This window comes from Pontibacter oryzae (assembly GCF_003576375.1).
Lineage (GTDB): Bacteria > Bacteroidota > Bacteroidia > Cytophagales > Hymenobacteraceae > Pontibacter > Pontibacter oryzae.
On record NZ_QWGE01000002.1, the window covers coordinates 807,400 to 865,070 of the forward strand.

Sequence of the window (57,671 nt, forward strand, 5' to 3'; positions counted from 1 at the left end):
AAAAGGTTCGGCACCTCTTGGCACCGAACCTTTTATAGAATATACTATATTTTAAATCAGTTGCGCTTATTCAACTCATCGCGAATTTTGGCTGCTTTTTCATAGTCCTCTTTTTCAAGGGCTTCGTTCAGCATTTTGTTTAAATCATCCACAGATGTTTGGTTTAAAGGCTCGCTTTTTGAACCAGAGCTAGCTGCAGAAGAACTGCTTTTTACGGCCATTTCTTCATTCTCCTCCTCTTCTTCTTCCAAGTCGCTGAGAATAATTCCGGCTTCGGATAGTACGCTCTCTACAGTATAGATCGGAACTCCAAAGCGCAGGCCTATGGCTATAGCATCAGATGGGCGGGCATCCAACTCGAACTCTTTGGAGCCATTAGTGCACACAATCTTAGAATAAAATACCCCCTCTTTCAAATCCGAGATCAGGATCTCAGTAACGCGCACATCCATTTCCTCAGCAAAAGACTTGAACAAGTCATGCGTTAGCGGGCGGTTAGGGTTAATCTTTTCAATCTGAATAGCAATAGACTGCGCCTCAAACATACCAATAATGATAGGCAGCCTTCTGTTTCCTTCTTTCTCTCCTAACACCAAAGCAAACGAACCCGTTTGGGATTGGCTGGAGGAAAGACCGAGTATCTCTAACTGAATTTTCTTCACAGTATCTTCTTCTAAAGTCTATTTGTCTAAAGCTTTGGCAGCTTCAATTAATTTTGGAACTACTTCAAAGGCATCGCCTACAATACCATAATCAGCGGCTTTGAAGAACGGCGCCTCCGGATCCTTATTAATAACGACAATCACTTTAGAAGAGTTAACCCCGGCAAGGTGCTGGATGGCCCCTGAAATACCCACAGCAATGTATAGGTTCGGGCTAACCGTTATACCTGTTTGGCCAACGTGCTCATGGTGCGGTCTCCAATCCATATCCGATACAGGCTTAGAGCAGGCAGTGGCAGCGCCTAGGGCGTTTGCCAAGTCCTCGATCAGGTGCCAGTTCTCAGGACCTTTCAGTCCACGGCCACCAGATACCACAACTTCAGCCTCCGGAAGCAGTACACCATCGGTTTCCTGCATCACGGTTTCTTTAGGAGCGGCAGCAAAGTCAGCATCGGCAAGATCGGCAGAAAGCTTCTCAACAGTAGCTGTTGCACCGGCATTATGCGTCACGTCGAATGAGTTTTTCTTTACAGCGATGATTTTAACATCAGCAGTCAGGGCAACATCAGCAAAGGCTTTGCCCGAGAATACACCGCGCGTTACTACAAACGATCCTCCATCTGTGTTTGGCAGCGTAGTAACGTTCGTAGCCAGAGAGCCATTCAGGCGAACCGCCAGTTTAGCGCCGATAGAGGCACCGATGTTAGAGTTAGAGAAAACCAACACCTTTGAGCTTTCCTGCTGGGCAGCTTTCGCGATTACCTTTACATAGGCGTCAGCTACAAAAGAATTTAGGCGGCTGTCTTCATCATACAGTACTTTTTCAATTCCCTGTTCGCCCAGTTTTGTAAGCGCTTCTTCGTGCACCTCGCCGATAGCCACGGCTGTTGCGGTTGCGCCAAGCTGCTGCGCTACCTGGCTTCCGTAAGATGCAGCCTCCAGTGAGGACTTTTTGATCTCTCCGTTAAGACCTTCTACAAATACTAATACAGACATATCTTATAGTACTTTAGCTTCGTTTCTCAATAATGTAATTAATTCGCCGGCATTTTCCGGGTCAATCATCTTCACCCCGCCCTTTTTCTCCGGCTTGCTGTAGTTTACATACTCAGCTTTTGCCTCGGCACCAACCGGCTCTACTACATTTAATGGTTTTGTACGGGCTGTCATAATGCCGCGCATGTTCGGGATGCGTGGCTCAGACATTGGCTGCTGGGCACTCGCCACAAACGGCAGCTTTACCTCGACCACCTCTTTGCCACCCTCAACCTCACGCTCCAAGCGGGCAGTGCTATCATCTACCAGGTCCAGTTTAAAAGCCGGAACCACGGCAGGGATGCCCAAGATCTCGCCAACCATGTTGTGCACCTGCGAGCCGTTGTAGTCAATAGACTCTTTGCCCATCAGGATCATATCATAATTGTTTTCTTTGGCTATCGCAGCGATCTGCTGCGCCACGAAGAACGCATCCGTTGGGTTTGCGTTTACGCGGATAGCATCGTCTGCACCAATAGCGAGTGCCTTGCGGATGTTTGGCTCTGTATCGGCCTCACCTACGTTTAATACGGTTACGGTGCCACCTTTTGCTTCTTTCAGCTCAATGGCTCTTGTCAGCGCATACTCATCCCAAGGGTTGATAACGAACTGCACGCCGTTTTTGTCAAACGCCTTGTTGTCAGCCGTAAAGTTGATCTTGGAAGTGGTATCCGGTACGTTACTGATGCAAACTAATATTTTCATGGTTAGAAATGTTAGCTTTTTAAATTTAGATTTGTTGCGAAGTTAATTAAAATATAGCCAATTCGAAATGAACCAAAACAGATTAGAACAGCTCTTCAAATTCCTGGAAGAAGACCCGAACGATTCCTTTACACTATACGCCATTGCCACTGAGTATCGTAACGAGAACCCGCAAAAAGCGCTGGAGTATTATGAAAAACTGCTGGCCGAACACGAAAGCTATGTAGGCACTTACTACCATGCTGCCAAACTATACGAAGAGCTTGGCGAAAGCGATGTGGCAGAGCGCACCTATAAAAAAGGCATGCAGGTAAGCCGCCAGGAAGGCAACATGCACGCATTTTCGGAACTGCAGCAGGCATACAATAAGATGATGGGCCTGGATTACGAAGACGACTAACCGGCTGCCAGCCATCCCGAATTGCTTTCATCAAAAATAGTATGCATGCAGCATATTTCCAAATCTATATTTAAAACTCATTTTGCCCTAAAAGGTTACTGTATTTGCAACTAGCTTTGTTTTAAAGTATAGGTTTGAAAGCCCGGGTATAAATTTTAACTCATACGCGGCATTAAGGTTTTACATTAAAAAAGACAGCCGCCGCCTTACACCGATAAACAGGTAGGGCGGCGGCTGTCTTTTTATGCATCTGCCATTAGGCCGTAATGTGGTCGAACATGCGCACTTTCGGACTGTGAGGCACCAGCTTTAGGCCTTTAGGCACCCCCTGGTGCGACTCTCGCATGTGGTTCTTATACCATACCTGGTAGCTTTCCTCGTCTGTCCAAAAAGTCATCATCCAGATTTCCTGTGTATTATCCTTCGGGCTCAGTACATCCAGGCGGATAAACCCTGGCGCATTATTTACGAGTTGTGGGCGGTTAACGAAGGCTTCTTTCACCTCGTCTGCCATGTCGTTGGCTATTTCAAAAGTGCTTAGTGCTACAAACATGTAATCAATTTAGTAGGTGGCGCGATTTAATGAATGGTACTGCTCCTGCGTATGCGCCATTAACGCAGGTTTAATTGAAAGAGTAATTCTAAAGATTTATTCTCAGAAAGCATAATTTTTAGTCAACCCACTGTGTTTAGATTCATACTTTAACTGAGTGTAAGCACAAGATCATCGGTGTTTACTAACTCCCCTTCACGCAACTCAATACTACTGACTACTGCATCCTCATTGGCAGTAATGGTCGTCTCCATTTTCATGGCCTCTATGATAAACAGCGGCGTGTTCTTTTTTACTTTCTGCTCTTTTTCTACCAACACTTTAGAGAGCATCCCCTGAAGCGGTGCACCAATTTCCTTAACATTACTCTTATCAGCCTTTTTATGTTCAACCCGCTCTACCTTTACGGAACGGTCTCGCACATCTATGTTTCTTGTTTGGCCGTTTAGCTTGTAGAATACTGTGCGCATGCCGTCTTCGTTTACATGGCTCAGCGATTGATACTTGATCACGATGGATTTGCCACGGGCAATATCAATAATAGCTTCCTCGCCTGGTTGTAAACCGTAGAAGAATAGCCTTGTCGGGATTTTAGATACATCGCCATATAGCTCCAGGTGTTTTACATAGTCATCATATACTTTAGGGTATAACTGGAAAGACAGAAAATCCACAAAACGTTTTTCTTTGCCATACTTATCCCTAAACGCTGCAAACTCTTTCTCAAAGTCCACTGGCTCCAAGTGTGCATTGGGCCTGTCAGTAAAGGCTTCATCGGGGTTTTTAAGTACGATGCTTTGCAGTTTTTTAGGAAAACCGCCTGCGGGCTGGCCCAACTCGCCTTTAAAGAAAGACTGCACCGAAGCTGGGAAAGAGATCTGATCGCCGCGCTCCAGCACATCTACGGTTGAGAGGCCGTTAGACACTAAGTATAAGGCCATATCGCCAACAACTTTGGAGCTCGGTGTCACCTTTACCACATCCCCGAACAACTGATTTACTTCAGCATAGGTTTGCTTGATTAGTTCCCATTTGTCGCCGAGGCCCAGTGCGTTTGCCTGTGGCCGCAGGTTAGAGTATTGCCCGCCTGGTATTTCGTGGCGGTACACTTCCGCTGTACCCGCCTTTAACCCAGACTCAAATGGATAATAGTATTCCCGAATAGTTTCCCAATAATTTGAGTGCCGGTTCAGGCTGGCTTGGTCAAACTCTCGGTGCCGTTCCTGGAAGCGCATCATCTCCACCACCGAGTTAAAGTTGGGTTGCGAGGTTAGGCCGGATAAAGCTCCAAGCGCTACATCCACCACATCTACACCGGCCTCAATTGCTTTTAGGTAAGTGGCTGCCTGTATAGATGAAGTGTCATGGGTATGCAGGTGAATCGGAATGCTAACCGTATCGCGCAAGGCGGTGACCAGTTCAGTGGCGGCGTAGGGCTTCAGCAGGCCAGCCATATCCTTTACGGCAAGAATGTGCGCGCCGGCACTCTCCAGCTGCTTTGCAAGCTGCAGATAATAGTCTAACGTATACTTTGTTTTTTTCGGATTCAGGATATCCCCGGTGTAGCAGATGGTACCTTCCGCCAAGCCCTGAGTACGTTTGCGAACATAGTTGATGCAGGGCTCCATACTTTTCATCCAATTCAGCGAGTCGAATATTCGGAATACGTCCACACCAGTTTCCCAGGATTTCTCCACAAAAGATTCAATTAGGTTATCTGGGTAAGCCTTATACCCTACCCCATTAGAGCCACGCAGCAGCATCTGCAAAAGTATGTTCGGGATCGCTTTTCGCAATTCAGCAAGCCGGTCCCATGGGTCTTCGTGCAAAAAACGCAGGCATACATCAAAAGTGGCTCCGCCCCATACTTCCATACTGAAAATTTGCGGGTGGTCTTTGCCGTAAGCTTCTGCAATTTTCAGCATATCAAAAGTACGCATGCGCGTTGCCAACAACGACTGATGCGCATCTCGGAAGGTGGTGTCGGTATAGTGTATTTGTTTTTCCGCGCGCAGCCACTTAGAGAATGCCTCCGGGCCGAGCTCAGTGAGCAAGTCTTTAGTACCTTTCTGGTAAGGTTTGCTCAGGTCAAAGCCTTGCAGGTCGGGTTTGCGAAGCACCTTGTCCGGGTTTACCTTTTTCACATCCGGGTTGCCATTTACGATCACATCCGAGAGGAACGTAAGCATTTTAGTGGCCCTATCTTTGCGCTGCTTAAACACAAACAATTCCGGGTGCGTTTTTACGAAATCTACCGTGGCATCGCCAGCGATAAAAGTAGGGTGGTTGATGATGTTCTGCAAGAACTGTATGTTCTGCTTTACGCCCCTGATACGAAACTCATCCAGCGTTCTGGACATTTTAGTGGCAGCATGGGCCAGCGTGGGTGCATGCGTGGATACTTTAACCAACAAGGAATCGAAGAACGGGCTGATCTTAGCGCCTGTGTACACGCTTCCCTGGTCTAGGCGGATGCCAAACCCACCCGCACTTCGGTAAGCGATGATGGTGCCGTAGTCTGGTTTGAAATCATTCTCGGGGTCTTCGGTAGTGATGCGGCACTGAATTGCCACGCCATGCGCACGAACTGGGGTGGCAGGTCCTAGCTGCACTTCTTCATCCTCTAATTTTGATCCTTGCGCAATGTAGATCTGCGTTTTAATCAGGTCTATGCCCGTAATCATTTCAGTAACTGTATGCTCTACCTGTATGCGCGGATTAACCTCTATGAAGTATATCTGCTGCGTGTGCGGCTCTACCAGAAACTCAACAGTGCCTACGTTGTTGTAATTAACCGCCTTGCAGATGCGCACTGCGTAATTATAGAGTTGTTGCCGTGTTTCATCGGTTAAGCTGATGGCCGGGGCCACTTCCACCACTTTCTGGAACCGCCGCTGTACCGAGCAGTCGCGTTCGAATAGATGCGTTATGTTCCCGTAATTATCGGCTACAATCTGTACCTCTATGTGCTTTGGGTTTTCTACGAACTTCTCAAGAAACAGGGTATCGTCGCCGAAGGCCTTTTGCGCCTCGTTTTTGGCCTCAAAGAAACCCTTCTCCAACTGATCATCATCCCGGATTACGCGCATGCCACGCCCGCCACCGCCAGCTGCCGCTTTCAGCATAAGCGGGTATCCTATCCGGTGCGCTTCCGCCAAGGCAATCTCAAAAGTTTCGAGGTCTTTGGTGTTACTCTCAATAACAGGCACTTCGCAGCTGATAGCCACCTTCTTGGCTGCTATCTTATCTCCCAGCGAGGCCATCACTTCAGGCCTGGGACCTATAAAGATCAAACCATTCTCGGCGCAGCGGCGTGAAAAATGCTGGTTTTCTGATAAGAAGCCATAGCCCGGGTGTATGGCATCTACATTGTTTTCCTTGGCAATCCGGATAATGCCTTCAATATCCAGATAGGGTTGCAGAGGTTGGTTGTCCTTGCCAATTTGGTACGCTTCATCGGATTTATAGCGGTGCAGAGAGTAACGATCCTCATACGTGTAAATAGCTACTGTTTCAATGTTTAGTTCGGTGCAGGCACGTAAGACACGAATGGCAATTTCGCCGCGGTTAGCTACGAGTACTTTTTTAATTTTCATAGGCGGTGAGCAGTTTTAGGCGTATTGATTGGTTTTTAGAGAACGAGGCTATGCTACTGGTTTCAAACACCGATTCAAGGTTATTAAACCTGCGTTTAAACACATGTATTAGTATAACTTAATATTGGGAACTGATGCTGTTAATACCTGATTATGTAGCAGAAGGTTATAGCCTAAACTACAATTAAGGCAACTCCGTTTTGTACTAAACAATCAGCATAAAATCCGAGCACCAATTAAAACTGTTCCTGAACAAATACTCTTTGGCCGGGTTAGAAAACAAACAACTCAACACCTATACTTATGCCTTTAAAAGATAAGAACATACTCGTAGTTGGTGGAACCTCTGGCATTGGCCTACAAACAGCCAGAAGGCTGCAGGAGAAAGGGGCAAATGTAATAGTGGCTTCACGGAAACCCTCAGAAGAGTCCGAAGCGCTTAACCTGCAGCATGTGCCCCTGGATGTACTGCAGTTTGATGCGCAACCACTGTTGGAGGCGCTGCCTAATGTGCTGCATGGAACCGTGTATTGCCCCGGAAGTATAAAACTTAAACCTTTCGAGCGCATGAAAATAGAGGATTTTAGAAACGACCTAGAACTAAACGTACTTGGCGCAGTGCAGGTGCTACAAGCCGTAATGCCACTGCTGAAGAAGGCTGAGGGTTCGAGCGTTGTGCTTTTCAGCACGGTAGCAGTTGGAACAGGCATGCCTTTTCATACGTCCATCGCCACAGCTAAAGCGGCAGTGCAAGGCTTGGCTGTATCTCTGGCAGCAGAATATGCCTCTGCTAAGGTTCGCGTTAACACCATAGCCCCTTCTTTAACCGATACGCCATTGGCTAAAAGTTTGCTAAGCTCACCGGAGAAAGCCGAGGCGGCAGGCAAGCGCCACCCGTTAGGCCGTGTAGGCAAACCTGACGACATGGCAAGCGCTGCGCTATACTTGCTTTCCGATGACTCAGCGTGGATGACCGGGCAAACCCTGCGTCTCGATGGCGGCATGAGCTCCATTAAATTGATCTAGCAGCTTTACTCTTAACATAAAACTCACAAACTCCCACAGATGCTTTTATTCTGGTTTCGCCGCGATTTAAGGTTACACGACAACGCTGGGTTTTCGGAAGCGCTGCAAAGCGGTCATGAGGTTCTGCCACTTTTTATTTTTGATAAGGAAATCCTGGACAAGCTGGATGCAGATGATGCCCGCGTAACGTTTATACATGCGCAAATATCTGAAATGCACCGCCAGCTCGAAAAGCACGGTAGTACACTACTCGTAAAGTATGGAAAACCGTTGGATGTACTATCAGAGTTGATGCAGGAGTATGATCTGGAAGGCATTTACACCAACCATGACTACGAGCCTTATGCCCGCCATCGCGACCAGCAAGCACAGGCATTAATGGCAAAAAGCAACCTGGCTTTCGAGACGTTTAAGGATCAAGTTATTTTTGAGCAGGACGAGATTCTTACCAAAAGCGGAACGCCTTACAAAGTGTACACTCCCTATAAAAACGCTTGGTTAAAAGCTTTTGATCCAGCAATGGCTGAGCCGCAGCAAACCGAGCCATACTTTGAGCATTTGTTAAAACATAAGCATACCAAAATAATTTCTTTGGATCAAATGGGATTTAAGGAATCCGCCCTGAGAGTACCCTCCCCGGATTTAAGGCCCGACACGCTCAAAGACTACGACAAAACCCGTGACCTGCCTGCAAAGGATGCCACTACTCACATTAGTGCGCATTTGCGTTTCGGCACTGTCAGCGTTAGGGAAATGGTGCAGCTTGGCTTACAGTATAACGACACTTGGCTTCAGGAACTCATCTGGCGAGAGTTTTTTATGCAGCTTCTTTATCATTTCCCGGAGGAGGTCGATAAAAGCTTTGCGCCAAAATTCAGGCACATTGTTTGGCGCAACAACGAGGATGAGTTTGAGAAATGGTGTTTAGGCAAAACCGGTTTCCCATTAGTTGATGCCGGCATGCGCGAGCTAAACCAATCAGGTTTTATGCATAACCGCGTGCGTATGGTAGTAGCCAGCTTCCTTGTTAAGGACCTGCTGATAGATTGGCGCTGGGGCGAGGCATACTTTGCTGAGAAGCTGTTGGATTACGAAATGTCGAGCAACGTAGGTAACTGGCAGTGGGCCGCTGGTACTGGCGCCGACGCACAACCATACTTCAGGGTTTTTAACCCCGATAGCCAGGTTGCCAAGTTTGATAAGCAACATGCCTATATTAAACGTTGGGTCCCAGAGTTTGGAACGCCAGATTACCCCAAACCAATGGTAGACCATAGTATGGCCCGCGACCGCGCGCTCCAGGCTTTTAAAGATTCAATTGCTGATTCAGGCATGTAATAGGAAATATAATCTAATTATCCCTGAAAACAATAAACAAAACTAATAAATTTAGCATAAACCAACTATATTAGCACAAAGTATAGTTGATCATGATAAAGGCAGATGAGTTTTTTAAAGGCAGAGGTGCCCAATACAATCCCGAAAATCCATACCTAAAACAGGAATATGTTGCGGAGCACCTCGAAGGGCTGGATGAGCCTATGTTGCACAACTCCAAAACAGAATACCTCAAGGAGCACCCTAAGAAGATCGTCAATAAAGTCGATAGCCCAGATTTAGGGTTAAGCTACTCATTAAATCCCTACCAAGGATGTGAGCACGGCTGCGTGTACTGTTATGCCCGCAATACACATCAATACTGGGGTTATGGAGCTGGCCTCGACTTTGAGCGAAAAATCATTGTAAAAGAGAACGCAGCCGAAACACTTGCGAAACAACTAGAGCAAAAAAGCTGGCAGGTAATGCCGATTATGCTAGCTGGAAATACGGATTGCTACCAACCCATTGAAGCAAAGAAATTAATTACCCGCCAAATTCTAGAGGTACTTCTGGAATATCGCCACCCGGTTAGCATCATCACTAAGAATGCGCTCATTCTAAGAGACCTGGATTTGTTACAGGAGCTCAACAAGTATGATTTAGTGCACGTCAACATAAGCATCACAACCCTTGACGAAAAGCTTCGCCAGAAGCTGGAACCCCGAACTGCCTCCGCCGCGCGTCGGCTGGACGTGGTTAAAAAGCTTAGCGAGGCAGGTTTGCCTGTAAACGTAATGACCGCACCCATTATTCCTGGCCTGAACGACTCCGAAATTCCTGCACTCATAAAAGCCTCCGCCGAGGCGGGCGCCAGTAACGCTGCGTACACTTTGGTGAGGCTCAACGGCAGCATCGGGCCTATTTTCGAGGATTGGATACGGCAGGCTTTCCCAGATAGGGCTGACAAGGTGTTGAGCCAGGTTGCCGATTGCCATGGAGGCCAGCTAAACGACAGCAGGTTTGGAGTGCGCATGCATGGCGAGGGGAAATTTGCCGAAGCAATTTCAAAGCTCTTCAGGCTGAGTAAGCAAAAATTTATGGCTGGCCGAAGTATGAAACCTTATAATTACGACCATTTCTGCCAAAGGAAGGGCAAGCAGCTCGCCCTATTTTAGCGTTTGACTCCGCAATAAGTATGGCCAATTCACTAACTTCACGGATATTAATAACCCATATTTATGTTAAAGCATATTTTCCGCACTTTTCTCATCAGTTCGATTTGTCTGAGTGCATGCCAAAGCAATACTGATGAGAAAAAAGAAGCTGAAGAGCCCGTCAAGCCCTTGTCTCTCTCCTTTCATACTGAAACAGTCACGAAAAAATCATCACTTTGCGGCACCAACGATGCGGGCTGTGCCACAGCAACAGTTAGCTATTTGCAAGCCCAAAACGGAAGTCGGCAGCTGCGCGACAGTATAAATTCATTTATCCAAAACCACCTGCTGCAGCTACAGTTAGACCATAATCCCGACAAATCTATAAAGCCGGAGAGCAACCCCGCTGCAACGCTTGCCGTTGAATTTATCCGCGACCAAGAGGAGTTTGTATCTAGTCTGGGTGCTGTACCGCCAACTTCAGCCTGGTATCTTCAGGTTTCCGCTTCTCCTATTTATGAGTCACCAAGTATAACTACCTTGCAGTTGGAAAGCAGCAGTTATACAGGGGGCGCACATGGCAACAGCTACATTACGCTGCAAAGTTTCGATAAGGATGGCCATAATTTACGCATTCGCGATATGATCACGGACACAACGAAGCTCTCACTTTTAGCCGGTGATGCATTGCTAAAGCAAGATAATTTTAAGGGCACTACCTCTATTAAGGAGGCTGGCCTGTTTATTGACGGCGATAGGCTACCCTTGCCACAGCAGGCAGCGCTTACCAGCAAAGGGCTTTTGCTATTGTATAACTCCTATGAAATTGGCCCTTATGCGTTGGGCCAGATCAGGATTGAGCTTCCTTATCCGCAACTAGAAGGAATAATCGTTCCGAAGTATAAGCCTTAATAAAGAAAATGGCCGGTTCCTGAGAAGCGGCCATTTTCTTTATGTATGGGAATCGAATAATTGCTACAATTGCTCTTTCTGCCCAAAAGCACGGGGATCGGCTTTCCCAAGGTTTGGCTCACCGCCAACAGGCTGGGCACGGTCGTACGTAAACTCGCTTTTTCCATCCATAGATGGGCCTTGTGTCCAGCGTCCGTCTGTGGCAGGCTTGCCTTCCACGTGAGTTGAGATAAAAGAGTAGCTATACTCCTGTTGCTCCTTATCCTGCGGAAAAGAGTTCGGAATAGGGTGCATGCCCTCCAGGTCACCAAGCTCCTCCAGCACAGCCAGCCATTGGTTTTGGTGCATGGTATCTCTGGCGATCAAAAACGAAAGGAAATCTTTCATGCCGGGGTCATCCGTTGCTTGCCACAGGCGTGTAGCCAGCACTCTGCCAGTGGATTCCGCCATTACGTTCGCATACATATCGGCAGCCAGGTTGCCGCTTCCAACCACCCATGAGCCGTTAAACGGCACGCCGTTACTATCTACTGCCATGGCGCAAAGCCCGGACGAGATAACGTGGCGAGGGTTCATGCCGCCCATTACAGCGCCTATAATGCTGTCATTAGCCATCTCTTCCTGCAAAGACACCGGAGCCCCCTCCAAGTTAAGCGCTACTGCCGTGGCCAGCATCTCGATGTGCGCCATCTCCTCAGTTCCTGTTTCCATCAACATATCGCGGTATTTTTTAGGCCCACGGGCGCCCCACGCCTGAAACAGATATTGCAGGCACACCCTGATTTCGCCTTCTATGCCGCCTATTGCTTGCTGCAACATGTTGGCGAATGCCGGGTTAGGCTTTTCAACTCTTACTTTATACTGAAGTTTGCTATCATGATAAAACATAATGGTAGGTTTAATAATTATACATGTTTCGGTTTACGCCACAACAAACCTCCAGTTAAGCCTTCTTACTATATCATTTATCTATCACATCATAGATAAAAAAAATAATTTTTTATACTTATCCATAAGTATAAAAATAGATACATGCTCTATTTTTAAGTATAAAGCCTTAATTAAAAAAGAATCAATAACTTTAGATTAAGGCTCAAAGTATGATGTTGAATAAGCCCTGATATTGTATGATAGCACCCGGATCAGATGTGACAGTTAAAAGTTGGGCAGAGCTGCAAAGCGCCCTATTCGACCATAGCTGGGACGATAAGATCAATCGCTTTAGATCTTCCTATGTATACCGGGGCACCTGGAGCCACACTTTCGACCTGAGCACCAGCATCATGCGAATCGGCAGCAGGTACGATAAACTGGAGCCTCACCTGCTGCGCAACTTCCGAAAGTATGCACACGGGCAACCCTCTCCCGGCGACTCTACCTGGAACTGGCTTGCCGTTGCTCAGCACCACGGCCTGCCCACGCGCCTCCTCGACTGGACATACTCCCCGTATGTTGCGCTGCATTTCGCCACCGAGAATTTAGATGAGTATGATAAGGATGGTTGTGTGTGGTGCGTAAATTATGTTAAGTCAAGAGATTATCTGCCCGCCCCACTCAAGCATGCGTTGCAGGATGAAGGCTCAAACGTTTTCACTCCTGAGATGCTGGAGCCCGTTTCGCCATCTTTCAAAGCGCTCAAAAGCTTTCAGGAAGACGATTTTGTTGTATTTCTCGAGCCGCCATCGCTCGATGCCCGTATTGTGCACCAGTATGCGTTGTTCTCGATGATGTCTGATGTGCGTGCCGAGTTGAGTTGCTGGCTCAGTAAGCACCCTGACTTATACTTCCGTGTCATAATCCCGAAAGAGCTGAAATGGGAAATACGCGATAAATTGGACCAGGCCAATATTACGGAGCGCGTTTTATTCCCGGGGCTTCAAGGCCTAAGCCAATGGCTGAAGCGCCACTATACCCACGACTGATTTTTTCGGAGGAGTTAAGCCCTTGGCGGTGAATCCTCCGAAAAAATCTCTAATTTCAGGAATATACTTTTACTTTAAAATCCGAGTTGATGAACCCGTGCAGACCGCTTAGTGAAAACACCCTATCACGTAAAGAAGCTCAACCAACCACTTGGTTACATTTTATCAAACATTCAGTAACAAAACAGGCAGGCACTGCGCTACTTTGCGCCTTGCTGCTGCATTCTTCCTGCTCGCAAAAGCAAGAGGCAGAGGCGGCAAACCTGGAAATTTCGCCAACAGTAACCACTGCCCAGCCTGATTCTGCGGCCAACCCAGTAATGACCGCTCCTGAAACTGACGCTGTGGCCGAGGCTCCTTCTATAAAAGAAGCAGACCCTTGGGAGTACCCAGGCCCAAAACCTACCCCAGGTGCCGTACTTCCGCAGAAGCGCATTATAGCGTTCTATGGCAACCCGCTTTCCCGGCGTATGGGCATCTTAGGTGAGCTGCCTCCAGACCAAATGCTTGCCAAATTGGATGAAGAAGTTCAGCATTGGGAGGCCGCCGACTCGCTTACACCTGTGCAGCCCGCGTTGCACGCCATAGTGGTAACCGCGCAGGGCAAACCAGGCCGGGCCGGCAAGTATAGGCTGCGCATGACAAATAAAATGATTGACGATGTGCTGGCTATGGCCAAAAAGCGCGATGCAATTGTGTTCTTAGACATACAGGTTGGCCAAAGCACTTTGCAGGAAGAGTTGCCACAACTGGCAGAATACCTTAAAATGCCGCAAGTGCATTTGGGTATCGACGCTGAGTTTTCGATGAAGAACGGCGGAGTGCCTGGGCGCAGCATTGGCTCTTTTGATGCAGAAGACATTAATTTCGCTACGGAGTATCTAGCCGAATTAGCTCAGGAAAATCAGCTTCCTCCAAAATTGCTTATCGTGCACCGGTTTACTCAAGGCATGATTACGAACCATGACAGGATCAAGCTACGACCCGAAGTACAGGTAGTGATGCACATGGATGGTTGGGGCCACCCAGCTCTAAAAAAAGATACCTACCGCAGATACATTCAAAAAGAACCTGTACAGTTTACCGGCTTCAAGGTTTTCTACAAAAACGATTTGCGCAAGAGCCCACGTCTTATGTCGCCTGACGAAATACTTGCCCTGGACCCTAAGCCTTTGTACATACAGTATCAGTAACGTATTTTATTTCTAAGTGAAGTGTGCTACAGTGTGGGGTTCTGAAGCTCTTAAGTATGTAAAAAAATTAAGAACAACAGCTGTATTTATAATGGCACTAAACCTGAAGGTTTACTCTACTTTTAGCTCCCTTAGATTAATCAAAACCACTCAGGTATCCTTTAGACATTAAAATAGTAGAATCCCACTGCTGTTGAATTTCAAACCTGAAATATATTCGAAAAAACCTTTGTTTTAAGGAGCAAAAAGGTCTGATGTTTGCGTTATATAAGTATAAGTGCACCTTCGTTTGCCATCCGCAACAAGCTACTTCCTAAAGGTGCCGAACCTCTAAAGAGATTCACCTATGCCAAAATTTATACATCATAACCTCGTGAACTTTGCAGTCCGGTTCATACAAATCATCATTGTGTTTCCGATGGCTGTTTTGCTCAGCTTCTATATTCCCCCTTACAACTCTATGGACTATGAACTGCACTTCCTGCTTTGCCTCATGCTGGCTGCTGCAGCTTCAGTGATAGTCACCAGATTTAGCCGCAAGTTGATTGTTTTAATGTTTGTAGGCATACTAGGTATGTTTGCTTTCAACAGCGCATTTAAGAACCAGACGTTCGACGGCATTTACGATGACTACAACGCTATGCTGGTGAATATGACTAGCAACCCGCACAAGGTATCTTACTTCAAGCCTGTGCGAGGTACCTATTTTCAGAATCAGCGTGTTAAGAGTGCCATGCAAGCTACGCATCCCAAAGTGCGCGCCTTTGCTGTCGAAAACTCTACACGCTATTTTCATGATGAGTATTATCGCAAATTTGGAAAACTGACCCGATATTTTTCCCTTTTCAAGCATATCCGGCTAAACTGGCGCTATGTAAATGACCCGCTAGGTATGGATTATTACTCTCCACCTACTGAAAGCATGCAGCTCCTGGCCGGCGACTGCGATGACTACGCGATTCTGATGGCTTCGTCGGTAATGGCTATTGGGGGCGAGGCGCGTGTTGTAATATCTCCGAACCATATGTACACGGAGGTAAAGCTGGGCCATGTGGATGAGTTGGATAAGATAAGTTATGCCGTGCGCACTTTGTTTCCTGATGAGGTTGCAGGCGGCAAAATTCACTTCCACGAAACCGGCGAAGATCTTTGGATTAATTTTGACTATACCGCTCCCTATCCCGGCGGCCCTTTTCTAGAACCAGAGCTTTATAGCGTTATCTCCTTTGAGAGATAAAATTATATATTTGTAAATCAGTTGCTTTCACTCTTTTTTATTTTTTTTATACATGATGCTATTGCAAAACCGATAACACCCGCTATATTTGCATCGCAATCAGACGCAACGGCCCGTTCGTCTAGGGGTTAGGACGCCAGATTTTCATTCTGGTAACAGGGGTTCGATTCCCCTACGGGCTACTTAAAAAGCCGCTTCAGATAAAACTGGAGCGGCTTTTTTATTGATATCTTACCCTGAACCACCTTAATGCCTAACCACCTTTAAAAGGATTACTTTGTAAGTTTATGGGTATTAAAGAAGCCTATCAATTAATCTTGCTTAAGCTGGTGTAAATAGAAACTGCACAATAGAGAAGATTAATACTGGCTGGCACCCGGTAGTTTTTGTTTCTTTCAAGTTTGTAATAAACTATTTAACGGCCGTCGCTGGTTATAGTATTGAGCAGAAGTAAATCTTGCAGTAAAAAAATCGATAAAGCCCTAATCACTTTTAGCTATTTACTATCAGCTAGTTAATTGAACAGGCCAAGAACTTCTTCATTCTGGCAAGAATTTATTAGACTTCTATAGCGCGAAATCCGTAACTTGGCCAATAAAATTTTGCAAAAGGACAAAGTGCTAATATTGTATCTAAGCCATAGCATTTAGAAATTGGAGAACATGAACAGTACGGTATCTTTACTTGATAATTTTTCGGTTGAGTTTCGAGAGTTTAACGATGCCCTTTCCAGTGCCGGGGCATACGGGGCACTTCGCTACCTGAATAAGCGCACGCCACATCGATTTACAGGAGTTTACAAATACGTTGGTAACACCCTGCAAAATATTGTGCTGTATGACAGGTATGACCCAACCATACACATGGGCGCTGATACACCATTAGCCGCCACTTACTGCTCATTGCTCCAGAAACAGCAAGCCTTAGAGATAAACGACGCATCCGAAGACGAGAGAGTGAAAGGAGTAATTGAAACGTCTGTAGTCTCTTATTGCGGTGTTTCGATTAAAGATGATGAAGGCAACCCTTTCGGGAGTCTTTGCCATTTTGATATGAACCGATGCCAAGAGCGCTACAGCGATTTCCCGCTTCTTGAAGCTGCAGCAAAAGTCCTTTATAACTATATTCATTCTGATAAGTTTACTAACCAGTAACTTTCAGGATTCTATTCTTAGCCCTTGCTCTCAATTTAGCTAGGTCAGACGCTTGGCACCCATATGTAGCAAACTCTCATACATTTTTCCGTCTGATAGGTGGTTAACCTTTATTTTGATAGTTTTTTTAATACCTATGCTAGTTGATAATGCCTGCTTTTCCGTTTCGCATAGCTAAGCAAGCATACTTCGCAAGCCCAGAGCAATTGCAGTACTTTCTCCAGTTGGTTGGTATGTTCATGAAAGTCCGTACACACGGTTAATCGCTTCATTTTTTCAAATGCTGTGCCCCTAAAAGTACAAACTAGCAGTTAAGCAGGGTGCATTTGCATAAGCTTATCAACCACTGGTGTTCTAACAAAGCAACAATTTAAGAAATCATCGCGCTCCAAAAGCAGCATGTATAACAATAGGTCTTCGGAGGCTTGCTTATTAAATTTTATCCTGCAAGAGTCTGGAGAAAGAGAAAGTTTTACTGGCCAACAGTTTTGGAATTGCCTCCGCACAGACAAAGTATAAGTTGGTAATGATTGGTTTTAATCCGCAGCCCGATGGTTGTATCGCCCTGTTTCTGAGCACGGCAAAGCCACCTGAATAATCAAGTGTTTCATGCCTAAGATTTATGCAACATTAGCTTTATGGAAGGCATAACGAAGCGGTGGCTCCCATGCCAAGCATGGGAGCCACCGCAGTATTAACCATGGTTGTCCGACCAACCTTTAAAGTAAGGTATGCAGTTGCAAAAACATCCCTTGTTTCATTTTAATACTTTGTTACACGCACTTAGAAAGCTATAAACTTATCTATTTGCTCATCAACAAACTTCACGGTTTCTTTCTGAGTCAGGTTGCCGTTTTCATCCAGCTCGGCCTCAATGTTTGAAAGGTATATTTTTAACGGCAAGATGTGCAAGTGCATATGGTTAGCCACGCCCGTAAAATGGTCTACTCCTCTCAGATTACCTTGGCGGCCCGATGATATACCTACCAGGGCTGCCTTCTTCTCATAGAAACTTGCCGGAAATTCACTCGCATCAATAAACGTTTTGAGCACACCCGGGAAGCTGCCATTATACTCAGGGATGACAAAAACAAACTTCTCTGTTTTAGAAACCACTTCCTGTATTTTAGCGAAAGCTTCACTTCGCTGGCCATACAGATCGCTCTCAATCAGGTTGCCTGGCAGTTCCGTAAGCGGGAGTATACCCACTTCCTGCCCTTTAGCGTTCAATCGTTTCTGATAATACTTAGCTACCCGAAGCGCATTGCTACCAGGGCGGTTAGTGCCTGAAATTATAGTAATCATAATAAATTAAATCGTTAATGCTTAAAGCTAGATAGGTGATTTATACTTTCTTCGTTAGCGAGTTTAAAATGCAAAAGTAACATTCACAGTCAGGCTTATCAAATACGGTAGCCCCAAAAGAAGAATCAACCTCAAGGAATGATAAGGCATCAACTCTCTTTTAAAGCCGTTTTATCACTCGGACACAAAATTTGGAAGGTAAATTGTACTTGAGCCCACATTGTTCGGTAAGTATAGAATGTTCTGTTAAGAAAGCCTAAACTGGCATAATTTCTTCAGTTCATCCTTGGTTGATTGCGCAATTTCCCGAACAGGCTTATTCATCGCATGTCGTGCATCCAAGATTTAATTTTAACAAATTATCAAAGCTTGCAGCTAATAAAAACCATTTAATGAAAAAATAACTTTTGTTTTTTAATTATTAACACCATATTGCTTATATGAACCCTATGAGAAATACGCTTACGTCAACATCGACAATGATGACAACCGGTACCACCACGGTAACCGGGACGACAGGCTATGGCCCATGGGGAAAGCAACAAAATGTAGTTCGAGTATAATGTAAACACTTTATAGACTACAAAAAAGCCTTCCTCTACCCAGAGGAAGGCTTTTTTGTTTTAATGACCACAACGATATGAGAATCCTGAAATTTGGAGGCACTTCCGTTGGCTCCGCAGATGCAATTTGCAAACTGGTACAGATAGTAAAGCAAGAGTATGAGCGCGGCAAAGCGCCGGCCTTAGTTTGTTCCGCTTTAGCTGGCGTAACCAATACGCTTCTGAACCTTGTAAACAATGCTTCGGCTGGTGAGGAATATAGCTCAGGGTTAAATCAGGTCGAAGAGCGCCATTTCCTGATTGTAAGGCAATTACTGGAAATAAAGCACCATAACCAGGCGCTGTTGGGTCTAAAGCTATACTTCAACGAACTGGATGGACTTTTAGCAGGCGTTAAAGCTCTTGGTGAGGCCTCGCCACGTATCCGGGATAAGGTTTTGGCTTATGGCGAGCTGTGCTCTTGCTATACTATCTCCCACATTCTTCGCCAGCAGCAAGTACCTGCTCTGTTTGCGGATGCGCGCCTGCTTGTTAGAACCGATAGCTCCTTTGGCAAGGCCAACGTAAACCAAGCCGTGACCTATCGCCAGATTCAGGATTATTTTCAGCAACATGGAAACGAGGTTCCGGTAATTACTGGTTTTATTGCCTCTGATGGCGCTGGTAACTCAACGACGCTTGGGCGTGGCGGCTCAGACTATACAGCAGCCTTAGTGGGTGCCGCAGTACAGGCGGGTGAGGTCCAGATCTGGACGGATGTGGATGGTTTTATGACGGCAGACCCTAGGTTAGTGGAAAAGGCTTTCCCGCTGAAACACCTGTCTTACAACGAAGCCATGGAGCTATCGTACTTCGGAGCAAAGGTTATCCACTCGCCTACTATTTTGCCAGCCATTGCCAGTCAGATTCCCATCGTTGTTAAAAACACGTTTAATGCTGCGTTCGCAGGAACTTCTATTGGGGCTACAGCCACTGTAAACGGCTCACTCGTGAAAGGGATTACCTCTATACCAGCAGTCAGTTTAATAACCCTGCAGGGAGGAGGCATTGTTGGGCACAAAGGCTTTAGCGGACGCCTTTTCAGCGCTTTGGCACTGGCCGGAGTAAACGTTATACTTATCACCCAGGCCAGTTCTGAGCGAAGTATAAGTCTAGCTATTTCTCCGGAAGATGCAGCGCCAGCCCGAAACGCCATTGAAGCGGAGTTTGAATACGAGTTGTTAAAAGAGCAACTCCTTCCACCCGTTGTCGAAAGTGAATTCAGCATTTTAGCCGTGGTGGGCGAAAATATGAAGCAAGCTATCGGATTGTCGGGTAAATTGTTCAGCGCCTTAGGCCGAAGCGGTGTAAACGTAAGTGCCATTGCCCAAGGCTCCTCGGAGCTTAATATTTCGGTGGTGGTCAGTGCAGATGATTTAGGGAAAGCCTTGAATTCCGTACATGATGCCCTGTTCCTGTCTCCACTTAAAACCCTGAACGTGTATTGCTGCGGCACCGGCAATATTGGGTCTACGCTGCTTAAACAACTGGAGCAGCATCAGGAATACTTACAGGAGAGCCGACACCTACGAATTAACCTGGCAGGCGTGTGCAACAGCCGCAAAATGCACCTAAACCCTAGTGGCGTTAACCTTGGTAGCTGGAAGCAAACACTGCAGGATACCGGTGAGCAGAGTAATTTAGAACAGTTTATCAATCAGGCTGTTGCGCAGAACCTACCCAACTCCGTATTTATCGATAACACTGGCAGTGCGGCGGTTGCCCAAACTTACCGCCACCTTTTCGAAGAAAGTTTCTCGGTGGTTACCTGCAATAAAATCAGGAATTGCGGCACCTTCCCTGACTATTTTACCGATAAGCAGGTGGTACGGAAGTATGGCGTAGATTACTATTTTGAAACCAATGTAGGGGCTGGACTTCCTATCATCAAAACACTTCAGGATTTGCTCATCAGCGGCGACCGGGTACTGAAGATCGAAGCCATACTTTCAGGTACGATCTCATTCATATTTAATTCATACCGAGGATCCAAAACTTTTGCAGAGGTGGTGCGCGAAGCCCAGGAGAAAGGCTTCACGGAGCCGGACCCGCGCGATGATCTCAGCGGCTTGGACTTTGCCAGAAAGATGCTCATACTTGCCAGAGAAACTGGTTTACCTGCCGAGCTGCAGAACGTTAAAATACAGCCAATTTTACCTCAAAACTGTATAGACGCACCTACAGTGGAAGCTTTTTATGAAGAATTGGGAAAGTCTGAAAGCTATTTCGAAAAGCTTAAAACGCAAGCAGAGACCGACGGTAAAGTTTTACGCTATGTGGGTATTTTAGAAGACGATAGTATAAAGATTGACTTAGTCATGGCCAGCTCCGAGCATCCGTTTTACGGTCTCTCCGGCAGCGATAACATTATTTCCTTTACCACCGATCGCTACCTTTTTAACCCCATGGTTATCAAGGGACCTGGCGCCGGCGCCGAAGTAACAGCTGCTGGCGTATTGGCAGACCTTGTTCGAGTAGCAGCTAATTAACTCATCGAAACCCCATACTTATGAAAGCCATAAAAGTATTTGCCCCCGCTACCGTAGCCAATGTAAGTTGCGGATACGATGTGTTGGGCTTTGCCGTGAATGCCCCCGGAGATGAGGTAATCATGCAACTCAACGACAGCGGAAAAGTAACTCTCGAAAGTATTACCGGAGACGATGGCCGCTTGCCAAGAGACCCCGCCCGCAACACGGTTAGTGCAGTTGTAATAAACTACCTGCAAGCGCTGGGCGTGGAGCAGGGCATAAGTATAGAATTGCATAAAAAGATGCCTTTTGGGAGTGGGCTGGGCTCTAGTGCTGCAAGCGCCGTAGCAGGTTTGATAGGGATAAACGAACTAATGGGCGCTCCACTTAGCCGGGAGCAACTCTTGCCCTTTGCCATGGAAGGAGAACGCCTTGCGTGCGGAAATGCGCACGCCGACAACGTAGCTCCTGCCCTAATTGGCGGCTTAGTACTTATTCGTAGTTACAATCCGCTGGATGTCGTTAAGTTACCTGTACCCGCTAGCTTAGCTTGTGCCTTGGTTTACCCGCATGTCGAAATTCAGACAAAAGAGGCCAGGCAGATACTTAAAACGCATATCCCGCTGCATGATGCCGTTACTCAATGGGGAAACGTTGCCGGGCTTGTGGCAGGGTTTTGCATGAACGACCTTGGACTGATAAGCCGCAGCATGCAGGATGTTGTGATAGAACCCGTGCGTGCCATGCTGATCCCTTACTTTTACGAGTTGAAGGAAATAGCCCTGCACCAACAGGCGCTTGGGTTTGGCATTTCTGGTTCAGGTCCGTCAGTTTTTGCCTTGTGCACCGGCCTGCAAACCGCTCAGCGTGTAGTAGATGCTATCTCTGCCCGGTTGTCCGAGGCAGGCATTCAGAGTACAACTTTTGTATCAGAAATAAACCAAAATGGCCCACTCATTACGTCCATGCAACCTGCCCTAGACTAAGTAAACCTATGCCATATATTAGCACAAACAAGAAAGCACCCGCAGCCACACTACAGAGCGCAGTTATTAAAGGACTTGCTCCTGATGGTGGTTTGTACATGCCTGCACATATACCAAAGTTACCAGAAACCTTCTACGCGCGTCTACCAGAGCTTTCGCTCTCTGAAATAGCAGTGGAAGTTGCAAGAAATGTGCTTGCCAACGAAGTACCCCACAACATACTTAAGCCCTTGGTGGAAGAAGCTATCAATTTTGAAACCCCACTTAAAGAAGTTGAAAAGGACTGCTTTAGCCTGGAGCTTTTTCATGGGCCGACCATGGCGTTTAAAGATGTAGGTGCGCGGTTTATGTCGCGGTTGCTGGCATACTTTACAGCTGGCCAACGCCAGCCAATAAAGGTAATCGTGGCAACTTCCGGAGATACAGGCAGTGCAGTGGCGGCAGGCTTTCATCAGGTGCCGGGGATTGAAGTATACATCCTTTACCCCAAAGGCAAAGTAAGCCCGTTACAGCAAAAACAATTAACTACCTGGGGCGATAACATCAGAGCACTGGAAGTGGACGGCACGTTTGATGATTGCCAGTATCTTGTAAAACAGGCCCTTGCAGATACGGCACTGAACGAAAACCATTTACTTACATCAGCAAACAGCATTAATATTGCCCGGCTAATACCACAATCATTTTATTATTTCTATGCTTTCGGACAGCTACAGCGCCTTGGCAAGCCTATTGTATTTAGTGTGCCAAGTGGGAATTTTGGGAATTTAACCGGCGGCTTGCTGGCTGCGGCCATGGGCTTACCTGTGCACCAATTTATTGCCGCCACTAATGCAAACAGCGTAGTACCGGAGTTTTTAGAAACAGGCAATTATCAGCCAAGGGCATCAGTGCAAACAATTAGCAACGCCATGGATGTTGGCAACCCAAGCAACTATGCCCGCATGCTATACCTTTTTAATGAGGATGTTTCCCGCATCAAAAAGCTTGTCAGCGGCTATGCGTTTACCGACGAGGAAACTAAGAAAGCTATTCATGACGTGTATCAAAACCATGATTATTTATTAGACCCACATGGAGCAGTAGCCTATTGCGGCGCCAAAAAGTACACCCTACAGGCCGGCCACGAACTAGTGTCAGCTTTTCTTGAAACAGCACATCCCGGGAAATTTAAGGAAGTAATGGAAAGCACCCTGCAACAGAAAATACACCTGCCGGAAAGGTTGGAAGCCTTCATCAACAAAGCAGAGAGTATAACCTCGCTTTCCACAGAATATGAGGCACTAAGAGCCATACTTAGCAAAGTATAAAAAATAAGTCTGCCAGAATGAACAGCCCATTTTGCGCAAAACTCCTATAATTGGTAATTTGCGACCCATGGAAATAGCTTCTGACATACGAACAGCCCCTCACCGGCATTTTATGATCCATAAACCTTTTGGCTACCTTAGTCAATTTGTATGCGATAAAAAGAAGAAGAAGCTGCTCGGAGAGTTTCATGGTTTTCCGGAAGGCACCATGGCTATTGGAAGGCTGGACGAAGGAAGTGAAGGGCTGCTTTTGTTAACAACCGATGGCAAGGCAAGCGAATTCATCAGAAGCCGCAAAGTTGAAAAAGAGTATTATGCTCAGGTAGACGGTCTAATCTCGGAAGAAGCATTGGTACAGTTGCAGCAAGGAGTTGCCCTTAGAATTGAAGGCGAAGATTACATTACAAAGCCCTGTGAAGCCAGGAAACTAGACCCCGCTCCCGACTTTCCGGAGCGTAGCCGCCGTGTTCGCGACGACCGCCATGGGCCTACAAGCTGGGTATCAATAACACTGACGGAAGGTAAAAACAGGCAGGTTCGTAAAATGACAGCAGCCGTCGGCTTTCCTACATTGCGCCTGATACGTGTGCGTATCGGCAATTTTCACCTTGAGAATATGGCGCCAGGCCAAGTCGTGGAAATTGACACCACATCCCTTTTTGCACAATAAGTGCTAATCGCTACCACTCTGCATTGCAATAGTTATTAAATATTTTGAGGGAGGTAGTTCTTTCCAAATCCTCAAGCACCTCTATTCTACTAAACAACTTAAGTAGTAACCCCTTACCTATCCATTAGCCATAGTTGCCGTACAAATGGTAGCGACAGGCCGATTTATAGGTCTCCAATTTATTTCGTATATTTGTATCTACAACAATATGTGTTAACCTGTGTTTATAATCGTGCACTATTTAGTCTCGCTATTTGTTTTATCCTAAAACACAAGCATATGATCACTGTATCTGACAAAGCGAAAGAATATATTACCAACCTGATACAGAGAGAACAGCGAAGCACTGATACATTTGTTCGGGTTGGTGTTAAAGGCGGTGGGTGCTCTGGTTTAGAGTATCAGCTGGCTTTCGACACCGAAAGAAAACCAGACGATGAAGCCTTCGAAAACAATGGCCTTACCGTGGTTGTTGATAAAAAGAGCCTGTTTTACCTGCTAGGTACAGAGCTGGATTATTCGGCTGGTTTAAATGGCAAAGGCTTATACTTTAATAACCCAAATGCTTCCCGCACATGCAGTTGCGGCGAAAGCTTTGCAGTATAAAAGCCTGCTGAATCTCATTAGCAAAATACAATTATGGCAAATACAGTAGACAGTAACGAGTTAATTAACGAGATTGCCACTAAAGAGTATGAATTTGGTTTTGTCACGGACATAGAAATGGATGTGGCACCTCCTGGTCTTAACGAGGATGTAATCAAGTTTATATCGGCAAAAAAAGAGGAGCCGGAGTGGCTGCTTCAGTGGCGGATGCGCGGCTATAAGGCTTTTATGAAGTCTGAGATGCCAACGTGGCAGAATTTTGAGATGCCTGAACTGGACTTTCAGGCAATTTCATACTATGCCGCTCCCAAAAACAAAAAGAAGTATGAAAGCCTGGACGAGGTTGACCCGGAACTTTTAGCCACCTTCGCTAAGCTTGGCATTCCGTTGAATGAGCAGAAGGTGTTGGCTGGGGTAGCCGTAGATGCCGTTTTCGATAGTATTTCTGTGGCTACCACATACAAGGAAAAGCTTAAAGAACTAGGTATAATCTTCTGTTCCATTAGTGAGGCCGTGCAGGAGCACCCGGAGCTAGTGCAGAAGTATCTTGGCTCGGTGGTTCCGCACTCCGACAACATTTTTGCTTCCTTAAACACTGCTGCTTTTTCGGATGGCTCGTTTGTATACATCCCCAAGGGTGTGAGGTGCCCGATGGAGCTATCGACATACTTCCGTATAAACACTCAGGGCACTGGCCAGTTTGAGCGCACGCTTATTATAGCCGATGAGGGTAGTTATGTAAGTTACCTGGAAGGCTGCACCGCCCCGATGCGCGACGAGAACCAGTTGCACGCCGCTGTGGTAGAACTCATAGCCTTAGATAATGCCGAGATAAAATACTCAACAGTACAGAATTGGTACCCAGGCGACAAAGAGGGCAAAGGCGGTATTTATAATTTTGTAACCAAGCGCGGTGCTTGCCGTGGCGTGAACTCCAAAATATCCTGGACGCAGGTCGAGACCGGCTCTGCCATTACCTGGAAATACCCAAGCGTTATTTTGCAAGGTGATAATTCCAGTGGGGAGTTTTATTCTGTGGCGGTAACAGGTAACAGGCAAATTGCTGATACAGGTACTAAAATATATCATCTAGGACGCAACACCAAGAGCCGAATTATCTCCAAAGGTATATCTGCCGGACGTAGCCAGAATAGTTACCGGGGTTTGGTGCACGTTGGTGCGAAGGCTGAAAATGCCCGAAACTTTACGCAATGTGATTCCCTGCTGATTGGCGACCGTTGCGGTGCGCATACGTTTCCGTATATCGAAACTAAGAACAATACGGCCATGGTAGAGCACGAAGCCACTACCTCCAAAATCGGTGAAGACCAGATTTTCTACCTCAACCAACGCGGCATAGATTCAGAAAAAGCCGTAGCGCTGATCGTAAACGGTTATGCCAAGGAAGTATTGAATCAGTTACCGATGGAGTTTGCCGTAGAGGCTCAGAAATTATTATCAATCACGCTGGAAGGCAGCGTAGGTTAACATTAAACAAGATTTACATGATGCTAAGTATAAAAAACCTGCACGCAGAGGTTGAGGATAAGAAAATCCTGAAAGGAATTAATCTTGACATTAAGCCCGGTGAGGTGCATGCCATTATGGGCCCAAACGGCTCGGGTAAAAGTACTTTATCGGCTGTGCTTGCTGGCCGCGAAAACTATACAGTAACCGAAGGCGAGGTTTTGTTTGAAGATAAGGACCTGCTAGATATGGCGCCAGAAATTCGTGCCCGCGAGGGTCTATTCCTGGCATTCCAGTATCCGGTTGAGATTCCTGGTGTATCTAATATTAACTTTCTGCGCACCGCTCTAAACGAGATTCGTGAGTACAAAGGCCTGCCCCCAATGGAGGCAAAAGAGTTTTTGCGGCTTACTAAAGAGAAGCAGAAACTAGTGGAATTTGACGCCAAGCTAATCAACCGTTCACTGAACGAGGGCTTTTCGGGTGGCGAGAAAAAGCGTAACGAAATCCTGCAGCTTGCCATGCTTGATCCGAAGCTGTCTATACTAGACGAAACGGACTCTGGCCTGGATATAGATGCCCTTCGCATTGTATCCGGAGGTGTTAATAAGCTGCGCAACGAGCATAATTCCTTTGTGATTATTACACACTACCAACGCCTGCTGGAGTACATTGTACCTGATTTTGTTCATGTGCTCTATGATGGACGTATTGTAAAATCAGGAACTAAGGAACTGGCACTGGAGCTGGAGGAAAGAGGCTACGACTGGCTGAAAGAATCTTATCCTGCAACCGAAACTGTACATTAAGAGCACACATGGTTAACCAACATTCTATTCCACTGTATCAGGCGCTTTTGCAAGCGTATGAGGAGCGTTTCTCTGGAAGCCGCGCAAGCGAGCCTGATGCTATACATAAACTAAGACAAAACGCATTTCATACTTTTCAGGAACTGGGCTTCCCTACTACCAAAGTGGAAGACTGGAAGTATACGAACGTTATCCCGTTCCTGAGAGAAAACTATACTTTAAGCACTACACCACAGGCAACGGCCACAGAGCTGGAGCAAGCCCATCAGGCAGCCGCTATTCCTGGCATGGATTGCTATACTTTGGTGCTGCACAACGGGCAATTACAACCCGCAGTAGATACTAATCAGCTTCCGGCTTTTTTAAAAGTTATCTCCATTGAGGAGGCCATGCAGGAACCGTCTTTTCAAAAGCATTTCGGAAAGATAGTCGATGCAGGTAAGCATCATTTTGCAGCCCTGAATACTGCCATGTTCACTGGCGGTTTGTTTTTAGAGATAGACGCAAACAGCCACCTGGATAAACCATTACACATTATCCATACTTACTCCTCGGCAGATAACCTTTTCACGCAGCCCCGCAACCTGTTTGTGGTTAACCGCAGCGCATCGCTAAGTATAATAGAATCGGTTGTTGCCCCGGGCAATGGCGCTACTGTTTTTGTGAATGGCCTGACAGAGGTGGCTGTTGCTGAGAATGCGAACGTGCAACATTACACTTTACAAACGGCAAACGAGCAGCTCAGGAACCTGCACCATACCGAAGTAAGCCAAAAGCGCGATAGTGTGTACAGCGGTTATACATTCTCACTGCCTTCCGCACAGTTGCTGCGCAATAACCTGCATATCAACCTAGATGACGAACACACCGAAACACATTTATACGGCTTGTACCTGGCAAACAGCAAACAACTGGTAGACAACCATACGTTTATGAACCACCGTTTTGCCAACTGCGAGAGCAACGAAGTATATAAAGGTGTGTTGCTGGATAATGCTGTCGGCGTGTTCAACGGTAAGGTATATGTGCATCAGGATGCTCAGAAAACGAATGCCTTTCAGCAGAACAACAACCTACTACTAAGTCCTAAGGCGGTTATCAACTCCAAACCACAGCTCGAGATTTTTGCGGATGACGTGAAGTGTAGCCACGGCACAACGATCGGTCAGCTTAGCCAGGAAGCAATGTTCTACCTGCAGTCGAGAGGTATTGGCGAGGATGCGGCGCGTGCCATGCTGGTTACTGCCTTTGCTTTTGATGTAACGGAAAACATTCGCATTCCAGCTCTGGAAGAACACATCAATAAACTCATCACACAGCATATTCCTGCCAAGCAGGAGCTGGTTAACGTATAAAATCATGTCTGGCAACTCTACCATTTCAACAACCCGGAAGCTGGATGTGCAGCAGCTCCGCCAGGACTTTCCCATACTTCAGACCGAAGTATACGGCAAGCCACTGGTGTACCTGGATAACGCTGCCACCACCCAAAAACCGTTGGCCGTGATAGAGGCCATGAACGATTATTATACTTCTAGCAACAGCAATATCCATCGGGGTGTGCATTACCTCAGCCAAAAAGCCACCTCAGAGTATGAGATTGTGCGCCAGAAAGTGCAGCGCTTCATCAATGCGGAGCACCTGCATGAGGTTATCTTCACGAAAGGCACCACGGAAAGTATAAACCTGGTTGCCAATTGCTTTAACCGGAAGTTCCTGAAACCCGGCGACAGCATACTTATCTCAGCCATGGAGCACCACTCCAACATTGTGCCTTGGCAAATGGCCTGTGAAGCACATGGGGCAACGCTGCGGGTTATACCTATGAATGAGAAAGGCGAATTGCAAATGGATGCCTTTACTGACATGCTGGATGAAACGGTAAAGCTTATTTCGCTAACTTATGTTTCTAACACCCTTGGCACAATAAACCCTGTCCGAGAAGTAATTGAGCAGGCGCATGCTCAGGACATACCGGTGCTGATTGATGCCGCGCAGGCTGTGCAGCATATTCCGCTGGATGTGCAGGATCTGGATGCTGATTTCGTGGCTTTCTCCGGGCACAAAATGTGTGGGCCAACAGGCATTGGCGTGCTGTACGGAAAAGAAAAATGGCTCGACCAGATGCCGCCCTACCAGGGTGGAGGCGACATGATTAAGACTGTTTCCTTTGAGAAAACAACATATAACGAGCTGCCGCTGAAGTTTGAGGCCGGAACCCCAGCCATTGCCGAAGGTATAGGGTTAGGCGTTGCCATAGATTACCTGGAGCAGCTTGGCCTTCAGAACATTTACGACACCGAGCATGCCTTACTGACCTATGCCACAAATGCTTTAAGGCAAATAGATGGGATTCGATTTATAGGCCAGGCTGCGCAAAAATCAGCTTCTATCTCTTTCTTAATCAATGATATTCACCCGTTTGACATAGGCGAGATCCTGGATAAGCAAGGCGTTGCTGTGCGCACAGGGCACCACTGCACTGAACCGATCATGAACTTCTTTGGCATACCCGGCACAGTACGCGCCTCACTGGCTTTTTACAACACAACCGAAGAGATTGATAAACTGGTGGCCGCTACTAAAAAGGCTGCTATGATGTTAGGCTAACACAAAACGCATGACGATAAACGAGCAACAAGACCTCATCATTGAAGATTTTGAGCTGTTTGATGATTGGATGGACAAGTATGAATACATCATCCAGCTTGGCAAAGAGCTTCCTTTGATTGATGATAAGTATAAAATCGATGACAATCTGATAAAAGGATGCCAGTCTAAAGTATGGCTGCATGCCGAGCTGAAAGATGGGCTGTTACATTTCACCGCCGACAGCGATGCACTCATCACAAAGGGCCTGGTAAGTATGGTTATTCAGGTTTTATCCGGCCAACAGCCAAAAGATATTGCTGACGCAGAGATCTATTTTATAGATAAAATCGGTTTACAAAGTCACCTCTCTCCCACCCGTTCCAATGGCCTGCTTTCAATGCTGAAGCAGATAAAGTTATACGCCGTTGCTTATCAGGCAAAATCATTGCAATAAAATATTCCTACCATGACATCAGCAGAAATAAGAGATAAAGTAGAAGATGCCCTCCGCACCGTGCACGATCCCGAGATACCTGTAAATATCTTTGACCTTGGATTAGTGTATGAGATAGATGTACAAGACGGAAACAAAGTGCGCGTAACCATGACGCTTACTGCACCCGCCTGCCCAGTCGCCGATGACATCATGTTTGAAGTGCAGCAGAAACTAGAGGCCATAGAAGGCGTAGAAGATGCCTATGTCATGTTAACTTTCGACCCGCCCTGGAACCGCGACATGATGAGCGAAGAGGCAAAGCTTGAACTAGGCTTTTTATAAAATTTATACTTTTTGATGTACCAGAAAGAAAGTGTAACCCAAACTTCAGAAAATCTGTTGTTATTACTATTGCCTGAGCATCGAATCTGATCAGGCTTGATTAAAATTCAAAAACAAAAAATAAAACTGATGAAAAGAAAAGCAACAGCCGTGTGGCAAGGTACCGGTAAAGACGGAAAAGGACAGTTAAGCACGCAAAGTGGCGTTTTAGAGCAAACCCAATATTCTTACAAGTCCCGTTTTGAAGAGGGCAAAGGCACAAACCCTGAAGAACTCATAGCGGCGGCACACTCAGGTTGTTTTACCATGAAACTGAGTTTTAACCTAACAGAGGCGGGTTTCACACCCGATAAGCTCGAAACAAACTGCACGATCACCCTGGATAATGGCAGCATCACTAAATCCGAACTAGAAGTGAAAGCCCAGGTGCCAGGCATCGATGAGGCTAAATTTAAAGAGCTGTTGCAAGATGCCGAGAAAAACTGCCCGGTTTCTAAGCTTCTTAATACGGATATAAGCTCAAGCTATACCTTAAATCAATAGCTCCTTAGAGTTACTGGAAACATAAAAGCCACCTTTATTTTAGGGTGGCTTTTATGTTTCCAGTAAGAATGTTGTACAGGCTAAAATTGAAATAGTCTGGCTATAATCCTGAACTATTCATTCCGGAAGTACAATTTAAAGGTCGTACCTTGGGCTTCGGTGCTCTCGACCTGAATTTTACCGTTAGCATTATCAATCATGCGTTTAACTATGTATAGCCCCATACCTGTGCCATCCACATGCGAGTGGAACCGCTTAAACAAAGTAAACATCTTCGATAGATTATCCTCACTCATTCCCAAGCCATTATCCGTAACAGTTAGCAGAATATAGCCATCAACCTTCTTAGTGGAAACGCTGATCTCTGGTTTGCGTTCCGGTGATTTATATTTCAGGGCGTTGCTCACCAGGTTATGAAGTATACTGTAAAGGTTTTTTCGTGAGAATTGAACTGTGTCTGCCCCATCAAAATCAATCAATAAGTTAGCCCCCTCTTGCACTACCTGCTTCTGAAAGGTAGACATTACGTCGTCCATTACCTCCTTAAAACTGATTGACTCAGGCTCTCCATCCACGTCGCGCTGGATTTTGGCTATGTCTGTTAGGTCTTTGATCACATTTTTAAACCTGTAAATAGAGTCTTTGAGCATATCGAAGACAGGCTGCACAGGCTCTCCCGGAATAGTGCCTGCATCGGCAATCTGCTTTTCCAGCAGCAATAGTAAGCCCTCAATGTTTGCCACAGGAGATTTCAGGTCGTGAGAGGCAGTATACACAAACGTGTCCAAGTCAGCAATTACACGCAACAGGTGGTCGTTGGTGTGCTGTAGCTGCTCTTCGGTTTCTTTTAGGTTTGAGATATCAATAAACGACCCAAGTATGCGGTATGGAATTTTATACTCGTTGTGCATAATATAAGCACGGTTTGAGACGTAGGCATAACTACCGTCTTTCTTTTCAAACCTGTATTCATCAGCCCACTGGTCCTTTCCGTAGTTTATAGCTTGGTTTATACCTTTCACCACCCTATCACGGTCTTGGGGGTGTACTTTCTCGAACCAACCGCTTACACCTTCACCTAAACCGCCAACCTCGTACCCTAACATAGATTTAAGCGTGTCGCTCCACCATATCTCATTAGAAACAAGATTCCAGTCCCAGACTACATCATTGGTTGCCATAGACACCAATCGGAAACGCTCTTCGCTGGCGCCAAGCTCCTGCGTGCGGATAGCTACGCGTTTTTCGAGCTCATTATTCAGCTTTATCAGGTTTTCCTCTGCCTTCTTTAAGTCTTCATACGCCTCGATGATCTTGTCCTCGCTCTCCTTCTTCTCTGTAACATCAGCCATTGTAACTGTTAGACCATCGCCCATTTTAACGGCTACAATCTCATACCAAAGCTTCTGTTCGTTAATCTCAAGGGTTTGCTCCAGGTGCAGCGGTACTCCAACCTCAACAACTTTAACAAATTTGTTAAAAAGCCCGCTTTTCTTTAGAACCGGCAGTTGCTCCAATACGCTCCGGTGAAGCAGTTCGGCATGCGAGGCGCCTGCAAGTTCTTCTGCACGGTTGTTTAGTAAGGTCCATTTAAAATCAACAATCTCCCGTTTTTCATTGCGTTGCGCCTGAAACGCCATAATGCTGCTTAAGGAACTATTGAGCACGCCTTGCACTACATTGCTTAGGTTTTTCAGAGTGGTTACATCCACAAAACTCACCACTACACCATCTTTGTTACCATTGTGTTTCAGGTATGGCAGAATGCGCATGAGGTAATATTTACCGTCCTGGGTTTCTACTTCCTGCTCAATTTCATCTGATGAGTTGTTAACGTGCTGTATGTTTTCGATTAAGCGTGAGTATTTCAGGTTATGGGAGAGGTGGTGAATCGGTCTGCCCACATCTCCATCCATAATGTTGATCAGGTTCTCAATGGAAGGCGTGAATTTACGGATTACCAGGTTGTGGTCCACGAATAGCTGCCCTACATTGGAGCTACGGATATAGTTATCGAGATCCTCATTCAGCTCCTGCAATTCCTTTATCTTGAGCTGGTGCTCGGAGTTAACAGTGTGCAGTTCCTCATTTAATGACTGCATCTCCTCGTTAGAGCTCTGTAGCTCCTCGTTGCTCGACATCAGTTCCTCGTTACTGGATTGCAGTTCCTCGTTAGAGGTGCTCAGGTCCTGCACGGTAAGCTGTAAACTATCGCGGGCCTCGTTAAGCTCTAACTCAAGTGCAGTAAGTTGCTTATAATAATCCGAGTCCGACATCGTCATAATGTCTGAAACTCTTGGTAATGGGTTCACCTCGCCTACTTCCTGCAACAAAACAAGTATTACCCGCGCTGGCCCATCCTCTGTTGTGACCGGCCGGATTGATACATGGATTAATTGCTCTTTGCCGTCAATCTTCACAGCCACTTGGCGGGCAATTACTTTGGTGTCCTGCTTTAGTGCCTTCCGGATGCCTACACTTAACGTTACGGCAAGTTCTTCAGGAACCATTTTGATCAGGTTAAAATGCAAGCGCTTATCCGGGAATTTAAGGAAGCGGTTTATATCCCCGATGCCATGCAGCAATTGATAGCTTTCATCTACATACAACGCTGTAACTTTAAAGTCCTCGGAAACAGCATCCATAAACGCATTGTTGTAACGGGCCGTTTGTTGATTTGAAAAGTCCTTAAGCGAACTGCTTTGCAATGTGGTAGAAGTATAATTTCGCGCCCCATAAGACGACTGTGTACCTCTCCCTTCTTTAATTTTGCGATACAGTTTCCATTTACGGTCTTCCTCAATAAAAAATGACTTCACCTCTCCGATATGCTCACTAGGCCCGAGTAGCAGGTAGCCTTGCAAATTGAGCGCATACGGGAAAAGCCCCAACACCTTGTTCTGCAAACTAGAGTTGAGATAAATGAGCATATTCCTGCAGGTAATGAGGTCAATTTTGCTGAAAGGCGGATCCTTTTGCAAATCGTGCTGCGCAAATATCACTAGTTTGCGCACATCCTCGTTTATAATGTAGTTGCTACCCTTTATATGGAAAAACTTGCGAATCCGTTCATCAGACACATCCTTTTCAATAGTGGATGGGTACATTCCCTTTGATGCCTGAGAAATAGCCTGTTGATCGATATCGGTGGCGAAGAGCTTTATATTAGGCTCTCTGCCTAACTTTTCGAAGGCCTCCATAAACAGTATAGCCAAGGAGTATACTTCTTCGCCAGTACTACATGCCGTTACCCATACCTTTATAGTTTCATCCTCAGACTTTCTGGCAACAATCTTGGGGATAACCTCTTTTTCCAGCAATTCAAATGCTTCCGGATCCCTGAAAAACTTTGTAACATTAATGAAAAACTCCTGGCAAAGCTGCTTTATCTCACCCGGGTGCTCGTGCAGGTAGGTGAGGTATTCGCTAAGGGTTTCAATGCCCATCGTATCCATGCGCTTCCTAACCCGGCGATTAATGGTGGCTTGCTTATAATTGGTAAAATCTGTTTGTGTGTGGGTGCAGATAAGGTCTAATATTTCTTGCAGCACAACCTCATCGTTGCTGTTAGTACGCTGTTCAATAAGGTTTACCACCAATGGAATTTTACGAGTATATTCAATAATCTCCTCTGGCATATCGGCCGGGGGAAGCACATAGTCAACAAAGCCTTTATCAATGGCGCTGCGCGGCATGCCATCGAATTTTGCTGTGCCGGGGTCCTGAACCACGACCATGCCACCTGCTTCTTTAATGGCTTTTACACCTTTGGTGCCATCAGTTCCTGTACCCGATAGCACCACGCCAATAGCATACTGGCCACGGTCTTTAGCCATGGACGAAAAGAACAGGTCTATCGCAAAATTTGGCTCGCGGCTTCTTGTTTTATCGGCTAAGCGCAGGCGCCCATGCTCAAGTGTAAGCTGTTTGCCGCTAGGCAATACATACACACAGTTTGGCTTGGTGAACATTTTGTCTTCTGCCTCTTGCACCTGCATGCTGGTGTGCTTTTTCAGGAGCTCAGCCATCAAACTCTTATGATCCGGCGAAAGGTGCTGGATAATAACAAATGAGAAGCTGGAGTTGCTTGGGAAATGGTCAAAAAGATCATGAATGGCCTCCAGGCCTCCGGCAGACGCTCCAATACCCACCAGGTAATGATCGGTTGGGTTTAATTTCTTGGCAGGGTTAGGCACAGGCAAATTTTTATTCGTCATTATAAGCTAGCAACGTCCAATAGGCAGACCGGCACGATTAATATTTCTCTTTGAGGATTTTTTCCAAAACAGCGCTTCGTAAAACTGCAGCGGCCTCCAACTCTTCGTCTTCCCAGGGCAATGCTGTGAACTTCACGGTTTCCTGGTAACTGGCAAAGGAGTTTCTTGGGTGATAGGATTTGCCATCGGCTTCTATTTGGATAGCATCGTTTGGATTGCCTCCCCATGTTACAGTCTGCAGCACTTCCGGTCTAAACCCAAAGACATACTCGCCGTGCTCAGCATGAATCGGCAATGCTATTAAGCCGCTCGCTACATCCTTGTAAGCTTTGCTCTGCACGTATTCTGCAGCGAGCGAATTTGTTGCGATAACCTGTTCTGATTTATTACGTCGCAGCCAAGACGCCAGCTCCTTCAGTTCCTGCTTGCTCGGCGTTGAGCCAATAGTAACGATATTGCCTTCATAAAGCACAGCTGCACCTGTAACAGAAAGCAGATCCATGATGGTAGTACTGCCGCTTAGCAGGCCATCTATGAAACCGGCTTGGTTATAGAGTTGCTCTAACAGATGGGCATGCACCCCACGAAGCTGAGCCCGCAACAATATACCTTTCTCCTTTTCTTTCCCGGAGATTTGAGCAGATAAGATACCGGCCAATAACTCCATGGCTGAGCGCTCCTCGTAGTCAGGGTTTTTAGCAGTTTTATGATGGCATGAAATCAGCCCCCAAAGCTTGTTATCCACTATAAGCGGCAACGACATAGAGGCTGTGATTTTTAAGTTTGCAAGGTATTCCAGGTGCACGACCGCCACACTTCTTAGGTTACAGTCCGATAGATCGGTGAATCGCTGCGTTACTGGGTTCACAATCGGAATCAGCCCAACAGGCGTGTATTCACGGGTCGGTATAAGCCTGTAAGGGTTTCTATAGTATAAATCGCGGGCTTGGCGAGGCACATCAGATGCAGGAAACCGCAAATCCATATAATCGTCCATATCGTCCTCTTTAGCCTGTGCGATCACGATACCGTTCCATGTTGGATCAAACTGATATACCAGAACCCTGTCAAAGCCGCTTAGGTGCTTTAGCTCGACAGCTGCTAACTGGGCAGCCTCTGATGTATCCGCAGCCTGTTTTAGCAAGTTTGTAATGTACTTGATGTGCTGGTATAGCCCTGCGAATGATTTTTTAGTTGCCTCAACATTAGGCTCTAACTCTATCAATATATACTCTTCCTTAGGATGCACTAAGGCCATAAAGGCCTTGGCCTCTCCTGACACCTGAAAAGTAAGGTCGAAAGGAATCTTTACGTGATGCTGCTGGCGCTCCATTTTTGATAGCAGCTCCTTAAACTGCTTGGCAGAAATAAAATCCGAGAGAGGCTTCTCTAACAGTTCATCAATCGGCATTTTCAGGTAATGCGCTACGTTTTCACTTGCTTGCGCTATCTGTAAGTCGTTTTTACCTACTACAAGCAGCGCACCATGTGGCTGTATAAGATTTACCAGATGGAGAGGAATGCTTCCGCAAAAGTCAGAATCGTAGTTTTTATCTAAATTAACGTTTATTGGTGCTGCCTTATTTTCCATCCAGATTTAATTAATTGTGCTCAATTTTAATGTGTATCTCATCAGTAGTGCGCCACATTACAGCTCAAGGTATACTATTACGTGTCATCCTGATATTAATTAATAAGCTAGTTCAAATAACTTTCATAAGTGTAAACTAAACCTAAAAAATTATTGAAGAAAAGCTTTGAAACCCTTTGCTGTAGGCAAAACATTACCCTTTCAAATGTAAGCTTTATATTATTGGCCCCAAAACCAAACGAGGCCAAGTTGCTAATCTTTTAACAAGATATTTTCTCCCCTACAAGTGTTGCATAAGCTTGCCTTGCACACGACACGCACTTGAATCAGCAATACTGAATACCTCCTTAAATTAGCCCGCCGACGCTTAAACAGTGAGCTCCTTAAATTGTTGCGACTGATTTGCAGCACCCGAGCTACATACACTATTTAAGAAGTGATTTCGGAACTCATACTAGCTTCCGTATCTTTGTATGTTGAAATAGAATACGCCCATGATTGACCTAACGCTATATGACCCCTTTGAGAAGATGCAGTTTACGGACACAAACTGCTTTCTCTGCGGCACAATAATTACCACAGAACACCGCGCACCAGTTTTTGCTGAATGGCTGCAAGACAAATATAATCTGCAAAATAAGGAGCTGTTGCTGCTAGATAAAAGCGTATCCACTTTTAGCCAGCTCTCTATACCTTGCTGCGACCGCTGCCACACCCATTACTTACTACCCTTAGAGGCTGATGTACAACAAGCCGCCGAAAACGGTGTGGAGGGCCTGCGCGCCTTGCCTCCCAAAAGGCTGTTTCAATGGATTGGCAAGATGTATTACGGCTCTTTGATAAATGAGCTTATCAAAGAAGCCAACCCATTGGTAATGCCAGAATATGCAGTGAGCGAAGACCCTAAAATGCTTGGCAAGTTCCGTTCATTTTACCAGGTGCTACAGTCCTTGCGCGTGCCCATGGAATTCCATGACTTTCTGCCTTGCTCCCTGTTCATACTTGAGGTAGCACCTACTGAAGACAACCTGCCATTTGAGTATCAGGACGAGCTAACCACCATGTCTTTCAGCGTCAAGCTAGGTTCTGCTGCCATAGTATGCACATTACTGGATAATGGCATTATCCGGCGCGCGTTAGGTAAGTTGCACCAGATCACTGAGAATAAGCCGCTGCACCCAATCCAGTTGGCAGAGTTTAAGGCGCGCGTTTTTTATGCTGCCTATATATTCAGCGTAGTGCCTGAATATTTTATCAGGCCTGTTAAGCCAGAAGATGATCACCTTGTTTTAGACACCTTGATTGATGACGTTACCAATGAAATATTTAACCCCTGGGACATGACCGCTTATGCCCACATGCTCGAGGAAATGCTGAAGCCCTGGAGCATCCGGGAAACCGAAATTTTGCAAAACCCTGCCCAGCCGCTAAGTTTCATACTTGATGCCGATAACAATTTTAAACCTATGGAGCATTTCGCAAAACAGGTTTAAAATTTAACATTTACAGAAAAAGCCACCTGTTACACATAACCAGGTGGCTTTTTTATGTCTATCTGAGAAAAAATCTATATTAATTGTTTACGCAGTATATGATTTGAGCTAGTCTATCACAAAGCTTACATCTACGTTAGCCGTAATCACGATCTCTCCTCCTGCAATAGATGAGCCTCCTGAGCTATCATAAGAAGCCGACTCCATCATAGCCATCTTATACATGGGCCGCGGGCCGCCATTTCCACCTGATTCGCTGATAGCATACACGCGCCCTAACTTAGCGCCGAGCTCTGAGGTTAGCAGATTGGCTTTTTCTCTCGCGTTTGCCACTGCTTTCTTCCGCGCTTCGGTTTTATACTTTTCTACATCAGATACTTGGAACTGCACTCCGTTCACATGGTTCGCGCCTATCTCATACAGCCCGGAAAGCGTAGCGTCGAATTTCTCAATCTTCTTAATCCGAACCGTCATGTTTTTCTGCGCTTGATAGAAGTCTGGGGAAGTACGGCCATATTCGCCGCTATTATAAATGGGCTGCAGAGTTACATAAGACGTTTGAATGTCTTTTGCGTCGATGCCTTGTTTCTTTAAATAGTTAATAATAGCAGCTGCTTTCTTATCTGTTTCTTTCCTGGCAGCATCCAATGTCTTTTCTCGGGTTTCAACGCCTAAGTTTACCAACACTTCGTTAGGCTGCACTTTAACTTCCCCTATGCCACTCACATTTACCAAAGGTGGCAGTTGCGCTTGCTGAGCCTGAGCCGAAAATGCAGCGGTAGCCAGAAGCATTACAAGAAACAGCAGTAGGTTTGTCTTTTTCATGGTTTTATGTTTAGGTTGATACTTTGGAAACACAAAGCAATATAGTTATTAGCTATTATATGCACAGTAAACAATCCCCATGCCATAAAACTATAATGCATAAAAAAGCCCTCAACTTAAAGTTGAGGGCCATGAATTATTTTTGAGTATTAATATTAAGCTTCTTCATAGTCGGCTTCATCACCATCTGAGTTATACCTCGAAATAAGTATTGCACCAATAGTTAGCGCGCCTGCCGCAAGTATAAGCTGGGTGGTTGAAAAGCGCTTAGTCGCTTTGAGTATAATATGGCCGACATCCTGCATTAATTCAGGCAATTTTTCGGAGCGACCCTGCATTACGTGCATCGCCGACTCAACAGTTCTGGACATATCATGCGGTTGTAACATAGATAGCACACTGCCTTCCTGGTTAGTCTTGTTACCGTTGTTATTTCCGTTTTGTGGCGTGTTATTTTCCATAGTTTAGGTTGTATCTATTGTTTGATTTTAAAGAACTAGGTTATAAGAATGAATAACTATCGTTGTGGCCGTGCGCCATGCTGTACCATAATTTCATCCATGCGTTGCTGTAACTTATCTGCGCTGATCATCATGCTTGCAGGAAAACCTACTTTCAAGTCATCAAGGTTCAGTTGCTCTGCCTCTGGGCTATAGTTATACGTGCCAGAAACACCTTTCTCATTAAAACTTCCTTGCTGGTTGCTAAGGTCTATGCCGTATGTTTTTAACTTAGCGCGCAGTTGTTCGAAAGCTTCGGGCTTAACCCCTTCGTATCGTAAAGTCATTGCCATTTTGATGCAAATTAGAGTAGTTTGATAATTGATTAATACTAACGCAAGAAGCGCTTATTGGTTAGCATTTACAAAACTGGGCAATTCAGAAAATTTTTTATTTTTGATTATCAGGCACATACTTCTCTCTCCAAATAAAAATAAAAACCAGACTTGCATATCTAAATCTGACCCTCTACATTTGCATCACAATAAGACAGAACGGCCCGTTCGTCTAGGGGTTAGGACGCCAGATTTTCATTCTGGTAACAGGGGTTCGATTCCCCTACGGGCTACCAAGAGGGAAAAGTTGATTTCACGATCACTTTTCCCTTTTTCTTTTTTCCCCATTTTCTGCGAAATATCTCTTACAAGGCCTAGAAATGAGTTTACCCTTGTGGTTTAATAACTCTCCTTTTCTCAATCATACTGCACCCCTTCCGGAAACACCAACGCCTGCAGCCTCCTGCGTTTCCCCATCAGCCTTACTCCACATGCATAAGAGTATGGTACTATAAAGGACCGGAGATTTTCTGCAGATTTAACTCAGCTGCCGGCATCTCGACTTTTAACTCCGCGTTGGAATGTTTAAAATCTACCCCTCTAACTCCCCGTGGGCGAAGCTTCGCTATAGCGTATCGAGTTTCTTCGAAAGCTCCTCTAACTCAAGCTTCACCTGCTACTCATCCTGCTCGTGGTCCTGACTCAGCCTCTCAAATACCTACCCCTATCATTTCCTGCACCTGCGTCAGAAAGACGGGGGTCCACCTGGCAGCCCTTCAGCAGTTCTTGGTAAAGCGCTTTTCTGTCCGCGGCGCAGTTCTAACAGCAGCCCTAGGTGTTACATTTAGAGTAACGAAAGACCTTCTGCATCGTCTCATAGCCGTAGACGATGCCTCTTCTGTGCTTAGCAAAGCTTAGCTAGTTGCTAGCCATACTTACCTATACATAGCCAAAGCAACCTTATACCTTACTAATTTTAAAACACTTACTCTTAACCTTATGCCAAAATCAGCCAAATACTACCGGGCTCCAAATGCACGGGAGATGTTAAAGCCAAATTTAAACTCGCCTTTTGCCCAAGAGGAGGTTGTGTTCGGAATAAAGACGTTCTCTACTATACCAGCATTGTTGGTAAAAAACATGTGGAACACATGTCCGCCGGTCTCAATCTCTACGCCAAGCCCCAAGGGAGCATAAAACCCGCTGCCCGGTTGGTTTCGGAGCTCGGAGAAGGTATAAAAATAATCTGCCAGTAAGGCAAAGCGCTTTGTTAATTTCAGCCTGCCGCCAACACCCATCGAGAACAGGTCGTGCTCATCCTGGGGGTTTGCCACGTAATTGCGGTGTAATAAAGTGGACATTACCTGCAGCGAGAAGTTAGGGCTAAACTTACGCGCAATCAGTACCTGGTAAGTATAAGACAGGCGGTGCGCCGCATTATCATACTCCTCGGCTGCCGCTTTCTGGGGTGTGAAACCGGCGTTTACGAATAGCGTGGTGGATACGGGCATCCTGTTATCCTGGGTTTGCGCGAGCAGCCTGTATTTGGCATAGCCATCTAGCAGCTCCCCTATTTTGCTTCTGCCAATGCCCAGTGTCAGCCTGTCGGTTAGGCCATACTCAAAAGCGATCCGGATATCGGCCGACTGGTCTAGGCCAAACAGGGTGTGTACGCCGCCGCCATCGCCGCTAATGTCGCCGAAATGGTGGGTCACCCTAAAATCGAGGCCTTTCCGCTTCACAGTCTCCACGGAATGCCCGTTCACCACGCGCGTTGTCTTGAATGTAGCAAACACAGGCTGGCTTTTATCCGCTACGCTATCCGCTAGTGCGTCCAGTAGGCTATCCTGCGCTTGTGCCGCCGGGGCTAGAACTAACAAAAGGCACAGCGAAAGAAATATGTTAAATTTTTGGTTCATGCTGTGCTTTCACCTTTACAAGTATGTTTTGGGAGATGTTTGATATTTTATCATTAGGGATATCGATGTGGTGGTCCTGTACGGGCACCTCAAAGGAAGTAGTGACAAGGATGCGTCCTTTTTTCACCTCTGCCACGCCTGCAACCGTGCGGTCTCTTGTAATGCCATGCACCGATAGTTTTCCCGTCACGATCACGTTATAAGTACCCTCTTTTAAGAGACTTACTCCGGGCATGAGTTTGCCTGCAAAGGTGGCGTTGGCGAATTTATCGCTCTCCATATAATTCTCGTTGAAGTGCTCCTGCATCAACCCATTTTTGAAAACGAATGAACTGATGGGAATTTTAAAGGCGACCTCGCCGGTGGCGACGTTGATGACGGAAGTGCCTTTAGTAGAGACTGCATCTATGTTCTCGAATCTGGCCTCTGAAAAGAAGGAGGTCTCGACGTTTTTGGCGTAGTAAAGGTCCTGTCCATACCCCTGGCCTGCTAGTAAAATAAACAGGGAAAAGCAAAGCAGTAGCTTATTCATATCAGTTGTTTTTAAAGGTAATGGAGGGAGTTAGCTATAGGCTTAAGAGATTTGTTTCGCCATCCCGTTTAGACCTGTAAGGCTTGTTGCAATGACTCTGAGCACTAATTGTTTGGAGCCCCAAGCTTAATCCAGGCTTCAATTTTCTGGATATCGCTTTCAGGCAAAGGTGCTTCTTTAAAGGGCATTCCCGGAAACTCAATAAAGCGCAACCGCGCCTGCAGTTTTGTAAGGCTGGGATTGGAGGTACTTGGCTTCAGGGCGTAGCGCTTCAACTCTTCGTACTCGTCCAGGAAAGCATATCCCGGTTTGTCGGGGTCAATGGAACTGGCGGTATGGCAGGAATAACAATTGGCTGCCATTATGGGTTTGATATCAGTTTGGTAGCTGACACTTTGTAAGGCAGGTTGCACGTCAGCGGCCTTATCATAGGTACAGCCAAAAGCAAAGAGTGTCAGGATGAGGGAAAGGACTTTGCCAAAGCTATAAAAAGACTGCTTGTATAGCACCATAACCTTTTTGAGTGTAATGTTAGAATTGAAAGCAGCACCAGCGATTTATTGAGAAAAAGAATCTGGTTACAAGGTGCTGCAAAATGAACAGGTATAAATTGATGCCAAAAAAGGCACTGACCCCATCAAGAGGCCAGTGCCTTTCAAATTTTTACTTCACCAACTGGGCACGGATCTCACCGCCCGCGAAGGCAGCACTGTGCACGTTCAAGTACCATAAACCTTTGAGAAGATCGGCTTCCTGTGTTGCGTTCAGCGTTACTGAACCTGTCATCCCTGAAGAATAAGGACCTACAACTTCCATTTCTACACCCCCGTTTGTACCTGCTGCACCCTTATGGAAGTGCATGGCAGTAGGATTTATACCCGTGTAGGCGATGTTGTAAGAAAGCTTCTTGTTCGACTTGTCGTAAACCGCGTAGATGTTTCCGGTGGCTTGAGAGCCCGTTGGGGCTACTTCGTTCTCACCAGACAGTCTGCTGGCGAAAACCACTTTTTGGTCTGTTACTACCTGCCCCCTGATCTCGCCACCCGGCTGCGCCGCGCTATGAACATTCAGGTATAAATTGCCTGACAGCAGATCAGTCTCCTGTGCCGATGTGAAGGCGGCAGTGGTACCTTTTAAGCCCATAATCTCCATTACCACGTCGCCGTTTACGCCGGCAGCAGCCTTGTGCAGGTGCATAGCAGAAGCCGTAAGGCCGTTTAGGGCAATGCTATAATCTATTTTCTTGGTCGTCTTGTCGTAGATACCGTTGAAAGTACCGGTTGCGGTAGAGTTGTTTCCTGGCACCTCCTGCTTTCCAGATAATTTCACATTGCTCAGCACTACTTTATCCTCTGTTACGGCCTGTCCTCTTAACTCGCCTGCTGCGAAGTTCGCGCTGTGCATGTTCAGGTACAACTTGCTTGCCAACAGGTCGGCTTCCTGCGCCTCGGTCAGCTTCACAGTGCCTTTCATACCGGAGGTATAAGGTCCTGCCACCTCAAATTCCACGCCGCCTGCAACGCCTACTTCACCTTTATGAAAGTGCATGGCTGTTGGGGTTGTGCCCGTGTAATTGATGGTATAGGCCAGCTGGTTGCTGTTTTTGTCGTACTGGATAGAATAAGACCCTGTGGCGTTTGAGCTGTTTTCAGGCACCTCCTGCTGGCTGCTTAACTGTACGTTGTTGAAATTTACCACATCGGCCATCGGCATGTTTGTGTCACTGTCTTTCTCGCAGCTTGTGCCAGCCATTAAGATACCTAACAGACCTGCTGAGGCAAAAAGCTTGTGGGTAAAAGCAAATTTTTGCATTGTAATTTTAATTATTAGTGATTTTTAATATGTACTTTTTTTGGGGGGGATAAGGAAGGCACATCTAGTGTAGTGCCTCCCTTATGGATTTGTGGTGTCTAGAGAAAGAGCAATTACCTATTTAGGTAGCATCACCTTGTCCAGCACATGGATTACGCCGTTCGACTGCTGCACGTCATACACCGAGATATTGGCAGTGTTACCGTTCTCGTCTTTCAGGATGATGTTACGGCTGCCGTTCATCATAGCGGTTAATGTTCCGCCGCTCACGGTCTTCAGCTCGGCCTTCCCTTTGCCAGCTTTGATGGCGCCCATCAGTTTAGCGGCATCCATGCGGCCTGCCACCACATGGTAAGTCAGCACTGAGGTCAGGGTCTTTTTGTTCTCAGGCTTCAGCAAGGTTTGCACGGTTCCTTCTGGCAGGTTCTCGAACGCATCGTTTGTCGGGGCAAAAACCGTGAATGGTCCTTTTCCTTTCAATGTCTCTACTAGTCCAGCTGCTTTTACGGCGGCCACCAGGGTAGTATGGTCTTTAGAGTTAACCGCGTTGTCAACGATGTCTTTCGTTGTATACATGGCCTCGCCACCAACTGTAACTGTTTTCTGCGACTGTGCCGCCACAGGGGTTAATGCGGCAACTCCAGCCACCAGCATTATGGATAAGATTATCTTTTTCATGTTTCTTGTTAGATATGACACACCTACGCCACTCCTTCAGTAACTGGATTTCATACCATGAAAAAAATATTAACAACTTTCTATATAGCAATTAATTCTACACACCTAATTAGCTTAACAGCAAGGTCTTACAGTTTTTTTCAGTTTTAATTTAAGTGAAACTATTTTGTATTGGCGGTAGATAATTAGTTAGATTGTTAAATTGACCCACCCTTCTGCAGCTAAAAAAATATAATTTTTCTTTAGCTGAACCCTAGCGGCGCATCTAAAATAACGTCGCGCTCCCTCTGAGATAAGTAACCGAAAAAAATTCGTAAGACGGAGGGAGACAACCCGAGCTTATGAACCAATTTCTGTCTAAGGTAAACGCTGGGGTGTGGTTGCTCTGGCTCCCCTGCTAGCCTGGGCGGCCTACTTTGTCCCCATGGCCGGGAAATACTAGGCACAACTTATACGCCTTGAGGGGGGGCACAAGGCAAATACCTCGACACGATTTACACACACTAAGCATTACAAAACCACGCAACAACCTTCGCTGCATCGTTTTTCGTTTACATGGGTATTATGCTGTAGCACAAATCATTGCAGAATACAAGACCTTAAACTATGAACGACAAAAAGCATGAGCACCTCCACCATACATCAGGTGCCAAGCACAAGTCAGAAGATAAAATTGACAATGTTGAAGAACGCTTAGAGGAAAAGACGCTGCACGGCCATACCGAGGCCATGCACAAAGACACCCGCCACCACCCGCCGCACGATGAGCATGCGGAGCACGGTATGCACGAAGGCCACCAGGATCACCACCGCATGATGATCGAGGATTTTAAGAAAAGATTCTGGATTTCGCTTGCCCTCTCACTCCCGGTTATTCTCCTAAGCCCTATGATACAGGGCATTGTAGGCTATACCCTCGATGTGCCTTATAGTATGTACATAGCCTTTGCACTTTCCAGCATTATCTATTTCTATGGGGGCTGGCCTTTTTTGAAAGGTCTGGTAGAGGAAGTGAAGAAAGGATCGCCGGGAATGATGACCCTGATCGGAGTGGCTATTACGGTTGCCTACCTCTATAGCACCGCCGTAGCTTTTGGCCTCGAGGGGATGGACTTCTTCTGGGAACTCGCTACCCTGATCGTGATCATGCTCCTGGGCCACTGGATCGAGATGCGCTCAGTGCTGGGAGCCTCCAAAGCGCTGGAACTGCTGGTTAGTATGATGCCCGACGAAGCGCAGGTAATCCGAAACGGTGAAACAGTTACGGTAAGTGTGGATGCCCTTCGCCCAAACGATATCATTCTGATAAAACCCGGAGAGAAAGTACCCGCAGATGGTGTGGTTACGGAGGGTGAGAGCTACCTGAACGAGAGTATGCTGACAGGTGAAAGCAAGCCCGTACAGAAAACGCCTGAGGACAAGGTAATCGGGGGCTCTATTAACGGTAACGGCTCGTTGCAGGTGCGTGTGCTAACCACCGGAAAGGATAGCTACCTGAATAAGGTGATAAAACTAGTGCAGGATGCCCAAAAGACAAAATCAGAAACGCAGCGGCTAGCGGATAAGGCTGCTAAATGGCTGACATTCGTAGCGCTCACAGCGGGCTTTGCCACCCTCTTTGCCTGGTGGATTCTGGCAGGAACTGAGTTTGGCTTTGCACTGGAGCGAATGGTTACTGTCATGGTTATTTCCTGCCCGCACGCGCTTGGTCTGGCTATACCGCTGGTGGTTGCCATCTCCACGGCAGTATCGGCTAACAACGGCCTCCTTATCCGTAACCGTACCGCATTTGAGAACTCCAGGCGCATCACCACCATCATATTTGATAAAACGGGAACACTTACGCAGGGCTCGCACGAGGTAGCGCAAATTGTTGTGTTCAATAAGAACTATACCGAGCACGAGTTGCTTCGACTGGCCTCCGGTGTGGAGCAGAACTCGGAGCATTATATCTCGCAGGGTATCCTCCGGAAGGTAAAGGCAGAGGGTATAGCCATACCAGCCTCTACAAAGTTTAACTACCTGCCGGGCAAAGGGCTAGAGGGCATCGTGGAAGGAAGGGATATAAAGGTTGTAGGCCCGAATTACATTAAAGAGTTTGGTGTGCAGGTGCCTGAAAGCCAAGCCGAGGAAGGCGTTGAAACCGTGATTTACATTATGGTAGAACAACAAGTGGCAGGCTACATCACCATGCGCGACCAAATCAGGCCAGAGTCTGCGGATGCCATCAGGATTCTGAAAGAGAACGGCATCAAAAACCTGCTGCTAACCGGCGACAACGAGCGGGTGGCCAAGAGCGTGAGCGATAAACTGGGCATGGACGGCTACCTTGCCAACGTGCTGCCCCACGAGAAACAGAAGAAAATAAAGGAGCTTCAGGCCCAAGGCGAATTTGTGGCCATGACCGGCGACGGCGTGAACGATGCCCCTGCCCTTGCGCAGGCCGATGTGGGCATTGCCGTAGGCTCCGGTACCGATGTGGCCGCCGAGACTGCCGATATTATACTCGTAAACAGCAACCCCCAGGACATTGCCTTACTTATACTTTTCGGACAGGCTACGTACCGAAAGATGATCCAGAACCTGATCTGGGCAACGGGATATAACGTAATCGCCCTGCCGCTGGCGGCCGGTGTGCTGTACCAGCAGGACATTATGGTTTCGCCTGCCGTGGGCGCTGCCCTCATGAGCCTGAGCACAGTTATAGTTGCTATAAACGCGCAGTTGCTTCGCAAAGAATTGAAGTAAAACAAAGTATGAGTACCTCGTAGGAGGTTTCTTCAAGATCACCCTAACCAACTAAAGCTATGAAAACCATTCTGATAACAACACTTGCTCCCTTATTGGCAACTGCTTTCGGTTGCCAGTCCGATGGAAATGTTCATGCTATTATAAGCGATGAGGCGCAACGCAAGGAAGTCTAAAATATGATTATGGACAATGATGAAATGCAACAAGAAATGATGCAGGTGATGCGCAACAAAAACAGTGAAGGTAAGTTGGGAGATGGCGGCATGATGGCAAACGATGGGAAGATGGGCAGCATGAGCCAGGAACAGCTGCAGCAGATGATGCAACGAATGCTGGATGACTGCGCCCAAGACTCTGCTAATTGCACGATTATGTCAAAAATGATGATGAGTAACAGCAGCATAATTTATAGCATGATGATGCAAATGCACGAGAAAGGCACAATGGATGAAGCATGCTATCAGCAAATGAAGGTGAACATGCATAAGATGGATAAATAAACGATGCAGGGTCTGATAGCTTCTAAAATCAAAAAATCCGGGGCCAACAACGTTAATGTTGCTAGCCCCGGATTTATGAAAAATTGGCTCTCAAGGTTTTCGGGAGGAGTGCCCCCTACACCTTTTTATAACCGGTGTAATGGCCGCGCTTCCTTTATTTTTTGAAATCAAGTAGAAAGGCTATGGTTTTTGAGGTCTAAAGTCTAAGAGGCGGTTTTAACCGGTGCCGTAATACCTAACTTATCCCATGATATATTTATAACACCTTCTGTACTAGATTTGGAGTTAATCTCATACTTCAACCTTTCCTGATGCTGCTCAAGCGTAGTTGGCTTTACCTGAATACGTACAAGGTCATCCTTTTGGTCATAGTTGTCTGCCAGGTGCTGCTTATAGTTTTTGTTGATGATCAAGGTCCATTCCTCGCGGCCCGGAATCGTGAACAAAGCATATTTACCTGCCGGTATTTCTTTCCCACCGATGACTATTGCCTTGTCAGTTTCGAGAGTGGTGGCCATGTGCGCGCCAGTTACCCAAACCTGATCATACGCTACTAAACCTCCCCAAATTGTGCGCCCTTTTACGCCGGGTGCATGGTAAGTTAACTTTAAGTTAGCCTCCCCTATCTTGCCCGTAGCCACAGATGGAATGCTGCCTTTAATAGTGTCTTGCAATGCCGCCGTGTTTTCAGGTACTTCCACGGCTGCTAATGTTGTGGCCTGTTTGTCCTGGGTAGTCTCCTGATTTTTGCTATTGCAAGCGGCAAATACAGCCGAGGTGGTTGCTACCATAGCAAGTAACCGTAGTATGCTCTTCATTGTCATTGGTTTTAAGCGCGTGAGTTAGAAGTAGTCTGCAAATATAGTGCTTCTGTTTTTTACCACACAAAGACTATTTAAGTAGCGTATTTTTGGATTTTCTGAAACTAATATAGAAAAGCCCCAGAACACGGCGAAAAGCAAGCCTAAGGCGGTAATTTCCCGACGCTGTCACGCTCTTACATCCATTGATAGGCAGCTTCCACAAGAAAGAAAAACCTGTCTAAAACCACGCTGAAATAACTTCACCTGCTCCGAAGCGGTTACCGTAACTGCCGGTAAGAGAAAAGTCTTTAGATAGGAAGTATTCGCCTCCCTGGCGAGCCGAGGCATATACTCAGCCAAAATCGGCCTTGTATTCATACGAGCCAAACAACGCTATTATTGGGAAAATCATCACCGCGCGGCTCCCACAGATTTGTGGATGGAATACGTTGTCTATCCATACATCTCGTAGAAGTAGTGTTTATAAGTTACCTCTGCCTCTAGTTTTTTAATCCAGCCATACTCAGCCTTCAGGCAGCTTGTAGACGCATAGTTATACTTTATCCTGAAAAAGTAGGTTATTTGCCAGCGATGTAACGCAGGTGCAATGCTGCTGAAAGTACAACACCCTGCTTTATTTAGGTACCCAACCGCTAACAGTAAGCCTAAAGATGCTACTGCCGGATCGCATTTTCAGCTCAAAACTCATTTATACTTTGCTCCGTTTACCCAACCAACGATACAAAGCCTATTCTATGAGCATTTTATACTTCTCCATCGGTTCGCTGATATTTCTCTTCATTATCGCGGACATCATCAAAACTACTTTTTCTTTGAATGGTGGGGGAAAACTGACAAACCTTGTGTCAAGAGGTGTCTGGAATACTTTCTTTGTTGCTTCAGCAAAAAAAGGCAACAGCAAACTTTTAGAATACGCCGGACCGGCAGTACTGGTATCTATCTTGGTGGTCTGGGTAATAGGTTTGTGGTCGGGCCTCTTTCTAATGCTGTTGTCTGATCCAAGTTCTGTCGTAAATAGCATTACAAAGGAGAATACAGGGGCATGGGAGAAATTATATTATGCGGGCTTTACGCTATCTACCCTCGGGGTAGGCGACTATATTGCCTCTAATAATTTTTGGCGGGTTATCACAGATATTGCAGCCTACTCTGGCTTGGTTTTCATCACCACGTCTATCACCTATTTTGTTCCGGTGCTGTCGGCGGTGGGTTTGCAGAGTAAGCTTAGTCTTTATATCAGCGGGATGGGCAAATCACCGCAACAGGTGCTGGAAAAGGCTTGGAATGGCAAGGATTTCTCCTCATTCTTCGATACTGTTTCTGACCTGTGCCAGATGCTAATGCACCATACCATGAATCACCACTCCTACCCGGTTATACACTACTTCCATAACAACCAGCTAAACCTGGCTATTGCTCCTGCCTTCGTGAAACTGGACGAAGTACATCAGTTACTATCAAATGCCTTGAAAGATGATGTAACGCTTGACAACCTGAAAATGAACATGCTGCAGACCGCTTTGGATCAGCACCTTGAGATGCTAAGAAAAGGTTATCTAAAGGAAGGTTCACCCAAAGAGCAGGTTCCTGCTTTAACAGAACAAGTGTCTAAGCTAGGAGTAGCTTTTAGAAAGCCTGAAGAAATCAACCACCGTTCAGATCAGGCGCTAGCCGAACGGCGCAAATTGCTTACCGTGATGCTTGAAAAAGACGGTTGGACCTGGGATGCCGTACATCAGTCAAATGGCTATAGCAGGCATCAGCAGTTTTAAGTGCCTTTTGTTTATTTCACTCGCAACCTAGAAACCTGTATTAGTGCACATATCATTTCAGATTACTCCCTTTGATCGAAATGACTCCCTAAAACTAAGATATGGTAAAAAACAACAGCCCGGCCCCTCAGAGGGGCCGGGCTGTTGTTTTTAAAGTAGCTAGTCGAGTCTGGTTTAATTATACTTAGGTTCTTTGCCTAATTTATACTTTAGGTGTGTAGCGCCTCAAGGCTGCTCAACCCAACTAATCGTTTATAATTGCATGTTTAGAACAAATGCTATTTTTTATCCAAGCGCTCTAACATTGCTTTCATCTCACTGATCTCTTTTCTCTGGGCTTTAATTATTTCTTCCGACAGTTTCTTTACCTCTGGGTCTTTAATGTCTGCGCGCTCGCTCGCTAATATGGCGATAGAATGGTGCGGGATCATGGCTTTCATCCAGAGTACATCGCCGATTGGTTCTTGTGCGCGAACAAGAGATAAGGTGCTTACGAACAAGAGAACGCTTCCTGCAATAATTGCCATATTCTTTGTTCTGTTCTTATACATTTTCCTCATGAAAAAAAACATGATCATGGCCATTGCCGAAATACCCAGACAGGACATGTAAAAGCGTGTCATGCTAAAATACACATGGTCAAACTGATACGTGTTCAAGTACATGGTTATGTACATGGCAACGAAAGAGAAGGCCAGCATTAATATAAACTTAGTGTAGCTCCCTTTCATGTTATTGCTATGGTTAGTGTGTTCCATTTCGTGCTTCTATAGTGGTTAATGTAAAGCATATAGAAACGAGAATATTTGGCTTGGGTTGGGTTTCCGTGAACTCATGTTTATTGCTACGAGCTTTTCAATCCCCTTGCAAGCAGTAAAAGCTTGGGTTATATGAGTATTGCTTGAACCGATGTTCAGGCCTACTCATACTTTTACACGTGTTTAAGCCTTATCCTATCCAGCTTTAATCTGCGCATGATTAATAGTTGCTACTAATATTACGCCACCGAGAATATTACCGGTTAGGGTAGGCAGCATGTAGTTTCCGAGCACCTCCAGCCAACTTACCTGTTGCAGGGCAGCCAGCGTCATCGTCTCTACAGAGCCTGCTATGATATGGCTGAAGTGTCCCACCCCGATTATGTAAGTTATTATAATTATCACCCATATGCGTGCTGTTTCTGCATAAGGTATGAGCCATACCATCAGGGCAATGAGCCAACCTGCAAAAACGCCACGCAACATGGTGGTTCCGAGGCCCGGCTCCATTGCCTTTTGCCCGATCTCTTTAAAAGCTTTCAATACAGGTGGTTCGAAGGCGGAGGTATAGGCGATAACCAAGGAGATCAGTAGCGTCCCCAATAAGTTTGCGAAAAGAACCACGCTCCAGAGGCGTCCTACGTTTAGGAAGGTAGCCATGTCTTTGCGGTTCAGCAGAGGAAGTATAGGGGTTAGGGTATTCTCGGTAAAGAGCTGCTGCTTTCCCAGAATCACGATCAAGAAACCGATACTATACCCAAAGCTGGAGACAAGTATGCTCCACTCTGCATCCGGCAAATAGGCCTTCAGCAAGCCTTCGGCTATCATAGAAAAGCCCATGGAAAGACCTGCCGCTAATCCAGACCAGAATAGAGCGGGTGAAGATCGCGTTAGTTCAGACTCTGCTTCTTGATAGACAATGGCATGTATGTTTTGGGCTGAAGGAGAATGATCTAAACCTGTTTCCTCTAAGTTCGTTTCCGGGGTTTGGTCTTCTGGCATGAGTTACTGTCTGTTTATTGTTAGTTTAAAGGATTGTAAGCCTGCCCATACTGCACCACACGCAAGACTGACACCACAACAGCTACACTAACCAAATACTGTAGCTTCATGTCTAGTATCCGATTTGTATTAGGCGCACCTTAGGGCTATATAGTGCTTCCAAACGGTCAGTTTGTTGCTAGGCTTTTGATACGCAGAACACTACTAGTCCCATAGGACAAGTAGTCATCCGCACACTTTCCCTTTTGTACGCTTCGGACCGGATTCGTCTGACGTTAAAAGGTAAATCTATCCTTGATTGTTCTGCCCAAAACTAGAAGGTGATGGCTCAGCGCATAGTTTTGATGATTTTTGAAATGTATCTTTCTGAAGTGCCGTGTTCCCTGTTATTGGTGCTGCATACACTGCTCCCATTGGCTCTCCATGATGCTGCGTTTACACACCGAAGAGGTGATTTCCACGAAGGGCGGCAAGCACGCTAACCCTTAGACGTAGCCGCCATTGCCTACAATGACTAAGCACTCCTGTGGATAGAACATGTTGTCCTTGAGCTCGACCACGGGGTTTATAACTTGTTCCAAGCAGGGCCTACAGTTCATGCTGGAGGCATTTATTTATGCCATGCAAAGTGCCGCTTATGGCAACCGATTACACAAGGCAGTCATATCAGGGGTTTAAAACCGGCCCTTTCCAACTCCCGCCCCAGCTTTTTATCGCTTCCACTTAAAGTGGCATAAATGCATGTGGACTGCTTTCCTGCCTTAACTTTTTCCATAATTGATTTTATTACGGATTCAAGGTTAGCTTGTAATGCGGCATGGAGATAAAACCCATCAACTAAACATATGTGTTGTTGTTGTGCGTCAAGTGCCTCGGCACCTAATACATTCTCAAGCACTTCTGTGTTGCCAGCTTGCCATACACAGCAAAGCAAGCGCCCGTTTTTAACATACGTATGCGCCTTTGCGCCATTTTCAAAACGTTGCATGGCCTCATTCAAAAATTCCCACCTAGTAATACGTGAGCTGTGTTGGTCGAAGTCTAGCAGACTAGCAAAGCTGTTAAGCTCAACTATCACGGAGTTCTTAGCAACACTGGATGAAGGATCGTATCGGTAAATTGCAGTTTGCTTATTGTTACGTTTATAAGGCAGTATACTGGTGATGATGGATGCCATACCATTAACTTTGTTTTTATTAATCCTCTCCAGTGCTTTGAGCATGGTCTCCTTTAGGTCTCGAATATCAACTCCTCGTTTACTTAGGTTGGCCTTAGCGAAGTCCATCAACGGGTTAACTACACGCTTTTTAACAAAGGTTTTTTTAGGGCTCGAAAAACAAAGCGAATGCACTACATCTTGATCATTAGCGATTCTCCATTTATAAGGGTCGTTTCCAGGGGTTAAGTCGAACAACTCGTAACCTTCTGCCAGCAAATGCTGGCCTAACATTAAAAAATGGACATACCCTGGAGAGAGCAAACCATAGCAAGGAGAATGTGTGTTTATACCTCCTAAGCAAACCGATTTGCCATCTATCTGCCCAACAATGGAAGCAATAATTTCATCATTAAGCTTTAAGATAGTAGCATGAAGTAAGCCTTGCTTAAATAGCTCAATGAGATAGCGCTTACCCGCAGGTTTATTCCTGAAGTATAAAACGTTATACCTTGCTCCCTTCCGGAAATCGAACTGATCCATAAGTTCAGGCAGGACTGTTACAAACCGATCCAAACTCGTTATGTGCTCAAAGCTTAACTCCCCTAATCGCTTGAGGCGATTGCGCTTCTCTCTGAACTGCTGCTTTCTGAACAGTTTGGGTGCATCTGCTTTGTTAAGGTTCATGACTGGGCGCTGGAAGGCGGTGAGCTCACATACCTTACTCCATTTCGCGCGCGACACCCACTCCAATGGCGTATTTGCAGGTATATTAGTAAAATGGACCTCAGATTTAGGAAAATGACTCCTGAGACTCGTTAGCGCGTTTTCTATAAATCCGGTATACTGGTCTCCTTCTGCAAGCCAAGTTTGGTATTCAGCCTCTGTACAGCCTGCCACAGAAATTTTACTTTTACCTATATCTTGAACTAAGATTAGCAGACCTGTAAGCTTATCTTCTTGTTCCTCAAATATCAGAATCGAATGATAGGCATCTTTAAAACACTGAAACCATGTGGTTAAAAGCTTGCTGCTCTGAAATACAGTTGCCCACGGGCAATTCTCATAGAGCGCATCCCACTTCTTTATAAAGCTTTTTGATGCTAGCCGACTCTCAGCCTCTTTGCCTAACAGAACTTTAATACCTGATATTGTACCTGTGCTGCTGTCTGTTAAAGCTAGAATACTCATAGAAGATATTTGATTTGACTGAGACACGATTCATCTTCCAATACGAAGCACTTTTTAATTTGTTTTTTTTATAAATTTTATAATTTTTTCTTAATGATTCAATTTTCAGGCTAAAAGCAAAAATTGGTTTTATAGTGAGATTGACCAGCAAAGAAGCTTATTTAACGCAAAATTAAAGAGTGCATATATCTTATATACAACTTATACTTTGTAATACACTTTATAAACAAATACTTAACTCCAACCTAATGTAGAGTTAAATATCAAGCACCGGTCTGATACTCCTTGCCTCTACAAAGACCTCCTTAATCACATTAATCCCCAGGCATAGTTGCTCTTTTTGCGCATGGCAAAGTATAAAGTGTTCTCGATTGCAAGACTAGCTTCTCAGAGCGATTTAATGTTGCCGTTGTTTAGCTCTTGTTTGGAAAGGAAGTCAGGCTTAACTGCAACACCCTCGTTGCCGCTTAGGTAACTTTTTATGGAACTTAGTTTTGGCAAAGCAAATAATGATGAAGTATTCACGGCGGGCCACCAACGCGGCATCGATCACAGCGGTGGCCGGTCAGCTGCTAACCCAGCTGTATATGACGGAATGGGTGGCATGCTGCATGGCAAAAGATACTAGCTTACTCCCTCCCGGAACGCCCTAGCTACAGCCTTCACCTTAGAATGCGGGTTATTCCAGCAGAAGTCTGTTGATGAAGGTGCGCTATTTGGATTTCACTGCATGAATGCTTTTAAGGGTATGTAGTCACTTTAAAGCATACATTTTTATAATGTAGAGAAAACGCATACGGAGCCTGTGTCATGGGTACATATCTAACGATACCTAAATAACATACTTTAAACTGTAAAGGATAGCTTGTTAAAGCCTGCAACAATATAAGCCGTAACTTCATCAAAAGTATAAGGTACTGCTAATGATGCCTGTTCCTCTGCTGAACCGAGTATAATTGCAATCTATACTTTACCGGCCTTGGTTCATAAATCTAGTTCCTGCAGCTATCATACTTTCATGCCATTTAAGCCTTGGCATTAAAATGAGATACAAAAACTAAACAGGAAATATATAGTATAAACAACCTTGCCAGCCGGTGCTATGTTTAACCGCTATAGCTATGTAGAACATCAAATGATATAAGTTTTTAGTATGGCTTTTATTTTGAATTCTTGAATTATGCCCTGGGCTAAAACTCATTTAGCTTATTAAAACACCGTCTGCAAACATTATGTGGAGGCATTTACCTAACTTAGTTGCTTCTTACAACGTGCCCATTTTATTGAACAAATGATCCAAAATTTAACAATAGACTTTCAGGCAGTTTTTAACAATATGCCCGGCAGTCTCTTGCTGTTGCAAGCAAACGCTCCCTACTTTACCGTGCTGGGCAGTAGTTATGATTTTCTGCAAGTATTAGGCACAACCAAACAAAGCATAGAAGGGAAAAGTGTTTTTGAGATATACTTTGGCAACACACACAGCCTTACAAATCAAAGTCACTCCACCCTTAATTCGTCTTTAGAAAACGCCTTAGCGCAGAAAAAGCAAGATAAATCCCCTCCTTTTCGGCACGACATAACTGAAGCAAACGGAGAAGCTAAATCATACTATTGGTCTGCTACCAATAAACCAGTAGTAGATGCGGAAGGCAACGTTCTATTTATTATACATGCTATTTCAGATGAAACTGAGCAGGTAATAGCCAGAAAGAAAACAGAGGAGCTACAGGACCAGAAGTTTAGAAATGTAGTGGAACAAGCCTCCGATGCCATCGCTATTTTTAAGGGCGAAGATTTAATAATTGAAACCGTAAACCCTGCTATTCTGGATTTATGGCAGCACGGTGAGGAAATATTAAACCAGCCCTTCGAGGATATTATGCCTGAAATGAAAAGGCAGGGCTTTATCGATAAACTAAAAAACGTGCTGCACACCGGGGAGCCTATTTTTGGGTATGAGGTGCCTGCTGTCTTTAAGCGAAAAAATGGCAATCGGGATACGGTATACTTTAATTTCAGTTACCAGCCCTACCGAGAGGCAGACGGTACAATCACTGGGGTTATTGTGGTTGCTTCAAACGTAAGCGAGCAGGTTAAATCAAAACAAAAGGTTATCGAGAGCGAATCCCGCTTTCTGAACATGATTAAGCAGGCTCCTGTTGCAATCCTTCTTACACGTGGCCACGACATGGTGATTGAAAACGTGAACGCATTGATGCTGCGTATCATGCAAAAAGATAATGCAGATGAGGCGATTGGGAAGAAGCTGACTGAAGTACTTCCTGAAGTAGAAGGACAGGCCGTGTTAAAGAAGATCCAGAACGTGCTGGACACCGCCAAACCCTTTAGCGGTAGTGAAATGGCTGTAAACCTGATGAAAAACGGGCACCTAACAGAACATTATTTTAATCTTTCCTACACACCGATTATTGAAGATGGCATTGCCACTGGGGTACTGCATGTAGCGCATGACGTTACAGAGCAGATACAAGCACGAAAGCGAGTGGAGGAAAGTGAGGCACGCTTCAGAAACCTTGTGCGCGAAGCATCTGTCGGGATCATTGTTCTGAATGGAGACCAGATGCAGGTGAACATAGTTAACGATGCCTATGCACAACTAATTGACCGTTCGGTAGAAGAGCTTGATGGTAAGCCGTTATTTGATATTATACCGGAAGCGGAGCCTGTTTTCAGACCAATTATAGAAAGTGTGAAGCAGAGCGGGGAACCACTATACTTATACGACCAGCCATACTTTGTATATATAAACGGCAAACGAAAAGACGGCTTCTTAAACTTGGTTTACCAACCATACCGAGAGTTAGATGGCACTATTACAGGCGTTATTGTGCTTTGCCACAACG

Annotated in this window: 48 protein-coding genes and 2 tRNA genes (1 of these 50 running past the window's edge); 29 read left to right on the forward strand and 21 right to left on the reverse strand. The window is 45.8% G+C overall.

Going from position 1 to position 57,671, the window contains the following annotated elements:
* Positions 1-56: 56 nt before the first annotated feature.
* Genes D1627_RS08345 through D1627_RS08355 form a run of 3 tightly spaced genes read right to left on the reverse strand, consistent with a single transcriptional unit; the run spans position 57 to position 2,402 of the window.
* On the reverse strand, positions 57-662 hold the full coding sequence (locus D1627_RS08345; protein ID WP_119431746.1) for a bifunctional nuclease family protein: 606 nt from the start codon (positions 660-662) through the stop codon (positions 57-59).
* A gap of 18 nt (positions 663-680) precedes the next feature.
* The gene (locus D1627_RS08350) at positions 681-1,658 is read right to left on the reverse strand and encodes an electron transfer flavoprotein subunit alpha/FixB family protein (RefSeq protein ID WP_119431747.1); all 978 of its coding nucleotides are present in this window, start codon (positions 1,656-1,658) and stop codon (positions 681-683) included.
* A gap of 3 nt (positions 1,659-1,661) precedes the next feature.
* Positions 1,662-2,402, reverse strand: coding sequence for an electron transfer flavoprotein subunit beta/FixA family protein (locus D1627_RS08355; RefSeq protein WP_119431748.1), 741 nt, complete (start codon positions 2,400-2,402; stop codon positions 1,662-1,664).
* A 67-nt stretch (positions 2,403-2,469) separates the two neighbouring features.
* Between D1627_RS08355 and D1627_RS08360 the strand changes: the two genes are divergently transcribed.
* Positions 2,470-2,802, forward strand: coding sequence for a tetratricopeptide repeat protein (locus D1627_RS08360; RefSeq protein ID WP_119431749.1), 333 nt, complete (start codon positions 2,470-2,472; stop codon positions 2,800-2,802).
* A gap of 256 nt (positions 2,803-3,058) precedes the next feature.
* Here the strand turns inward: D1627_RS08360 and D1627_RS08365 are convergent, their stop codons facing one another.
* Both D1627_RS08365 and D1627_RS08370 read right to left on the reverse strand, forming a co-directional pair.
* Positions 3,059-3,355, reverse strand: a complete 297-nt coding sequence (locus D1627_RS08365; RefSeq protein ID WP_119431750.1) for an antibiotic biosynthesis monooxygenase family protein — start codon at positions 3,353-3,355, stop codon at positions 3,059-3,061.
* A gap of 149 nt (positions 3,356-3,504) precedes the next feature.
* The gene (locus tag D1627_RS08370; protein WP_119431751.1) at positions 3,505-6,951 is read right to left on the reverse strand and encodes a pyruvate carboxylase; all 3,447 of its coding nucleotides are present in this window, start codon (positions 6,949-6,951) and stop codon (positions 3,505-3,507) included.
* Positions 6,952-7,254: 303 nt separating this feature from the next.
* Between D1627_RS08370 and D1627_RS08375 the strand changes: the two genes are divergently transcribed.
* The 4 genes from D1627_RS08375 to D1627_RS08390 all read left to right on the forward strand — a co-directional run bounded on the left by D1627_RS08375 (position 7,255) and on the right by D1627_RS08390 (position 11,363).
* The gene (locus D1627_RS08375; RefSeq protein ID WP_119431752.1) at positions 7,255-7,977 is read left to right on the forward strand and encodes an SDR family NAD(P)-dependent oxidoreductase; all 723 of its coding nucleotides are present in this window, start codon (positions 7,255-7,257) and stop codon (positions 7,975-7,977) included.
* 39 nt (positions 7,978-8,016) lie between these two features.
* The gene (locus D1627_RS08380) at positions 8,017-9,315 is read left to right on the forward strand and encodes a cryptochrome/photolyase family protein (protein ID WP_119431753.1); all 1,299 of its coding nucleotides are present in this window, start codon (positions 8,017-8,019) and stop codon (positions 9,313-9,315) included.
* 92 nt (positions 9,316-9,407) lie between these two features.
* Complete coding sequence (locus D1627_RS08385) at positions 9,408-10,472, forward strand: PA0069 family radical SAM protein (RefSeq protein ID WP_119431870.1); 1,065 nt, start codon at positions 9,408-9,410, stop codon at positions 10,470-10,472.
* 63 nt (positions 10,473-10,535) lie between these two features.
* A complete protein-coding gene (locus D1627_RS08390; RefSeq protein WP_119431754.1) occupies positions 10,536-11,363 on the forward strand; it encodes a DUF3298 and DUF4163 domain-containing protein in 828 nt (275 codons plus the stop codon).
* 63 nt (positions 11,364-11,426) lie between these two features.
* On the opposite strand, the gene D1627_RS08395 is transcribed toward D1627_RS08390, so the two are convergent.
* Positions 11,427-12,251 carry a manganese catalase family protein gene (locus tag D1627_RS08395; RefSeq protein WP_119431755.1) on the reverse strand — a complete coding sequence of 275 codons (825 nt, stop codon included), beginning with the start codon at positions 12,249-12,251 and terminating at the stop codon, positions 11,427-11,429.
* Positions 12,252-12,490: 239 nt separating this feature from the next.
* On the opposite strand from D1627_RS08395, the gene D1627_RS08405 reads away from it, so the two are divergent.
* From D1627_RS08405 to D1627_RS08425, 5 genes are all read left to right on the forward strand, one after another.
* Complete coding sequence (locus tag D1627_RS08405; RefSeq protein WP_233555557.1) at positions 12,491-13,285, forward strand: FRG domain-containing protein; 795 nt, start codon at positions 12,491-12,493, stop codon at positions 13,283-13,285.
* 212 nt (positions 13,286-13,497) lie between these two features.
* A complete protein-coding gene (locus tag D1627_RS08410) occupies positions 13,498-14,478 on the forward strand; it encodes a hypothetical protein (protein ID WP_233555558.1) in 981 nt (326 codons plus the stop codon).
* Between the two features lie 346 nt (positions 14,479-14,824).
* Positions 14,825-15,715 (forward strand): transglutaminase-like domain-containing protein, encoded by an 891-nt coding sequence (locus tag D1627_RS08415; protein ID WP_119431758.1) that lies wholly within the window; start codon positions 14,825-14,827, stop codon positions 15,713-15,715.
* A gap of 110 nt (positions 15,716-15,825) precedes the next feature.
* Positions 15,826-15,897, forward strand: a tRNA-Glu gene (locus D1627_RS08420).
* A gap of 480 nt (positions 15,898-16,377) precedes the next feature.
* Complete coding sequence (locus D1627_RS08425; protein WP_119431759.1) at positions 16,378-16,869, forward strand: hypothetical protein; 492 nt, start codon at positions 16,378-16,380, stop codon at positions 16,867-16,869.
* A 783-nt stretch (positions 16,870-17,652) separates the two neighbouring features.
* Here D1627_RS08425 and D1627_RS08430 read toward each other — a convergent pair.
* Positions 17,653-18,174 carry an NADPH-dependent FMN reductase gene (locus D1627_RS08430; RefSeq protein WP_119431760.1) on the reverse strand — a complete coding sequence of 174 codons (522 nt, stop codon included), beginning with the start codon at positions 18,172-18,174 and terminating at the stop codon, positions 17,653-17,655.
* 640 nt (positions 18,175-18,814) lie between these two features.
* On the opposite strand from D1627_RS08430, the gene thrA reads away from it, so the two are divergent.
* From thrA to D1627_RS08490, 12 genes are all read left to right on the forward strand, one after another.
* On the forward strand, positions 18,815-21,265 hold the full coding sequence (gene thrA / locus D1627_RS08435) for a bifunctional aspartate kinase/homoserine dehydrogenase I (protein WP_119431761.1): 2,451 nt from the start codon (positions 18,815-18,817) through the stop codon (positions 21,263-21,265).
* Positions 21,266-21,285: 20 nt separating this feature from the next.
* Positions 21,286-22,233 carry a homoserine kinase gene (locus D1627_RS08440; RefSeq protein WP_119431762.1) on the forward strand — a complete coding sequence of 316 codons (948 nt, stop codon included), beginning with the start codon at positions 21,286-21,288 and terminating at the stop codon, positions 22,231-22,233.
* A gap of 8 nt (positions 22,234-22,241) precedes the next feature.
* Positions 22,242-23,543, forward strand: coding sequence for a threonine synthase (gene thrC / locus D1627_RS08445; protein ID WP_119431763.1), 1,302 nt, complete (start codon positions 22,242-22,244; stop codon positions 23,541-23,543).
* A 112-nt stretch (positions 23,544-23,655) separates the two neighbouring features.
* Positions 23,656-24,213, forward strand: coding sequence for a pseudouridine synthase (locus D1627_RS08450; protein WP_233555559.1), 558 nt, complete (start codon positions 23,656-23,658; stop codon positions 24,211-24,213).
* 279 nt (positions 24,214-24,492) lie between these two features.
* On the forward strand, positions 24,493-24,819 hold the full coding sequence (locus tag D1627_RS08455) for a HesB/IscA family protein (RefSeq protein WP_119431765.1): 327 nt from the start codon (positions 24,493-24,495) through the stop codon (positions 24,817-24,819).
* 33 nt (positions 24,820-24,852) lie between these two features.
* A complete protein-coding gene (gene sufB, locus D1627_RS08460; protein ID WP_119431766.1) occupies positions 24,853-26,307 on the forward strand; it encodes a Fe-S cluster assembly protein SufB in 1,455 nt (484 codons plus the stop codon).
* A gap of 20 nt (positions 26,308-26,327) precedes the next feature.
* Positions 26,328-27,095, forward strand: coding sequence for a Fe-S cluster assembly ATPase SufC (gene sufC / locus D1627_RS08465; RefSeq protein ID WP_119431872.1), 768 nt, complete (start codon positions 26,328-26,330; stop codon positions 27,093-27,095).
* Between the two features lie 8 nt (positions 27,096-27,103).
* Positions 27,104-28,450: a Fe-S cluster assembly protein SufD gene (sufD, locus tag D1627_RS08470; RefSeq protein WP_119431767.1), complete on the forward strand. Its 1,347-nt coding sequence runs from the start codon at positions 27,104-27,106 to the stop codon at positions 28,448-28,450.
* A gap of 4 nt (positions 28,451-28,454) precedes the next feature.
* Positions 28,455-29,705, forward strand: coding sequence for an aminotransferase class V-fold PLP-dependent enzyme (locus tag D1627_RS08475; RefSeq protein WP_119431768.1), 1,251 nt, complete (start codon positions 28,455-28,457; stop codon positions 29,703-29,705).
* Between the two features lie 10 nt (positions 29,706-29,715).
* Positions 29,716-30,141, forward strand: a complete 426-nt coding sequence (locus D1627_RS08480) for a SufE family protein (protein ID WP_119431769.1) — start codon at positions 29,716-29,718, stop codon at positions 30,139-30,141.
* A gap of 12 nt (positions 30,142-30,153) precedes the next feature.
* Positions 30,154-30,465 (forward strand): metal-sulfur cluster assembly factor, encoded by a 312-nt coding sequence (locus D1627_RS08485; protein WP_119431770.1) that lies wholly within the window; start codon positions 30,154-30,156, stop codon positions 30,463-30,465.
* 129 nt (positions 30,466-30,594) lie between these two features.
* Entirely contained in the window at positions 30,595-31,008 is a 414-nt protein-coding gene (locus D1627_RS08490) for an OsmC family protein (RefSeq protein WP_119431771.1), read from the forward strand.
* A 113-nt stretch (positions 31,009-31,121) separates the two neighbouring features.
* On the opposite strand, the gene D1627_RS08495 is transcribed toward D1627_RS08490, so the two are convergent.
* Positions 31,122-35,225, reverse strand: a complete 4,104-nt coding sequence (locus tag D1627_RS08495; RefSeq protein WP_119431772.1) for a chemotaxis protein CheB — start codon at positions 35,223-35,225, stop codon at positions 31,122-31,124.
* Positions 35,226-35,262: 37 nt separating this feature from the next.
* The gene (locus D1627_RS08500) at positions 35,263-36,816 is read right to left on the reverse strand and encodes a GAF domain-containing protein (RefSeq protein ID WP_119431773.1); all 1,554 of its coding nucleotides are present in this window, start codon (positions 36,814-36,816) and stop codon (positions 35,263-35,265) included.
* 494 nt (positions 36,817-37,310) lie between these two features.
* On the opposite strand from D1627_RS08500, the gene D1627_RS08505 reads away from it, so the two are divergent.
* On the forward strand, positions 37,311-38,309 hold the full coding sequence (locus D1627_RS08505; RefSeq protein WP_119431774.1) for a hypothetical protein: 999 nt from the start codon (positions 37,311-37,313) through the stop codon (positions 38,307-38,309).
* Between the two features lie 108 nt (positions 38,310-38,417).
* On the opposite strand, the gene D1627_RS08510 is transcribed toward D1627_RS08505, so the two are convergent.
* The 3 genes from D1627_RS08510 to D1627_RS08520 form a co-directional block, all read right to left on the reverse strand.
* Positions 38,418-39,134 carry an SIMPL domain-containing protein gene (locus tag D1627_RS08510; protein WP_119431775.1) on the reverse strand — a complete coding sequence of 239 codons (717 nt, stop codon included), beginning with the start codon at positions 39,132-39,134 and terminating at the stop codon, positions 38,418-38,420.
* A 155-nt stretch (positions 39,135-39,289) separates the two neighbouring features.
* A complete protein-coding gene (locus tag D1627_RS08515; protein WP_119431776.1) occupies positions 39,290-39,595 on the reverse strand; it encodes a hypothetical protein in 306 nt (101 codons plus the stop codon).
* Positions 39,596-39,651: 56 nt separating this feature from the next.
* Positions 39,652-39,921, reverse strand: a complete 270-nt coding sequence (locus D1627_RS08520) for a hypothetical protein (RefSeq protein ID WP_233555560.1) — start codon at positions 39,919-39,921, stop codon at positions 39,652-39,654.
* Between the two features lie 209 nt (positions 39,922-40,130).
* On the opposite strand from D1627_RS08520, the gene D1627_RS08525 reads away from it, so the two are divergent.
* Positions 40,131-40,205: transfer RNA gene (locus D1627_RS08525), tRNA-Glu, on the forward strand.
* A 723-nt stretch (positions 40,206-40,928) separates the two neighbouring features.
* On the opposite strand, the gene D1627_RS08530 is transcribed toward D1627_RS08525, so the two are convergent.
* The 5 genes from D1627_RS08530 to D1627_RS08550 all read right to left on the reverse strand — a co-directional run bounded on the left by D1627_RS08530 (position 40,929) and on the right by D1627_RS08550 (position 44,850).
* On the reverse strand, positions 40,929-41,828 hold the full coding sequence (locus tag D1627_RS08530; protein WP_119431778.1) for a DUF5777 family beta-barrel protein: 900 nt from the start codon (positions 41,826-41,828) through the stop codon (positions 40,929-40,931).
* Positions 41,812-42,360: a YceI family protein gene (locus D1627_RS08535; RefSeq protein ID WP_119431779.1), complete on the reverse strand. Its 549-nt coding sequence runs from the start codon at positions 42,358-42,360 to the stop codon at positions 41,812-41,814. Before D1627_RS08535 ends, D1627_RS08530 begins: the two co-directional genes overlap by 17 nt.
* A gap of 104 nt (positions 42,361-42,464) precedes the next feature.
* The gene (locus D1627_RS08540) at positions 42,465-42,872 is read right to left on the reverse strand and encodes a hypothetical protein (RefSeq protein WP_119431780.1); all 408 of its coding nucleotides are present in this window, start codon (positions 42,870-42,872) and stop codon (positions 42,465-42,467) included.
* Positions 42,873-43,023: 151 nt separating this feature from the next.
* Positions 43,024-44,172 (reverse strand): CHRD domain-containing protein, encoded by a 1,149-nt coding sequence (locus D1627_RS08545; RefSeq protein ID WP_119431781.1) that lies wholly within the window; start codon positions 44,170-44,172, stop codon positions 43,024-43,026.
* 117 nt (positions 44,173-44,289) lie between these two features.
* Positions 44,290-44,850, reverse strand: a complete 561-nt coding sequence (locus D1627_RS08550) for a fasciclin domain-containing protein (RefSeq protein ID WP_119431782.1) — start codon at positions 44,848-44,850, stop codon at positions 44,290-44,292.
* Positions 44,851-45,579: 729 nt separating this feature from the next.
* Between D1627_RS08550 and D1627_RS08555 the strand changes: the two genes are divergently transcribed.
* Positions 45,580-47,598 carry a copper-translocating P-type ATPase gene (locus D1627_RS08555; protein WP_199688406.1) on the forward strand — a complete coding sequence of 673 codons (2,019 nt, stop codon included), beginning with the start codon at positions 45,580-45,582 and terminating at the stop codon, positions 47,596-47,598.
* A 179-nt stretch (positions 47,599-47,777) separates the two neighbouring features.
* Entirely contained in the window at positions 47,778-48,101 is a 324-nt protein-coding gene (locus tag D1627_RS08560; RefSeq protein WP_119431784.1) for a hypothetical protein, read from the forward strand.
* 203 nt (positions 48,102-48,304) lie between these two features.
* Here the strand turns inward: D1627_RS08560 and D1627_RS08565 are convergent, their stop codons facing one another.
* Positions 48,305-48,919: a DUF2911 domain-containing protein gene (locus D1627_RS08565; RefSeq protein WP_233555561.1), complete on the reverse strand. Its 615-nt coding sequence runs from the start codon at positions 48,917-48,919 to the stop codon at positions 48,305-48,307.
* A gap of 740 nt (positions 48,920-49,659) precedes the next feature.
* On the opposite strand from D1627_RS08565, the gene D1627_RS08570 reads away from it, so the two are divergent.
* The gene (locus tag D1627_RS08570; protein WP_233555562.1) at positions 49,660-50,697 is read left to right on the forward strand and encodes an ion channel; all 1,038 of its coding nucleotides are present in this window, start codon (positions 49,660-49,662) and stop codon (positions 50,695-50,697) included.
* Between the two features lie 278 nt (positions 50,698-50,975).
* Here the strand turns inward: D1627_RS08570 and D1627_RS08575 are convergent, their stop codons facing one another.
* The 3 genes from D1627_RS08575 to D1627_RS08585 all read right to left on the reverse strand — a co-directional run bounded on the left by D1627_RS08575 (position 50,976) and on the right by D1627_RS08585 (position 54,804).
* Positions 50,976-51,455, reverse strand: a complete 480-nt coding sequence (locus D1627_RS08575; RefSeq protein ID WP_119431787.1) for a DUF305 domain-containing protein — start codon at positions 51,453-51,455, stop codon at positions 50,976-50,978.
* Positions 51,456-51,650: 195 nt separating this feature from the next.
* Positions 51,651-52,457: a formate/nitrite transporter family protein gene (locus D1627_RS08580; RefSeq protein WP_119431788.1), complete on the reverse strand. Its 807-nt coding sequence runs from the start codon at positions 52,455-52,457 to the stop codon at positions 51,651-51,653.
* Between the two features lie 661 nt (positions 52,458-53,118).
* Positions 53,119-54,804, reverse strand: coding sequence for a GNAT family N-acetyltransferase (locus tag D1627_RS08585; RefSeq protein WP_119431789.1), 1,686 nt, complete (start codon positions 54,802-54,804; stop codon positions 53,119-53,121).
* A 481-nt stretch (positions 54,805-55,285) separates the two neighbouring features.
* Here D1627_RS08585 and D1627_RS18320 point away from each other — a divergent pair, with 481 nt between their 5' ends.
* Both D1627_RS18320 and D1627_RS08590 read left to right on the forward strand, forming a co-directional pair.
* Complete coding sequence (locus D1627_RS18320; RefSeq protein ID WP_158607157.1) at positions 55,286-55,432, forward strand: hypothetical protein; 147 nt, start codon at positions 55,286-55,288, stop codon at positions 55,430-55,432.
* A 708-nt stretch (positions 55,433-56,140) separates the two neighbouring features.
* On the forward strand, positions 56,141-57,671 hold the 5' portion of the coding sequence (locus D1627_RS08590; RefSeq protein ID WP_158607158.1) for a PAS domain-containing sensor histidine kinase. Its footprint extends 1,118 nt past the window's final position; 1,531 of the gene's 2,649 nt are visible here — the first part of the coding sequence; the start codon lies at positions 56,141-56,143; its stop codon lies off the right edge, out of view.

Excerpts from the sequence above, each read along its gene's own strand:
- D1627_RS08350 (WP_119431747.1), bottom strand. The coding sequence starts at position 1,658 with ATGTCTGTATTAGTATTTGTAGAAGGTCTTAACGGAGAGATCAAAAAG.
- D1627_RS08355 (WP_119431748.1), bottom strand. The coding sequence starts at position 2,402 with ATGAAAATATTAGTTTGCATCAGTAACGTACCGGATACCACTTCCAAG.
- D1627_RS08360 (WP_119431749.1), top strand. The coding sequence starts at position 2,470 with ATGAACCAAAACAGATTAGAACAGCTCTTCAAATTCCTGGAAGAAGAC.
- D1627_RS08365 (WP_119431750.1), bottom strand. The coding sequence starts at position 3,355 with ATGTTTGTAGCACTAAGCACTTTTGAAATAGCCAACGACATGGCAGAC.
- D1627_RS08370 (WP_119431751.1), bottom strand. The coding sequence starts at position 6,951 with ATGAAAATTAAAAAAGTACTCGTAGCTAACCGCGGCGAAATTGCCATT.
- D1627_RS08375 (WP_119431752.1), top strand. The coding sequence starts at position 7,255 with ATGCCTTTAAAAGATAAGAACATACTCGTAGTTGGTGGAACCTCTGGC.
- D1627_RS08380 (WP_119431753.1), top strand. The coding sequence starts at position 8,017 with ATGCTTTTATTCTGGTTTCGCCGCGATTTAAGGTTACACGACAACGCT.
- D1627_RS08385 (WP_119431870.1), top strand. The coding sequence starts at position 9,408 with ATGATAAAGGCAGATGAGTTTTTTAAAGGCAGAGGTGCCCAATACAAT.
- D1627_RS08390 (WP_119431754.1), top strand. The coding sequence starts at position 10,536 with ATGTTAAAGCATATTTTCCGCACTTTTCTCATCAGTTCGATTTGTCTG.
- D1627_RS08395 (WP_119431755.1), bottom strand. The coding sequence starts at position 12,251 with ATGTTTTATCATGATAGCAAACTTCAGTATAAAGTAAGAGTTGAAAAG.
- D1627_RS08405 (WP_233555557.1), top strand. The coding sequence starts at position 12,491 with ATGATAGCACCCGGATCAGATGTGACAGTTAAAAGTTGGGCAGAGCTG.
- D1627_RS08415 (WP_119431758.1), top strand. The coding sequence starts at position 14,825 with ATGCCAAAATTTATACATCATAACCTCGTGAACTTTGCAGTCCGGTTC.
- D1627_RS08425 (WP_119431759.1), top strand. The coding sequence starts at position 16,378 with ATGAACAGTACGGTATCTTTACTTGATAATTTTTCGGTTGAGTTTCGA.
- D1627_RS08430 (WP_119431760.1), bottom strand. The coding sequence starts at position 18,174 with ATGATTACTATAATTTCAGGCACTAACCGCCCTGGTAGCAATGCGCTT.
- thrA (WP_119431761.1), top strand. The coding sequence starts at position 18,815 with ATGAGAATCCTGAAATTTGGAGGCACTTCCGTTGGCTCCGCAGATGCA.
- D1627_RS08440 (WP_119431762.1), top strand. The coding sequence starts at position 21,286 with ATGAAAGCCATAAAAGTATTTGCCCCCGCTACCGTAGCCAATGTAAGT.
- thrC (WP_119431763.1), top strand. The coding sequence starts at position 22,242 with ATGCCATATATTAGCACAAACAAGAAAGCACCCGCAGCCACACTACAG.
- D1627_RS08450 (WP_233555559.1), top strand. The coding sequence starts at position 23,656 with ATGATCCATAAACCTTTTGGCTACCTTAGTCAATTTGTATGCGATAAA.
- D1627_RS08455 (WP_119431765.1), top strand. The coding sequence starts at position 24,493 with ATGATCACTGTATCTGACAAAGCGAAAGAATATATTACCAACCTGATA.
- sufB (WP_119431766.1), top strand. The coding sequence starts at position 24,853 with ATGGCAAATACAGTAGACAGTAACGAGTTAATTAACGAGATTGCCACT.
- sufC (WP_119431872.1), top strand. The coding sequence starts at position 26,328 with ATGCTAAGTATAAAAAACCTGCACGCAGAGGTTGAGGATAAGAAAATC.
- sufD (WP_119431767.1), top strand. The coding sequence starts at position 27,104 with ATGGTTAACCAACATTCTATTCCACTGTATCAGGCGCTTTTGCAAGCG.
- D1627_RS08475 (WP_119431768.1), top strand. The coding sequence starts at position 28,455 with ATGTCTGGCAACTCTACCATTTCAACAACCCGGAAGCTGGATGTGCAG.
- D1627_RS08480 (WP_119431769.1), top strand. The coding sequence starts at position 29,716 with ATGACGATAAACGAGCAACAAGACCTCATCATTGAAGATTTTGAGCTG.
- D1627_RS08485 (WP_119431770.1), top strand. The coding sequence starts at position 30,154 with ATGACATCAGCAGAAATAAGAGATAAAGTAGAAGATGCCCTCCGCACC.
- D1627_RS08490 (WP_119431771.1), top strand. The coding sequence starts at position 30,595 with ATGAAAAGAAAAGCAACAGCCGTGTGGCAAGGTACCGGTAAAGACGGA.
- D1627_RS08495 (WP_119431772.1), bottom strand. The coding sequence starts at position 35,225 with ATGACGAATAAAAATTTGCCTGTGCCTAACCCTGCCAAGAAATTAAAC.
- D1627_RS08500 (WP_119431773.1), bottom strand. The coding sequence starts at position 36,816 with ATGGAAAATAAGGCAGCACCAATAAACGTTAATTTAGATAAAAACTAC.
- D1627_RS08505 (WP_119431774.1), top strand. The coding sequence starts at position 37,311 with ATGATTGACCTAACGCTATATGACCCCTTTGAGAAGATGCAGTTTACG.
- D1627_RS08510 (WP_119431775.1), bottom strand. The coding sequence starts at position 39,134 with ATGAAAAAGACAAACCTACTGCTGTTTCTTGTAATGCTTCTGGCTACC.
- D1627_RS08515 (WP_119431776.1), bottom strand. The coding sequence starts at position 39,595 with ATGGAAAATAACACGCCACAAAACGGAAATAACAACGGTAACAAGACT.
- D1627_RS08520 (WP_233555560.1), bottom strand. The coding sequence starts at position 39,921 with ATGACTTTACGATACGAAGGGGTTAAGCCCGAAGCTTTCGAACAACTG.
- D1627_RS08530 (WP_119431778.1), bottom strand. The coding sequence starts at position 41,828 with ATGAACCAAAAATTTAACATATTTCTTTCGCTGTGCCTTTTGTTAGTT.
- D1627_RS08535 (WP_119431779.1), bottom strand. The coding sequence starts at position 42,360 with ATGAATAAGCTACTGCTTTGCTTTTCCCTGTTTATTTTACTAGCAGGC.
- D1627_RS08540 (WP_119431780.1), bottom strand. The coding sequence starts at position 42,872 with ATGGTGCTATACAAGCAGTCTTTTTATAGCTTTGGCAAAGTCCTTTCC.
- D1627_RS08545 (WP_119431781.1), bottom strand. The coding sequence starts at position 44,172 with ATGCAAAAATTTGCTTTTACCCACAAGCTTTTTGCCTCAGCAGGTCTG.
- D1627_RS08550 (WP_119431782.1), bottom strand. The coding sequence starts at position 44,850 with ATGAAAAAGATAATCTTATCCATAATGCTGGTGGCTGGAGTTGCCGCA.
- D1627_RS08555 (WP_199688406.1), top strand. The coding sequence starts at position 45,580 with ATGCACAAAGACACCCGCCACCACCCGCCGCACGATGAGCATGCGGAG.
- D1627_RS08560 (WP_119431784.1), top strand. The coding sequence starts at position 47,778 with ATGATTATGGACAATGATGAAATGCAACAAGAAATGATGCAGGTGATG.
- D1627_RS08565 (WP_233555561.1), bottom strand. The coding sequence starts at position 48,919 with ATGAAGAGCATACTACGGTTACTTGCTATGGTAGCAACCACCTCGGCT.
- D1627_RS08570 (WP_233555562.1), top strand. The coding sequence starts at position 49,660 with ATGAGCATTTTATACTTCTCCATCGGTTCGCTGATATTTCTCTTCATT.
- D1627_RS08575 (WP_119431787.1), bottom strand. The coding sequence starts at position 51,455 with ATGGAACACACTAACCATAGCAATAACATGAAAGGGAGCTACACTAAG.
- D1627_RS08580 (WP_119431788.1), bottom strand. The coding sequence starts at position 52,457 with ATGCCAGAAGACCAAACCCCGGAAACGAACTTAGAGGAAACAGGTTTA.
- D1627_RS08585 (WP_119431789.1), bottom strand. The coding sequence starts at position 54,804 with ATGAGTATTCTAGCTTTAACAGACAGCAGCACAGGTACAATATCAGGT.
- D1627_RS18320 (WP_158607157.1), top strand. The coding sequence starts at position 55,286 with ATGGAACTTAGTTTTGGCAAAGCAAATAATGATGAAGTATTCACGGCG.